The organism is Microbaculum marinisediminis, assembly GCF_025397915.1.
In the GTDB taxonomy this organism is placed as follows: Bacteria; Pseudomonadota; Alphaproteobacteria; order Rhizobiales; family Tepidamorphaceae; genus Microbaculum; species Microbaculum marinisediminis.
In genome coordinates, this window is sequence record NZ_JALIDZ010000002.1 from 282,083 (window position 1) to 339,753 (window position 57,671).

General features: G+C 67.3%; 41 protein-coding genes (2 of these 41 running past the window's edge). 18 read left to right on the forward strand and 23 right to left on the reverse strand.

Annotation, left to right across the window (positions count from 1 at the left end):
• From MUB46_RS04665 to MUB46_RS04725, 13 genes are all read right to left on the reverse strand, one after another.
• A protein-coding gene (locus MUB46_RS04665; RefSeq protein WP_261614714.1) for a class I SAM-dependent methyltransferase crosses the window boundary here: on the reverse strand, positions 1–374 show its 5' end (the start). 412 nt of this gene lie to the left of the window's left edge; the window shows 374 of its 786 coding nt (coding positions 1–374); it begins with the start codon at positions 372–374; the stop codon falls past the left edge of the window.
• Between the two features lie 100 nt (positions 375–474).
• The gene (locus tag MUB46_RS04670) at positions 475–876 is read right to left on the reverse strand and encodes an ArsR/SmtB family transcription factor (RefSeq protein ID WP_261614715.1); all 402 of its coding nucleotides are present in this window, start codon (positions 874–876) and stop codon (positions 475–477) included.
• A gap of 229 nt (positions 877–1,105) precedes the next feature.
• Entirely contained in the window at positions 1,106–1,705 is a 600-nt protein-coding gene (gene msrA, locus MUB46_RS04675; protein ID WP_261614716.1) for a peptide-methionine (S)-S-oxide reductase MsrA, read from the reverse strand.
• Positions 1,706–1,723: 18 nt separating this feature from the next.
• Positions 1,724–2,188 (reverse strand): peptide-methionine (R)-S-oxide reductase MsrB, encoded by a 465-nt coding sequence (msrB, locus tag MUB46_RS04680; RefSeq protein WP_261614717.1) that lies wholly within the window; start codon positions 2,186–2,188, stop codon positions 1,724–1,726.
• A 139-nt stretch (positions 2,189–2,327) separates the two neighbouring features.
• On the reverse strand, positions 2,328–3,584 hold the full coding sequence (locus MUB46_RS04685) for a winged helix-turn-helix domain-containing protein (RefSeq protein WP_261614718.1): 1,257 nt from the start codon (positions 3,582–3,584) through the stop codon (positions 2,328–2,330).
• A 60-nt stretch (positions 3,585–3,644) separates the two neighbouring features.
• Positions 3,645–4,835, reverse strand: a complete 1,191-nt coding sequence (locus tag MUB46_RS04690; RefSeq protein WP_261614719.1) for a benzoate/H(+) symporter BenE family transporter — start codon at positions 4,833–4,835, stop codon at positions 3,645–3,647.
• A gap of 184 nt (positions 4,836–5,019) precedes the next feature.
• A complete protein-coding gene (locus MUB46_RS04695; RefSeq protein WP_261614720.1) occupies positions 5,020–6,321 on the reverse strand; it encodes an NAD(P)/FAD-dependent oxidoreductase in 1,302 nt (433 codons plus the stop codon).
• Between the two features lie 167 nt (positions 6,322–6,488).
• Positions 6,489–7,598, reverse strand: coding sequence for a mandelate racemase/muconate lactonizing enzyme family protein (locus MUB46_RS04700; RefSeq protein WP_261614721.1), 1,110 nt, complete (start codon positions 7,596–7,598; stop codon positions 6,489–6,491).
• Positions 7,595–8,755, reverse strand: a complete 1,161-nt coding sequence (locus tag MUB46_RS04705) for an iron-containing alcohol dehydrogenase (protein WP_261614722.1) — start codon at positions 8,753–8,755, stop codon at positions 7,595–7,597. The genes MUB46_RS04700 and MUB46_RS04705 overlap by 4 nt, the downstream gene beginning before the upstream one ends.
• A gap of 155 nt (positions 8,756–8,910) precedes the next feature.
• Positions 8,911–11,007 carry an ABC transporter ATP-binding protein gene (locus MUB46_RS04710; protein ID WP_261614723.1) on the reverse strand — a complete coding sequence of 699 codons (2,097 nt, stop codon included), beginning with the start codon at positions 11,005–11,007 and terminating at the stop codon, positions 8,911–8,913.
• Positions 11,008–11,017: 10 nt separating this feature from the next.
• Entirely contained in the window at positions 11,018–12,043 is a 1,026-nt protein-coding gene (locus tag MUB46_RS04715; RefSeq protein ID WP_261614724.1) for an ABC transporter permease, read from the reverse strand.
• Positions 12,044–12,056: 13 nt separating this feature from the next.
• Entirely contained in the window at positions 12,057–12,872 is an 816-nt protein-coding gene (locus MUB46_RS04720) for an ABC transporter permease (protein WP_261614725.1), read from the reverse strand.
• 263 nt (positions 12,873–13,135) lie between these two features.
• Entirely contained in the window at positions 13,136–14,827 is a 1,692-nt protein-coding gene (locus MUB46_RS04725; RefSeq protein WP_261614726.1) for an ABC transporter substrate-binding protein, read from the reverse strand.
• A gap of 318 nt (positions 14,828–15,145) precedes the next feature.
• Between MUB46_RS04725 and MUB46_RS04730 the strand changes: the two genes are divergently transcribed.
• Both MUB46_RS04730 and MUB46_RS04735 read left to right on the forward strand, forming a co-directional pair.
• The gene (locus MUB46_RS04730) at positions 15,146–16,711 is read left to right on the forward strand and encodes a trimethylamine methyltransferase family protein (RefSeq protein ID WP_261614727.1); all 1,566 of its coding nucleotides are present in this window, start codon (positions 15,146–15,148) and stop codon (positions 16,709–16,711) included.
• A 73-nt stretch (positions 16,712–16,784) separates the two neighbouring features.
• Positions 16,785–19,229, forward strand: coding sequence for a GcvT family protein (locus MUB46_RS04735; RefSeq protein ID WP_261614728.1), 2,445 nt, complete (start codon positions 16,785–16,787; stop codon positions 19,227–19,229).
• 7 nt (positions 19,230–19,236) lie between these two features.
• On the opposite strand, the gene MUB46_RS04740 is transcribed toward MUB46_RS04735, so the two are convergent.
• The 4 genes from MUB46_RS04740 to MUB46_RS04755 form a co-directional block, all read right to left on the reverse strand.
• Positions 19,237–19,914 (reverse strand): hypothetical protein, encoded by a 678-nt coding sequence (locus MUB46_RS04740; protein WP_261614729.1) that lies wholly within the window; start codon positions 19,912–19,914, stop codon positions 19,237–19,239.
• A gap of 184 nt (positions 19,915–20,098) precedes the next feature.
• Positions 20,099–20,776, reverse strand: a complete 678-nt coding sequence (locus MUB46_RS04745; RefSeq protein WP_261614730.1) for a hypothetical protein — start codon at positions 20,774–20,776, stop codon at positions 20,099–20,101.
• Between the two features lie 383 nt (positions 20,777–21,159).
• Positions 21,160–22,710, reverse strand: a complete 1,551-nt coding sequence (locus tag MUB46_RS04750) for a trimethylamine methyltransferase family protein (RefSeq protein ID WP_261614731.1) — start codon at positions 22,708–22,710, stop codon at positions 21,160–21,162.
• A gap of 228 nt (positions 22,711–22,938) precedes the next feature.
• Entirely contained in the window at positions 22,939–23,634 is a 696-nt protein-coding gene (locus MUB46_RS04755) for a L,D-transpeptidase (protein WP_261614732.1), read from the reverse strand.
• Positions 23,635–23,915: 281 nt separating this feature from the next.
• Between MUB46_RS04755 and MUB46_RS04760 the strand changes: the two genes are divergently transcribed.
• The 3 genes from MUB46_RS04760 to MUB46_RS04770 all read left to right on the forward strand — a co-directional run bounded on the left by MUB46_RS04760 (position 23,916) and on the right by MUB46_RS04770 (position 28,157).
• The gene (locus MUB46_RS04760) at positions 23,916–25,844 is read left to right on the forward strand and encodes an ATP-dependent helicase (protein ID WP_261614733.1); all 1,929 of its coding nucleotides are present in this window, start codon (positions 23,916–23,918) and stop codon (positions 25,842–25,844) included.
• 217 nt (positions 25,845–26,061) lie between these two features.
• The gene (locus tag MUB46_RS04765) at positions 26,062–26,766 is read left to right on the forward strand and encodes a corrinoid protein (protein WP_261614734.1); all 705 of its coding nucleotides are present in this window, start codon (positions 26,062–26,064) and stop codon (positions 26,764–26,766) included.
• A 92-nt stretch (positions 26,767–26,858) separates the two neighbouring features.
• Entirely contained in the window at positions 26,859–28,157 is a 1,299-nt protein-coding gene (locus MUB46_RS04770; protein ID WP_261614735.1) for an MFS transporter, read from the forward strand.
• A 2-nt stretch (positions 28,158–28,159) separates the two neighbouring features.
• On the opposite strand, the gene pcaF is transcribed toward MUB46_RS04770, so the two are convergent.
• Positions 28,160–29,362, reverse strand: a complete 1,203-nt coding sequence (gene pcaF, locus MUB46_RS04775; protein ID WP_261614736.1) for a 3-oxoadipyl-CoA thiolase — start codon at positions 29,360–29,362, stop codon at positions 28,160–28,162.
• A 311-nt stretch (positions 29,363–29,673) separates the two neighbouring features.
• On the opposite strand from pcaF, the gene MUB46_RS04780 reads away from it, so the two are divergent.
• From MUB46_RS04780 to MUB46_RS04795, 4 genes are all read left to right on the forward strand, one after another.
• Positions 29,674–30,228, forward strand: a complete 555-nt coding sequence (locus tag MUB46_RS04780; protein WP_261614737.1) for a thioredoxin family protein — start codon at positions 29,674–29,676, stop codon at positions 30,226–30,228.
• 317 nt (positions 30,229–30,545) lie between these two features.
• Entirely contained in the window at positions 30,546–31,460 is a 915-nt protein-coding gene (locus MUB46_RS04785) for a methylenetetrahydrofolate reductase (protein WP_261614738.1), read from the forward strand.
• Positions 31,461–32,426, forward strand: a complete 966-nt coding sequence (locus MUB46_RS04790) for a methyltetrahydrofolate cobalamin methyltransferase (RefSeq protein WP_261614739.1) — start codon at positions 31,461–31,463, stop codon at positions 32,424–32,426.
• A gap of 118 nt (positions 32,427–32,544) precedes the next feature.
• A complete protein-coding gene (locus MUB46_RS04795) occupies positions 32,545–34,590 on the forward strand; it encodes an ASKHA domain-containing protein (RefSeq protein ID WP_261615001.1) in 2,046 nt (681 codons plus the stop codon).
• A gap of 188 nt (positions 34,591–34,778) precedes the next feature.
• Here MUB46_RS04795 and MUB46_RS04800 read toward each other — a convergent pair whose 3' ends face one another.
• Entirely contained in the window at positions 34,779–35,720 is a 942-nt protein-coding gene (locus tag MUB46_RS04800) for a LysR substrate-binding domain-containing protein (RefSeq protein ID WP_261614740.1), read from the reverse strand.
• Between the two features lie 143 nt (positions 35,721–35,863).
• On the opposite strand from MUB46_RS04800, the gene MUB46_RS04805 reads away from it, so the two are divergent.
• The 3 genes from MUB46_RS04805 (at position 35,864) to MUB46_RS04815 (ending at position 41,066) form a co-directional block, all read left to right on the forward strand.
• Positions 35,864–36,172, forward strand: a complete 309-nt coding sequence (locus MUB46_RS04805) for a DUF1127 domain-containing protein (RefSeq protein ID WP_261614741.1) — start codon at positions 35,864–35,866, stop codon at positions 36,170–36,172.
• A gap of 260 nt (positions 36,173–36,432) precedes the next feature.
• Positions 36,433–38,943 (forward strand): GcvT family protein, encoded by a 2,511-nt coding sequence (locus tag MUB46_RS04810; protein ID WP_261614742.1) that lies wholly within the window; start codon positions 36,433–36,435, stop codon positions 38,941–38,943.
• A 146-nt stretch (positions 38,944–39,089) separates the two neighbouring features.
• Entirely contained in the window at positions 39,090–41,066 is a 1,977-nt protein-coding gene (locus MUB46_RS04815; RefSeq protein ID WP_261614743.1) for an acyltransferase family protein, read from the forward strand.
• Here the strand turns inward: MUB46_RS04815 and MUB46_RS04820 are convergent.
• Positions 41,063–42,112 carry an AI-2E family transporter gene (locus MUB46_RS04820; RefSeq protein ID WP_261614744.1) on the reverse strand — a complete coding sequence of 350 codons (1,050 nt, stop codon included), beginning with the start codon at positions 42,110–42,112 and terminating at the stop codon, positions 41,063–41,065. The genes MUB46_RS04815 and MUB46_RS04820 overlap by 4 nt on opposite strands.
• Before the next feature lie 11 nt (positions 42,113–42,123).
• A complete protein-coding gene (locus tag MUB46_RS04825) occupies positions 42,124–43,116 on the reverse strand; it encodes a GlxA family transcriptional regulator (protein WP_261614745.1) in 993 nt (330 codons plus the stop codon).
• Positions 43,117–43,370: 254 nt separating this feature from the next.
• Here MUB46_RS04825 and MUB46_RS04830 point away from each other — a divergent pair, with 254 nt between their 5' ends.
• From MUB46_RS04830 to MUB46_RS04855, 6 genes are all read left to right on the forward strand, one after another.
• Complete coding sequence (locus tag MUB46_RS04830; RefSeq protein WP_261614746.1) at positions 43,371–44,618, forward strand: sarcosine oxidase subunit beta family protein; 1,248 nt, start codon at positions 43,371–43,373, stop codon at positions 44,616–44,618.
• Between the two features lie 41 nt (positions 44,619–44,659).
• Positions 44,660–45,025 carry a sarcosine oxidase subunit delta gene (locus MUB46_RS04835; protein WP_261614747.1) on the forward strand — a complete coding sequence of 122 codons (366 nt, stop codon included), beginning with the start codon at positions 44,660–44,662 and terminating at the stop codon, positions 45,023–45,025.
• Positions 45,026–45,185: 160 nt separating this feature from the next.
• Positions 45,186–48,218 carry a sarcosine oxidase subunit alpha family protein gene (locus tag MUB46_RS04840; RefSeq protein WP_261614748.1) on the forward strand — a complete coding sequence of 1,011 codons (3,033 nt, stop codon included), beginning with the start codon at positions 45,186–45,188 and terminating at the stop codon, positions 48,216–48,218.
• The gene (locus MUB46_RS04845) at positions 48,211–48,840 is read left to right on the forward strand and encodes a sarcosine oxidase subunit gamma (protein WP_261614749.1); all 630 of its coding nucleotides are present in this window, start codon (positions 48,211–48,213) and stop codon (positions 48,838–48,840) included. Before MUB46_RS04840 ends, MUB46_RS04845 begins: the two co-directional genes overlap by 8 nt.
• A 332-nt stretch (positions 48,841–49,172) precedes the next feature.
• Complete coding sequence (pepN, locus tag MUB46_RS04850; protein WP_261614750.1) at positions 49,173–51,812, forward strand: aminopeptidase N; 2,640 nt, start codon at positions 49,173–49,175, stop codon at positions 51,810–51,812.
• Positions 51,813–52,013: 201 nt separating this feature from the next.
• Positions 52,014–54,365, forward strand: a complete 2,352-nt coding sequence (locus MUB46_RS04855; RefSeq protein WP_261614751.1) for a PAS domain-containing sensor histidine kinase — start codon at positions 52,014–52,016, stop codon at positions 54,363–54,365.
• Positions 54,366–54,406: 41 nt separating this feature from the next.
• On the opposite strand, the gene MUB46_RS04860 is transcribed toward MUB46_RS04855, so the two are convergent.
• Both MUB46_RS04860 and MUB46_RS04865 read right to left on the reverse strand, forming a co-directional pair.
• On the reverse strand, positions 54,407–55,177 hold the full coding sequence (locus tag MUB46_RS04860) for a TIGR01458 family HAD-type hydrolase (protein ID WP_261614752.1): 771 nt from the start codon (positions 55,175–55,177) through the stop codon (positions 54,407–54,409).
• Between the two features lie 65 nt (positions 55,178–55,242).
• Positions 55,243–57,671, reverse strand: partial view of a bifunctional [glutamine synthetase] adenylyltransferase/[glutamine synthetase]-adenylyl-L-tyrosine phosphorylase gene (locus MUB46_RS04865; RefSeq protein WP_261614753.1) — the 3' portion only. The gene runs 532 nt beyond the window's last position; 2,429 of the gene's 2,961 nt are visible here — the last part of the coding sequence; the start codon falls outside the window, past its right edge; the stop codon is at positions 55,243–55,245.

Sequence of the window (57,671 nt, forward strand, 5' to 3'; positions counted from 1 at the left end):
CACCGCATCAGCTCCTTCAGGGCCAGCGCCGGATCGGGGATGAAGTTCAGGACGAACCCGGAGACCGCCATGTCGACGCCGCCGTCCGCTATCGGGATATCCGCCCCGGAGCCCTGGCGAAAGTCGGCACGGTCGTCCGGGATCTGCTGCCGCGCCAGCGACAGGAAGGCCTCGGAGGGCTCGACGCCGACCACCGATTGCGGACCGCACCGCTGCAGTATCCGGGATGTCAGCGCGCCCGTGCCGCAGCCCAGATCCAGCCAGCGCAGACCCTGCGCTGCATCCAGCCAGGACAAGAAGCCGTCACCGACCTTCCGGCTCCATCGGCCCACGTATTGTTCGTAGCCATCGGCGTCAGTCCACTTGTCCGGCATTCGAGCCTCCTTGGGCGAACCGGACCCCATGGTACTCCACTATCGAACCACGTCGAAGACGGAACAACGCGGCGGGGCGTTTCTTTAGCCTGACCGGCGCTTATGCGTCCGCGCCCTGGTCCCTTTCGGGCGGCAACGCGCAGAACATGTCGTGAATGAGCTCGAGCAACGGCCGGGTGCGTTCGTCGGTCAGGCGGTAGTAGATCGTCTTGCCGTCGCGACGGGCCTCGACGAGGCCTTCCTGGCGCAGTCGCGCCAGCATTTGCGAGACGGTGGCCTGGCGGGCGCCGAGCAGGTGCTCCAGCTCGGCGACGGATCGTTCGTGCTCGACCAGATGGCACAGGATCATCAGCCGGCCCTCGTGGGCCAGCGCCTTGAGGAAGTCCGTCGCCGCCTGCGCGGTTCCGGCGAGTTCGATGGCCGCGTCGGCGCTCAGGTCGTCGTGCCCCGACACCGGCGATACCGCCGTTTCGTCCCCGGCAAGGGTCGTGCTGTCGCCCACGGTCACGCGTTCCGCTCTGTGTTTCGTTGACGGACCGCAATGGGGCCAACCGGCGCCGGCGCGCGTCGTGGCGGCCATGCGGGTCCTGATCCTTTATATTCGATTTCCTGAATATAATCGAGAGGGTTCGACGCGCCCGCTCGCCGCAGGCGCTCAACAAACGAAAACGGGGCCCCAAAGGGCCCCGCGCAATCCGGTCGGCGATCGGGAGCGCCCTTATGGGCGCCCCCTAGTTCCACACCTCGGCGAGACGGGAATCGCGGCCGCAGTGGGACCGATAGTACCGATATTTCACCGGGTTCTTCCGGTAGTAGTTCTGATGGTAGTCCTCCGCCGGATAGAACCGTCCAGCGCGGCGGACGGCGGTGGCGACGGACTTGCCGAAGCGCGCCTCGACGGCCGCCTTGGAGGCCTGCGCCGCGGCCTTCTGGGCGCCGCCGGTGTAGAAGATGGCGCTGCGATACTGGCTGCCGCGGTCGCAGAACTGGCCGCCGCCGTCGAACGGATCGACGTTGCGCCAGAATATGTCGAGCAGCTTGTCGTAGGACACCCGGTCCGGGTCGTAGACCACCTTGACCGCCTCGATATGCCCGGTGCCGCCGGACGAGACCTGTCTGTAGGTCGGATTGGCGGTGCCGCCACCGATATATCCCGACGTGGTCGAGATGACGCCGCCGGTCTTGTCGTAGGGCGGCTCCATGCACCAGAAGCAGCCGCCGGCGAAGATCGCCTCGGCCTGGGCGGCCTGGGCCGGCACGACACCGGCCATGGGCGCCGCCACGGCCAGGAGCACGGCCGCGAACAGACTTTTCAGGACGGTTCCACGCATCGGTTCTCTCCCGCTCGCTCAGGCCGGCGCGAACGTCATCGCCACGCCGTTCATGCAGTAGCGCTTGCCGGTGGGCGGCGGCCCATCGTCGAAGACATGGCCGAGATGGCCGCCGCAATTGGCGCAGTGCACCTCTGTGCGGGTGAAGACCCAGCCGCGGTCGACTCTCGTGCCGACGGCGCCGGGCAGCGGCTTGTAGAAGCTCGGCCAGCCGGTGCCGCTGTCGTACTTGGTCTTCGAGGAGAACAGCGCCTGGTCACAGCCGGCGCAGTGGAAGATGCCGGCCCGCTTCTCCCGGTCGAGCGGGCTGGAGCCGGCCCGTTCGGTGCCTTCCTCGCGCAGCACGCTGTACTGCGCCGGGGTGAGTATCTTGCGCCACTCGGCATCGCTCTTGGTCACGCGGAACGCCTCTGCCGTCCCGGCGAAGCTGACCGCGGCGATGGCACCGAGCGAAACGGCGCCGAACCGTCGTCTCGTGAGCATCGGGTACCTCCAATCAGGCCCTCAACATAGGGATCGGAGCCCGCGACCGCAGGCAACAAAGCGGTCGCGCCGGTTCAAACAATCGTGGGAGACGCGTGATGGGGCGTGGGACGCGCGTGATGAAACGGCCTCCGCCGGGTCACAGGCGTTTGACGGCTCTCTCCAGCGCGGGCGCCAATGCCGTCTCCAGTGCGGGCGCCAGATCGCCGCCGCCCCCGATCTCGACGCCGTCCAGTCCCAGCCAGCCGGCCATCAGGCCCAGTTCCTCGGCCAGACCGGCGGCAACGGCGGCCGCGTCGGTGCCGTCCTCGGCGTGGGCGGCGTTGACGCGCAGGATCCCGGCGGCGCGGTCGGCCTTGAGGCAGACGCGCCCGACCAGCCCCTCGCCCATCAGGAACGGCAGCACGTAATAGCCGTGCACGCGCTTCTCCGACGGCGTGTAGATCTCCAGCCGGTAGCGGAAGTCGAAAAGCCGCTCGGCCCGGTCGCGCTCCCATACCAGGGAATCGAACGGCGACAGCAGCGCGCGCGCCGCGACCTTGCGCGGCATCCGCGCGTCCGGGTCGAGATAGGCGGCCTGCTTCCAGCCCGCCACCGCGACGGGGAGCAGCGCGCCGGCCTCGACCAGCTCGGCGATGCGCGCGCCGGTGTCGGCGGCGGGAAGGCGGAAATAGTCGCGCAGGTCGCGCTCGGTGGCGATGCCGAGCGCCTTCGCCGCCACGCGCAGGAGCGCGCGCTGGGCCTCGGCCTCGTCCGGCGTCGGCGCGGCGATGACGTCTTGCGGCAGCACGCGCTCGGTCAGGTCGTAGACGCGCTCGAAGTTGCGCCGCGTCGCGGTCGTCACGTAGCCCGCCCAGAACAGCCATTCCAGCGCGGTCTTGCCCTCGCCCCATTCCCACCAGCCGGGGCGCGACTTGCCGCCGGCGGCAAGCCCGGAGGCGCCCGTCGGTCCGCCGGCCTCGATCTCCTTCAGGACCGTATCGATGAAGGCGCGCTTCTCGCGACCGAAGCGGGCGAGACCGGAATAGATGCCCTCGCCGGCGCGCGCGCGGTGCATGCGCCAGCGCATCGCCGGCTGCAGCGCGACGGGGATGAAGGAGGCCTCGTGGCCCCAATACTCGAAATAGCGCTTGCGCCCGTAGGCCTGCCGGTCGAGCAGGTCGCGGCCATAGGGGCCGAGGCGGGAGAAGAACGGCAGGTAATGGGAGCGCGACAGCACGTTGACGGAATCGATCTGCACCAGGCCGACCCGGTCGAACACCCTGGCCATGTGCCGGGGCGTGATCGCGGCGGCGGACGGCCTGCGGTCGGCGAAGCCCTGCGCGGCGAGCGCGATGCGCCGCGCCTTCTTGACGCTCAGGCGGTCCAGCGGCTTGTGATCGGTTCGGTCGGCCATGGCGGGGAGACGCTAGCGGATTCCGCGGGCGCGCCGCCACCCGAAACGGCCGGCGCGGCCTCAATCGTCCGTCTTCTCCTGACGCCATCGTGACAGCGCCAGCATGGCGCCGCCGGCGACCAGGCCCCAGAAGGCGGCGCCGATGCCGAAGAAGCTCAGGCCCGAGGCGGAGACGACGAAGGTGACGATCGCGGCGTCGCGGTCGCCGATCTCCCGCATGGCGCCGAGCAGCGCGTTGCCGAGCGCGCCCATCAGCGCCAGGCCCGCCACCGCCTGGATGAGCAGCGGCGGTGAGGCGGCGATCAGCACCGTCGCGAACGTCGCGGCGAAGCCGAAGCCGACATAGAGGACACCGGCGGCGAAGGCCGCAACCCAGCGGCGCGCCGGGTCCGGGTCGGCGTCCGGGCCGGCGCAGATCGCCGCGGTGATCGCCGCGTAGTTGATCGCCTGGCCGCCGAACGGCGCGCCGATCATCGTCCCCACGCCGGTCACCAGGAAGGATTCACGCACGCGGGTGCGATAGCCGTAGGCCTGCAGCACCGCGATGCCCGGCACGTTCTGCGAGGCCATGGTGACGACGAACAGCGGGATCGCGAGCGACACCACCGCCCCCCAGGTGAAACTCGGGGCGATCAGCACCGGAGCCGGCAGCAGCTCGCCGACCGTGGCGACCGGAAGCTCGGTCGTCGTCATGATGATCGCCGCCGTCACCACCACCGCGACGGGCATGGCGTAGAGCCGCGCGACGCGCAGCATCACCGCCCACACGACGATCACCGGCAGGGCGAATTGCGGAATGACGCCGATGGCCTGGACCGGCGCGAGACAGAGCTCGAGGATGATGCCGGCCAGCATCGCGTTGGCGATGGACGACGGGATCGCGGCGACGAGATCGCGGAACGGGCGGACGAGCGCGGCCACGACGATCAGCAGGCCGGTGATCAGGAAGGCCCCGACCGCGGCGGAAAAGCCGCCCGCGACCGCCCCCGTCGAAATCAGCAGCGCCGCGCCGGGCGTCGACCAGGCAACGGAGACCGGCTGGCGCGAGCGCCAGCTCAGGAGGATCGCGGCCAGACCCATCAGGATCGACATCGCCATCAGGCCGGAGGCGGCTTCCGCGTTCGACGCGCCGACGGCGGTCAGTCCCTGGACGACCACCGGAAACGAGCTGCCGAAACCGACGAAGGCCGCGACGGTGCCCGCTCCGATCGCCGAGTAGGACAGGCGTGAGGATACGGCGACGTCGGACATGGCGGATTTCCCGGAAGATCTAGGTCCTGGCGAGTCGGACCACAGTGTCACCGCGCCGCGCCCGGGGCGCAACGGTCATCGGGAATCCGAAACAACCAGCCGTCGAGGGTGGCTAGCCCCGGCCGCGGGATGAATCGAATTTCCTCCCGCGGCGGGATCGGGGCCGCCCCCCCGGTGACGGCGATTAGCCCAGCACCGAGAAGCTCGATTCCGGATTGATGGTCCTGAGCCTGGAATAGAAGCCGACATTGGTCGAGCGGCCGATATGCGTCAGCGGGAACGCGACCGGATCGGCGTCGTGGTCGTGGCCGGCCTCGACCTTCTCGATCAGGTCGGCCATCATCGCGCCGGCGACGGGGGCATTCTTGAACTGGTTGCCGCTCGAGCCGATCGCCATGTAGTAGCCCGGCACGCAGGACCGGTCGTAGATCGGGATCCAGTCGTCGGTAACGTCGTAGAGCTCGGTAACGCCCTTCATCTGGCTGGGGATCCCGAGGTTCCGGATGCGCTGGGCGGCGCGCAGCGCCTGCACCCGCCACTGCTCGGAGAAGTTCCGGTCCCAGTCGTCCGGATCGACCCATTCGCGCGGATCGCACGGTGGGTCCTCGGAGCCGACCAGCAGGAAGCCGCCCTTTTCCGGCCGCGTGTAGCAGGCGATGTCGGAATCCGACGTCACCATGCCGTCCGCGTCGTAGCCGTCGACCGGCATCGGCACGTGCACCACCTCCTGCTTCAGCGCCCGCGTCCCGATCTTCATGTCGGCGGTGGCGCCGGCCATGTCGTTGACCTTGTAGGAATGCGGTCCGGCGACGTTGACGACGATGCGCGTCGCGATCCGCTCGCCATCGTCCAGGGTGACGCCGGCGATGCGGCCGGTGTCGTCCTTGCCGATCTCCACCACGCGCCGGTTGAACAGGAAGACGCCGCCGGCGGCCTCGGCGGCGCGCTGCAGGTTGTGGGCGGAGAGCTGCGGATCGGTGATGTAGCCCGCATAGGGGAAATACACCGCGCCGGCCAGCTCGCCGCCGGTCGGCTCGCCGAAGCCTTCGTCCTCGGGACGCTTGGGCGGATGGAAGAGATGGAGGTCGTAGTACGGCGCCTTCCGTTCCAGCGCGGCGGTGTCGAGGTCCTCGTAGGGCACGCCGAGCGCGTCCATGTGTGCCTTGACGTTGGCGAGATAGCCGTTGGCCTCCGTCTTCATGACGATGCAGCCGGTCTGCCGGAACTCGGCGAGGCCGCGCTCGTCGGCGGCGGCGAGATAGTCCGGCCAGGCCTTCCAGTAGTGGAAGCCCTCGTAGGCGAAGGCGGAGCCCTCCAGCGTCGAGTAATGGGTGCGAATGATAGCGCAGGAGCCGGCCGTCGAGCCGTAGCCCGCCGCCGGCGCCATGTCGACGTTCAGGGTCTTCATCCCCTTGCGGGCCAGCTCCAGCCCGATCGCCGCGCCGATCACACCCGCGCCGATGACTATCGCGTCGTAGGTTTTCACGTTCGATGTCCTCTCACCTATCGCCTCAATCGGATGTCATTGCCGGACGTGTTCCGGCAATCCATTGCCAATAGCGCTCGCCGTGTTCATGGATGCCCGGAACGAGTCCGGGCATGACAGCTGAAATTGCCACCAAGCTCCTGCCATCCCGACCAGACCACACGCCCCTATCCAATCCGCGTCGCCTCCAGCCGTTCCTCGTCCAGCGTCACGCCCAGGCCGGGGGCCTCGGACAGCACCAGATCGCCGTTGTCGTCGATATCGACCGGGCTTTCGAGAAGAAAATCGCGACGCTCGAGCGACCAGTCCGGCGGATCGAAGGGGAACTCGATGAACGGCGCGGCGGCGACGCCGGCGGTCAGGTGCGCGTTGGCGGCGACACCGAGACCGTTGGTCCAGGTGTGCGGCGTGAAGACGATGCCGTGCGCCTCGGCCATGACGGCGACGCAGCGCAGGCCGGTGATGCCGCCGACGAGCGCGGCATCGGGCTGGAGGATATCGACGGCGCCGGCATCGATCAGGTCGCGGAACTCGTGGAGCTCGCGCGTCATCTCGCCGGCGGCGATGCGCACGTCGGTCCGGTCGCGCAGACGCCGCATCCCCGCGCGGTCGCCGCGGTGCAGCGGCTCCTCCATCCAGTAAACGTCGAGGCGTTCGAGCTCGCGGGCCACCTGCAGCGCGTCCTTCAGGGTCCAGGGCGCGGCGGTGTCCCAGGGCATGCGCCAGCCCTGATTGCAGTCCACCATCAGGGTGAGCCGGTCGCCGAGGCGGGCGCGCACCGCGGCAAGCGCCGCGATGTCGTCGCGCCAGTCGCCGCGATGAAAGCGGATCTTCATGGCGCGGAAGCCGCGGGCGCTGTAGGCATCGGCGGCATCGGCGAGCGCGTCGGGCCCGCGCAGCGTGCCGGAGGAGGCGTAGGCGGAAATGCGGTCGGATCGGCCGCCGAGGAGCTTCCAGACCGGCAGCCCGGCGATCTTGCCGGCGAGGTCCCACAGCGCCAGATCGAGCGGCCAGCAGCGGCCGTAGTGGAAGGCGATGTTGTCGAGGACGCGGGCGTGCCGTTCGAGCCGGAGCGGGTCGTGGCCGACGAAAAGATGCTCATGGCCCTCGAAGCCGACCATCTTGTCCCCTGAGCCGACTCCGACCAGACCTTCATCTGACGTTACACGGACGACCGTCGCCTCGAATTCGGTGCGCGGGCGGGTGTCCCAGCTCGCCCGGAACGGCGGGTCGAGCAGGATCCGGTGGTGGCTGATCTCGATCGCCGCGATCTTCATGCGGCCTGCCCGGCGCGGGTCGTCGCGGCGAGTACGGCTTCGGCAAGCCCGTGCACGTCGTCCTCGGTAAATTCCCGCGCCGTGGCCCTGAGCATGGCGGCGTTCTCCGGCGCGGCCATGCGCGCGGCCAGCGTCGCGGCGTCGATGTCGCGAGGCAGGCTGCGATCGAGACCGACCTCGTCCAGAAGCGCGGAGAACCGGGCGGGCAGCGCATCGGCGCTCGCCAGGCCGAACGCCTCGGCCACACGGGAAAATCCGCCCGGATTGCCTTCGATCACGAAGGGCAGCGTCGCGGCCATGGCAATGGCGACCGCGCGGCCGTGATGGATCGGCATCAGGCTGCCGAGCGCATGGGCGACAGTGTGCGCGAGCGCGGTGCCGGCATTGTCGATCGCGGCGCCGGCTGAGGACGCCGCAAGCATCATCCGCATCCGCGCATCAAGGTCTTCGGGCTCGGCGACGGCCCTCGGCAGATAGGCGACCGCGATCCGGATCGCCGACAAGGCATAGAGATCGTTGCCCGGATTGGCCTTGCGGTTGGTCGCCGCCTCCATCGCATGGACCAGCGCATCGAGACCCGTCGCCGCCGTCAGCGATGCCGGCAGGCCGACTGTCAGCTCGGGATCGAGCACGATGAAATCCGGCTTCAGGGGATCGCCCCAGTACCAGTATTTCGTGTGGTCGGGCGCAGACAGGACCGAGATGGCCGTCGCCTCGGACCCGGTCCCGGCCGTGGTCGGCGCGCAGATCAGCCGCACGCGGCGGGCGGGAAGCGGATGGTCCGCCAGGCGGTAGTCCTCGACGGCCCGATCGGCCACCGAGGCCACGGCGATCATCTTGGCGGCGTCCAGCGCCGAGCCGCCGCCAAGCCCGACGACGGCGCGCGCCTTGACCTGCCACGCCTTCGCGGCGCCGGCGGCGACCTGCGTCTCCTGGGGATCGCTGGTGATATCCTCGAACAGGACGACGCGATGGCCACCCCGGGCGAGCGCGGCCATGGCCCTCTCGGTAATCCCGAGCGGCGCCAGGCCCGGATCGGCGACGAGCATGACGGTCGCGTCGCCGCTGAACATCTCGGCGACTTCGGCACCGATCTCGGAAATCCGGCCCGGTCCGACGACGAAGGCGGGCGTGCGGTTGAGGGCGAAACCACGCATGACGACGCGTTCCCTTCACAGACCGCTCGCGAGCGGCCCGTATTCAAGAGCCTACTGCGCCAAATCTACGATGGGAAACGCACAGCGCGCGACGGTTTCGCGACCGAAATTGCGCGAAAATGCGACGGCCGCCGGATTGCTCGACGGCGCGCCGATCACGCCGGCGCCGGTTCGTCCTTTTCCGCGTCGGCGACCTTGATCACCGGCTCCATGTCGTTGAGCGTCACCTCGTCGAGGTGGCAGAAGATGTAGTGACCGCTGGCCATCCGCCTGTTCGGCGGCTTGCGCTTGTCGCACAGGCCCTCGATGACATAGGGGCAGCGCGTACAGAACGGGCAGCCCTTCGGCGGATTGGACGGCGAGGGAAGCTCGCCGGTCAGCAACACCTTGCGTTTCTCGATATGCGTGTCGGCGATCGGCACGGCCGAGAGCAACGCTTCGGTATAGGGGTGATAGGGCGGTGCGAAGATCTGCTCGGTGGTGCCCTGCTCCATGATCTGGCCGAGATACATCACGACGATGCGGTCGGCGAGATAACGCACCACCGACAGGTCGTGGCTAATGAACAGGAGCGTCGTGCGATGCTCCCGCTGGATGTCCATAAGAAGCTCGGTGACGGCGGCCTGGACCGAGACGTCGAGGGCGGAGACCGGCTCGTCGGCGATCACCACCTCCGGATTGCCGGCGAAGGCGCGGGCGATGCCGACGCGTTGCTTCTGTCCACCGGACAGCTGACGCGGCCGCCGCTTGGCGAAATCGCGCGGCAGCTTGACGATATCGAGAAGCTCGAAGACCCGTTCCTGGATCTTTTCCTTGTCCGTCTCGACGCCGAATTTCTTGATGACGCGGGCGATCTGGCCGCCGACCGTGTGGCTGGGATTGAGCGTGTCGAACGGGTTCTGAAAGACCATCTGCAGCTTGGCGATCGTCTGTGCCTTGCGCTTGTCGACGGGCAGGTTGGCCAGGTCCAGATTGCCGAGGAGCACGCCACCGTCGGTCGCTTCCTCGAGCCCCATCAGCACCTTGGCGAAGGTGGACTTGCCGCAGCCGGATTCGCCGACGATCGCCACGGTTTCCGCCTCGCGGGCCTCGAAATTGAGCTCCTCGTTGGCCTTGACGGTCTTGGTTTCGCCGGCGCCGAGGACGAACAGGGCGGACTCCTCGATCTCGTAGTGCTTGGTTAGATCCTCGACCTTCAGCACCACATCGCCCGGCTCCACCGGCGGGCGTTCGTCGGCCTTCGGCTTGGTCGCGTCCCAGTCGATCTCCTGCCAGCGCACGCAACGCACGAAATGCTCCGCCCCGGTGTCGACCTTCTCCATCGGGATCAGGCCGAGATCGCAGCGTCCGCCCTCGAAGAACTGGCAGCGCGGCCCGAAGTAGCAGCCGGTCGGCCGCTGATGCGGCAACGGCAGCTGGCCGGGGATGGCGACGAGCGGATGGGCGTTCTTGTCGGCGCCGGGCAGCGGGATCGAAGCGAACAGGCCGCGCGTATAGGGATGGCGCATGTTGTTGAAGACGGTATCGATGTCGCCGACCTCGACCGCCTCGCCCGAATACATGACGGTGATGCGATCGCACGTCTCGAGGATCAGCCCGAGATTGTGCGAGATGTAGATCATCGAGGTGCCGAACTTCGCCGAGATTTCCTTGATCAGCTCGACGATCCCGGCCTCGACGGTCACGTCCAGTGCGGTGGTCGGCTCGTCGAGCAGCAGAAGCTCGGGATTCGACAGCAACGCCATGGCGATGACCACGCGCTGCTGCTGGCCGCCGGAAATCTGATGCGGATAGGAATCCATGATCCGCACGGGATCCGGCAGGTTGACGTTGGCCAGCATCTCCTCGGCGCGGGCGAGGGCTTCCTGGCTCGAAACGCCGTCGTGATAGATCGGCACCTCGGCCAGCTGCGCGCCGATCTTCATCGCCGGGTTCAGCGAGGCCATCGGCTCCTGGTAGACCATGGCGATCCGGGAGCCGCGCAGGTTGCGAAGCTCCTCCTCGCTCATGGCGCGCATGTCGCGTCCGTTGAACAGCAATTCGCCACCGACGATCCGGCCGTTCTGGCCGAGATACTGCATGATCGCGAGGGCGACCGTCGACTTGCCGCACCCCGACTCGCCGACGATGCCGTGCGCCTCGCCCGGCATCAGCGTGAGGTTGAAGTCGACGACGGCGGGAATCTCGCCGGCGCGGGTGAAGTAGGAAATCGACAGGTTGCGACATTCGAGAACCGGCGTCTGATCGGTCATGGTTGCCCCCTCAGTCCCGCAGGCTCATTTCGCGCAGACCGTCGGCCATCAGATTGAAGCCGAGGATCAGCGTCGACACCGAAAGCGCCGGGATGATCAGCATGTACGAGAACTTGAAGATCATCGCCGTATTGGCGGCTTCCTTGATCATCAGGCCCCAATCGGGATCCGGTGGCTGAAGGCCCAGCCCCAGGAAGGTCAGCGTGGTGATGGCGACCGTGGTGTAGCCGAGACGCAGGCAGGCATCGACGATGATCGGCCCGCGCACGTTGGGCAGGAGCTCGACCACCATGATCCAGATCGGATGCTCGCCGCGTGTCTGGGCCGCATAGACGTAGTCCCGCGACTTGATGTCGAGGGCCAGGCCGCGAACGATGCGCATGATCGCCGGCGCCGACGCGAAGGTGACTGCGATGACGATGTTGAAGCCCGATTGCCCGAGATAGTTCAGGATCAGGATGAACAGCACCATCACCGGGAACGACAGCAGGATGTTGGCGATGAACGAGATGATTTCGTCCCACCAGCCGGCGAGATAGCCAGCGAGCAGGCCGAACGCGGTGCCGACGACATAGGCGACGAGCGTCGCCGTGACGCCCCAGACGATCACCCGCTGGCAGCCCCAGATGGCGCGCGAGAGCATGTCGCGCCCCTTGTAGTCCGTTCCCAGCCAGAAGAAGATATCCTTCTTCTCCGAGAACGGCAGCGTGAACGGGGCAATCGGCTGATTGGGATCGATCAGCGGCAGATATGGCGCGGTGACCGCCATCAACAGCCAGAAGAACACCAGGCTGGCGCCGATCACGGCGATCTTCGATTCCCACCACGCCCGCACCGCAAGCACATAGAGCAGGATCGTCGCCGGTACGGCCGGGAGCAGGACGATGTCCTTCGATGGTCCGATCATGGAGCCGAACATCACGTAGGTGATCAGCGGCAGCCACATCAGAAGAATCAGGACGATCAAGGGCCTGGGTTGCGTCAGCCGGGCCAGGATCGACGGGGCCGCCACGGGGCTTTCTGCGGTCGCGCTCATCTATCGCCTCCCCTCAACTGAACCTGATACGCGGGTTGAGCAGCGTGTAGCCCACGTCCGAAATGATCTGTGAGAACACGGCGACGAAGACGGCGGCGAGCGTGCCGGCCTGGATGACGTAGATATCGCCGAATAAGGCGGCATCGAGCAGCATCTTGCCGAAGCCGTTGTACTGGAAGAACACCTCGACCACGACGACGCCCGACAACAGCCAGTTGAGCTGCAGGACGATCACGGTGAACGGCGCGATCAGCGCGTTGCGCAGGGCATGGCGCATGATCACGCGGCTATAGGGGATGCCCTTCAGGATCGCCGTGCGGATGTACTGGGACGTCATCACCTCGGCCATGGAGGCCCGCGTCATGCGGGCGACGTAGCCGAAATCGTAAAGCACCAGGGTCATCACCGGCAGAACCAGCTGGGTCCAGTCGAAGCCTTGGGTCATCGCTGACTTGGTCGGCAGCCACCCGAGCCCCAGGGCGAATATGACGGTGAGGAAAATCGCCGTTGCGATCTCCGGTATCGACGTGGTGAAGACCGATATGAAGGATACCGCCCGGTCCTGGAACGACCCCTCCTTCATCCCCGCGACGACGCCGGTTATCAGCGCGATGGGGATCATCAGCGCGAAGACCCAGAAACCGAGTATCCCCGTGGCGATCAGGCGCTCGGCAAGGAGTGGACCGACCTCGGTGTTCTTCTCGAACGAAAACCCGAAGTCGCCTCGGAAGACGTCGACCACCCAGTCGGCATAGCGCTCGTAGAAGGGGACGTTGAGGCCCTTCGCGGTGAGCCAGTCCTGGTATTCCTGTTCGGTCAGCGCTTGCACGCCAAAGCCGCCTAATTCATTGACGGCAATCTGTTTTTTGAACTTATCACTATCAAATACAAGAAACAGAACGAATGAAACGACCGCCATGATCAGGACCATTTGCCCCAAACGGCGGAAAATTAAATTGAGCATAGTCTGCCGTCCCCTCACATTCCCCCGCGACGCCGTCCTTTGGGAGAGTTTCCCTTGATTAGCGACGGTTCTTTCGCGGCGGGAATACCGCACCCGCCTGTCGGCGGGCGCGGCGGCCACAGTTCAGATCAGCTTTCCAGCCAGACCTTGTTGAACTGATGATACTGCGTCGGGTGCGGCGGATAGCCGTGCACCTTCTTGGCGGCGATCGTGAAGACCGGGCGCCAGATGGGCTGCACCATGACGGCGGCATCCTGAAGGATCTGCTCCACCTTCTTCATCTTCTCGCGGCGCTCTTCGGTGTCGAGGACCGCCTCGGCGTCATTCAACGCGTTGTCGAACTCCTCGCTGGCGAAGGCCGTCTCGTTCCACGGCACGCCGCTGCGATAGCCGAGCGACAGCACCATGGTTCCCAGCGGACGGTGCGTCCAGGCGGTGGCGCCGAACGGCGTCTTGTCCCAGATCTCCCAGTATTTGGACGGCGGCATGACGTTGATGTTCAGCGTGATGCCGGCGTCCTTCAGCTGGTCGCGCATGATCTCGGTCACCGTCTGGTGCCAGGGACCATCGGTGTTGCCGACGTCGATGGTCAGCTCGATGCCGTCCGGATAGCCGGCTTCCGTGAGCAGCTGCTTGGCTTTCTCCACGTCGCGCTTCAGACCGGGAAGCTCGTAGTACTCGGGATGAATCGGCGACACGTGGTGGTTCTCGCCAATATCGCCGCGTCCCTGGAACACCAGGTCGCGATAGACCGAATTGTCGGTCGCCGCGATGACGGCCTGGCGCAGCTTCTCGTTGTCGAAGGGCTTTTCGGTGACGCGCATGCGGCAGCACAGCGTCTGCGCGGTGCGCGCCTCGATGATCTCGCCGTCCAGCGCCTCGGCAAGCTCGAACTGCTCGATGCCGAATTCGTAGATGGCGTCGACATCACCGGACGCGAAGGCCGTCAGCTGGTTGTCCTCGTCGAAATTGTAGTAGTGGATTTCGTCGAGATAGACCTTGCCGCCCCAGTACTGGAACGGCTTGCCGTCCGCCGTTTCCGTGACCCGCTTCAGTTCGCAGCGTTCGCCGACCTTGAGGTTGGTCATGGTGTAGGCACCGGTTCCGATCGGATTGTCCGAAAGCGGCGGCTTGAAGCTGCGGTGCACGATGGCGGTCGGATAGTTGTAGAGGTCTTCCGGGACGGACAGCACGGGCTTCGACAGGTTGAGGCGGACCGTATAGTCGTCGACCTTCTCCAGGGCGCCGGGAAGCATCTGCTTCTTGCCGTCCTTTTCCTCGACCATCGAGGCGAAGGTGGACAGGCCGATATTGGAGGAGCCCACGTCCGGGTCCATCCAGCGGGTCATGTTGAAGATGACGTCGTCGGCGGTGAACTCGTCGCCGTTGTGCCACATGACGCCCTTGCGCAGCTTGAACGTCCACGTCTTCAGATCGTCCGAGGCTTCCCAGCTCTCGGCGAGCATCGGCTGGGTCACGTTGTCCGGCGTCGTGAAGGTCAGGTGTTCCAGCATATGCCGGGTCTGGTTCGACATCTCGACCCACGAATAGGTCGCCGGGTCTTCCATCTTCTGGACCTGCATGGCAACACGGAGGATGCCACCTTCTTTCGCGTTGGAATCGTCCTGCGGGAACGGCAGATCACCCTGCTGGGCGAAGGACGGCGTGACGCCGCCCATGGCGTAGGCGGCGGTGGCAGATACCCCCAGCAGCGCCGCGACGCGTACGAATTCGCGGCGGTCCATTCGACCGCGATCCATAAGATCCTTGGCCTCCCGCACCTTCGGGTGCAGGCGGCGTGGCTTGTCGCTCTTCGTCATATAAATAACTCCCATTATTGCCGACCCTCGCGTCCGGCGACCCCCGCTCTCCGCGTATTTTCTTAGAGGCTCCGCGGCGGGCGTTCGGTTCGTTGCCCCGGCCGAGCGTGTCCTGTTCTGAAACAAGGCTGGACAAGCCTAACATGTAGCCCCGCCCTCTCGGCAATAGCGCCCACGGAATTAATACTCCAATTGCGACCTGTCCGGACGCTTCCGCGACGTTGCTCGGCAGCGATCCGCCGAACCGCTTGGCTAGGCGCCGAAATCGCTGCAGCGTAGCGCCTACGGACCAGCTGGCCGATGCGGAGCACGTTGACCATGGATACCGGAATTCTGACGGATGGACCGGAAAGGAGCCACCGTCGCACCGGGCGAAGCCGGCGCGCCGGACAGTCGCGCGGCCTCGAGCAGAAGCCGTTCCGTCAGCCCCGCATGACCTATCGGCCCATCGAAATCATAAGCGCCGACGCGCTCGAGGATATTCACAATGCGTCACTAACCATCCTCGAGGAGATCGGCATCGACTTCATGCACGAGGAGGCCAAGGCGGTCCTGAAGCGTGCCGGCGCCGACGTCGAGCCGGGGTCGGACCGCGTGCGTATCGACAGGGGCCTGATCATGCAGGCGCTGACGACCTGTCCGCCGGAATTCACGATGCACGCGCGCAATCCGGCGCACAATGTCCGCTTCGGCGGCGACTGGATCGCCTTCGCGCAAATGGCCAGCGCGCCGAACTGCTCCGACATGGATGGCGGCCGGCGGCCGGGCAACCAGCAGGATTTCCGCAGCCTCGTGAAACTCGCCCAGAGTTTCAACATCATCCATCTGACCGGCGGCTATCCGGTGGAGCCGGTCGACCTGCATGCCTCGATCCGGCACCTGGAATGCCTGCGCGATTTCGCGACCCTGACCGACAAGGTCTTCCATGTCTATTCGCTCGGCAAGGAACGCAACCGGGACGGCATCGAGATCGCGCGCATCGCGCGCGGCGTCACGGACGAGCAGCTGGAACGCCAACCCTCGGTGCTCTCGATCATCAATTCGTCGTCGCCGCTGCGGCTCGATACGCCGATGCTGCAGGGCATCATCGAGATGTCGAGCCGCAACCAGGTGATCGTGGTGACGCCCTTCACGCTCGCCGGCGCAATGGCCCCGGTAACACTTGCCGGCGCGCTGGCCCAGCAGAACGCCGAGGCGCTGGCCGGCATCGCCTTCACGCAGCTCGTGCGGCCGGGCGCGCCGGTCGTCTATGGCGGGTTCACCTCGAACGTCGACATGAAGTCGGGCGCGCCGGCCTTCGGCACGCCGGAATACATGAAGGCGGCCAATGTCGGCGGCCAACTGGCACGCCGGTACAACCTCCCTTACCGGACCTCCAACACCTGCGCGGCCAATACCCTCGACGCGCAGGCGGCCTACGAGTCGGTGTTCTCGCTGTGGGGCGCGATCATGGGCGGAGGCAATCTCATCAAACACGCCGCCGGCTGGATGGAAGGCGGCCTGACGGTGTCCTACGAGAAGATCATCCTCGACGTCGACCTGCTGCAGATGGTCGCCGAGTATCTCGAGCCGATCGTCGTCGACACGGATACGCTGGCGCTCGACGCCATCCGCGACGTGGGGCCCGGCGGCCATTTCTTCGGTACGCCGCATACCCAGGCGCGCTATCGCGACGCCTTCTACGCGCCGCTCCTGTCGGATTGGCGCAACTACGAGACCTGGTCGGAGGCCGGCGGGCCGACGGCGTACGAGAAGGCCCACCGGTTGTGGCAGGAGGCCCTCGCCCAGTACGAGCCGCCGCCGCTCGACCCGGCTATCGCGGAAGAGATCGACGCTTTCGTCGCGCGGCGCATCGCCGAAGGCGGGGCGCCAACGGACTTCTAGGCCGGTTTCGGAGCATCTCCATGACTGACGTTCCCATCAAACGCTTTGCCCTGTCGAGAAGGACCGAGTGCCGATGAAAAGCCATGCACAGGCCGTCGTGATCGGTGGCGGCGTCGTCGGGTGCAGCGTTCTGTACCACCTCACCAAGGCCGGCTGGAAAGACGTAGTGCTGATCGAGCGATCGGAACTGACCTCGGGATCGACCTGGCATGCCGCCGGCGGCTTCCACACGCTGAACGGCGATCCGAACGTCGCCAAGCTGCAGGCCTACACGATCGGCCTGTACAAGGAGATCGAGGAGATTTCCGGTCAGTCCTGCGGCCTGCACCTGACGGGCGGCCTGCAGCTGGCCGGCAATACCGAGCGGCTGGAATGGCTGAAGATGGCGAAGGCGCGCGGTCGCTATCTCGGCATGGAGCTCGACATCATCTCGCCGAAAGAGGCGAAGGACCTTCTGCCGCTGATCGACGAGTCGCACTTCGTCGGCGCGCTCTGGGACCCGATCGAGGGCCATCTCGATCCGTCCGGCACGACGCATGCCTACGCCAAGTCGGCGCGCATCGGCGGCGCCGAGATCGTGCTGCGCAACCGCGTCACCGATCTCACCCAGAACTCGGACGGCACGTGGACCGTGGTCACCGAGCAGGGCACGATCCATGCCGAGCACGTGGTCAATTGCGGCGGCTTGTGGGCGCGCGAGGTCGGCCGGATGGTCGGCCTCGAGCTGCCTGTGCTCGCCATGGAGCACATGTACGTCCTGACCGAGGACATGCCCGAGGTCGCCGAAATCAACCGGGCGACCGGCAAGGAAGTCGTCCACGCCATCGACTTCGAGGGCGAGATCTACATCCGCCAGGAACGCGGAGGCATGTTGATGGGCACCTACGAGACGGCCTGCCGGCCGTGGTCGCCACGCCAGGCGCCTTGGGAATTCGGCCAGGAACTGCTCGTGCCCGACCTCGAACGCATCGCGCCGTCGCTGGAAGTGGGCTTCTCCCACTTTCCCGCCTTCGAGCACGCCGGCATCAAGCAGATCATCAACGGCCCGTTCACCTTCGCGCCAGACGGCAACCCGCTGGTCGGACCGGTCCGGGGCCTGAGGAACTTCTGGTGCGCCTGCGCGGTGATGGCTGGCTTCAGCCAGGGCGGCGGCGTCGGCCTTGCCCTGTCGAACTGGATGGTCGACGGCGATCCGGGCTTCGACGTCTGGGCGATGGATGTCGCCCGCTTCGGCGATTGGGCGACGCTCGGCTACACCAATGCCAAGGTGCAGGAGAACTATTCGCGCCGCTTCTCGATCCGCTTCCCGAACGAGGAGCTGCCGGCGGCGCGGCCGATCCAGACCACCGCGCTCTACGACACCATGCGCGCCCAGGGCGCGGTGATGGGCGATTCCTGGGGGCTGGAGACGCCCTTGTGGTTCGCGCCGGAGGGCGTCGCGCCGCGGGACATCGTCTCGTTCCGCCGCTCAAACGACTTTGCGCACGTGAAGGCCGAGGTCATGGCAGTGCGCCAGGGTGTCGGCGTCACCGAGATCGCCAACTTCGCCAAGTACGAGATCACCGGGCCGGGCGCTGAGGCCTGGCTGTCGGCGTTGATGACCAACAGGATGCCCCGCACCGGGCGCATCGTGCTGACCCCGATGCTGAACGAAAACGGCAAGCTGATCGGCGACTTCACCATCGCCAAGCTGTCGGACGAGCGTTTCATGATGTTCGGATCGAGCCAGGCGCAGGTCCATCACATGCGCTGGTTCGAGCAGCACCTGCCAGCGGACGGGTCGGTGACGATCGAGGCGCTCGGCATGGGCCTCGTCGGCCTGTCGATCGCCGGGCCGAAGGCGCGCGACGTGCTGGCCGGGCTCACCGACGCGGACGTTTCCTCGAAGGCGTTCCCATTCATGGCCTTCCGCGAGATGGATCTCGCCGCGGTGCCCGCCATGGTCGGCCGCATCACCTATACCGGCGACCTGGGCTACGAGATCTGGGTTGCGCCCGAATACGAGCGGCGGCTCTACCAGACGATCATGGAGGCCGGCGCGGCGCACGGCATCGTCAATTTCGGCATGCGGGCGCTGCTGTCGATGCGGCTAGAAAAGAACTTCCCGACCTGGTTCCGCGAGCTGCGGCCGATCTACGGTCCGTTCGAGGCCGGTCTCGAACGCTTCGTCGACCTGTCGAAGAACGACTTCATCGGCCGGGAGCCGGCGGCGAAGGAGAAGGACGCACCGACGCTGAAACGGGTCACCTTCGTGGTCGACGCCGACGATGCCGACGTGATCGGAGACGAGCCGATCTGGCACGACGGCGCGGTGGTCGGCTGGGTGACGTCCGGCGGCTACGGCCACTTCGTCGACGCCTCGCTGGCGCAGGGCTACATCCCGGCCGGGCTCGCCAACGGCGGTGCCGATGCCGGCGGTGGCGGCGGGTTCGAGATCGAGATCATCGGCGAGCGCCGGCCGGCGACGATCCAGCCCGAGCCGCTGTTCGATCCGGAGGGGCTGAGGATGCGGGGGTGACCCCCGCTCAACTCTTGATCAGGTCGATCCTTCCCCCGTCGGCGGCGAAGTACTCGAGCACAGCGCCCGCGAAGATCGTCAGACCGGCGATCTCCATCGCTTCCTCAACCACCGTGATGAAACCGTAGTAGTAGACGTCTTCGCCGACGCTCGACGCGACCAGCCCGCCGATCATTTCGAGGCCCATCGCGCCGGCGACGTAGATCGCGCCGGCGACGATGAACAAGACTCGATATCTGAGCGGCGTCCGGATCAGGAACGGAACGGACAGCACAACGAAGATCGACACGAGGAAGAAGGCGGGGATAACCCAAGCGTAATGGAACACGCCGCCTGCCCCGAGCGCCAGTCGCAGGGGCACCATCAGAGCCTCGTGGAAGCCCGCGACCTCCTCGATCGACAGGGCCAGGAACACGACGGAAATGCCCGCCCAGCTCAGCCGCAATATCGTCCCGCCGTCCTTGAACCCGCGATAGATCAGAAACGCCGTCACGGAGATACCGAACATCAAGACACTGCTGAACCAAGTCGGCACATTGGCCTCGTCGTCCAGATCGAGTTGCCGCAGCTCCTTGAAGAACGTTTCCTCGCCGTAGCCGTATACGAAGACCTCCCGGAACACGCCCAGCAGAACCACCAGCACGGCGGCGACCCGGATTGCCGAGATGACATGTGGGATATTCACGCTGGCGGCGGCCGGGAAAGCGCCTCCGGCGCTGTCTGCCGCGACCGTGAGCGGCAGGCTCGCGGCGTCACTGACCGAATTTCTCAAAGAGCCCCCCACTTCGGCATCGGATAAAATCAACGCCTCGATGTATGTAGCGCCGATTATAAAACAATTAATTCAGAGCCTTATCTAATTCAGGGCCTTATCCGCATACCGCCCGCTTGAAGGCGGCCATGTGGAAGCGGATCTGGTCGGGCGCGTAGTTGCGGTCGGCGGCAACCGGGCAGGCATCGCGCGCCCGGCAACCGCCTGTCATGCAGCCGATGCCTTCGGGCGACGCCAGATGGCCCGCGCAGGCGGGCACGTCATACCCCTGCCCCGAGAACGCGCCGACCGGGCAGGCCGTCAGGCACGGCTTGTCGGCGCAGGTATCACAGGGGATCGGCCGCGCGTCGGGCGACGGCAGATCGACCGCCTCGGCGAACAGCAACGCGGCGCGATAGGCATGCCAGAGCCCGTGGTCGGGATGCATGAGGATGCCGAGCGGCGAAGGCCGCACCGGCTCCGCCCGCATGGCCCAGCGCTGGAACGGCAGCGGCGGCGTATCGAAGGGGAAGACGCAGCGCGCCGCGAACCGGTCGGCGATCGGTTCGATGGTCGCCCGCGTCCAGCGGTCGAGCGCGTCGCGGCCGCCATCGGCATGCGGGGCGAAATGCGGCCACAGGTCCGGGCCGACATTGCCGACGAGGACGAGGGTCCGGGTCGCCCGCCCCTCGCCCGCGTCCGGACTCGCGTCGTCCGGCGCGGGATGGAACCCGCCACGCAGGGCGAGGCCGTGGGCGGCGACGGCTTCGGAAAGGTTTGCGTAGAGCGAGGTCACGATTTGCCACTGCCTGTCCTTGCCGGACCTGTCCCGGCAATCGATGAACACTGCCCTCAGCGATAGTAGCGATGGATGCCCGGAACAAGTCCGGCATGACGGCAAGAGAGGAAATCCACTGAGCCCCGTCGGGCCCGGCTTCTCCCCGCGCGCTTCCCGCTTTCGCGGGACTAAGCGGGTGAGGAAGACTCGGGCAATCCAACACCCGTCCTGAGTTCGCGCGGCGGTCGTCTGGGCCCCGGATCACGTTCGGGGCACACGGTTTGCTGTCTGACGACGGCCGTGCCCCAAGCACGGCCGCGTGTCCCGGACGTGATCCGGGACCCATGCGGCGGCGCGTCAGGGAACACGGTGCTTGGGGCGGGAAGCCCCGCCGCCCCCGCTCACGCGAACGCGTCGGGCATCGATTCCTTCTTCTTCGCGATGAAGGCCTGCAGCGCCTCGTCCACGCCCGCGTCCAGCGCCGGCGCCTCGTAGTCGGCGAGCCACGTCTTCCACAGCGCGTTGGCGCGTTCGTCGGCGCGCTTCTCGCCCTCGGCCTGCCACTGCTCGAAGGAATTGTTGTCGGCGATGGTCGAGCGGTAGAAGGCCGTCTCGAAATTGGCCTGGGTGTGGGCGCAACCCAGATAGTGGCTGCCCGGCCCGACCTCGCGGATGGCATCCATCGCCTGGCCGTTCTCGGACAGATCGACGCCCTCGCAGACGCGCTGCTGCATGGCGATCTGATCGCAGTCCATGACGAACTTCTCGTAGCCCGCCGCCAGCCCGCCTTCGAGCCAGCCGGCGGCATGCAGGACGAAGTTGGTGCCGGCGAGAACCGTCGCGTTCAGCGTGTTGGCGCTCTCGTAGGCGGCCTGCGCGTCGGCGATCTTGGAGCCGCACAGGCTGCCGCCGGTGCGGAACGGAAGGCCGAGGCGGCGGGCGAGCTGGGCCGCGCCGAAGGAGACCAGCGAGGGCTCCGGCGTGCCGAAGGTGGGCGCGCCCGACTGCATCGAGATCGACGAGGCGAAGCAGCCGAACACGACGGGGGCGCCCGGGCGCACGAGCTGGGTGAAGGCGGCGCCGGCCAGCACCTCGGCGAGCACCTGGGTCAGCGTTCCGGCCACCGTCACCGGCGACATCGCGCCGGCGAGGATGAAGGGCGTGACGATCGTCGCCTGGCCGGCCCGGGCGTAGACCTTGAGCGCGCCGAGCATGGTCTCGTCGAACACCATCGGCGAGTTGGCGTTGATCAGGTTGATCAGGACGCAGTTGCTGTCGACGAAGGCGTCGCCGAAGACGAGCCTGGCCATGGCGACGGAGTCGGCGGCGCGTTCGGGATGGGTCACCGAGCCCATGAACGGCTTATCCGAGTAGCGGATATGGGCGTAGACCATATCCAGATGCCGCTTGTTGACCGGCAGGTCGACCGGCTCGCACACGGTGCCGCCGGAATGGTGGATCGCCGGGGCCACATAGGCCAGCTTCACGAAATTGCGGAAGTCCTCGATGGTGGCGTAGCGGCGGCCCTCGTCGAGGTTGCGGATGAAGGGCGGGCCGTAGACGGGGGCGAACACGGTCGCGTCGCCGCCGATCTGCACCGAGCGCTCGGGATTGCGCGCCGCCTGGGTGAAGACCGGCGGGGCGGTCCTGATCAGTTCGCGACACAGCCCCTTTGGGAAACGGACGCGCGCGCCGCTGACATCGGCGCCGGCCGCCTTCCACAGCGCCAGCGCCTCCTCGTCGTCGCGGAACTCGATGCCGATCTCTTCCAGCACCGTGTCGGCATTGGCCTCGATCAGCGCCAGTCCCTCCTCGTTAAGGATCTCGTAGAGGGGCACCTTGCGGGTGATGTAGCGCAGCGATTGCTGGCCGCCGCCTCGACGGCGCTCGCGCCGCGCCTCGGCGCCGCCACCGCGCCGGCGGCCGCGCTGCTCATCCCGGACGTCGCTCATGGGAACCCTCGTGCCTTCGGCGCCGTGCGCCGGCCTGACCGTGCTCTGGGGAAATGCTAACGCGCCGCGCCCGCCGGCCTTATCCCGGCAGCGGCATACGCGCGACGCGCCGGGAACATCGGCACGGATGGGAAGGCAGATGGGAAGGAGGACGGGAGCGGCCGGCAGGGCAGGCAGGCGTGACGGGAGCGGCTGCCGTTTAAGCCGGCAGCCCCTAAGCCTGCCTGCCTAGGCAGGCAGGATCACGACGTTGGTGTCGACCGGGGCGCGCGCGTAGAGGTGCAGCATGTCCTGGGTGAGCAGGCCGACGCAGCCGCTCGACACGCCCTGGCCGATCGTGTGCGGGAAGATCGTCGCGTAGATCGTGCAGAGCGTGTACCTGCCGTCCTGGTAGAGATAGAGGACGCGCGCGCCGAGCGGGTTCTCGAGGCTGGGCGGCATGCCGCCGGCATATTTCTTCAGTTCGGGGTCGCGCCCGATCTGGTCGCGGGTCGGCGTCCACACCGGCCATTCGGCCTTGCGCCCGACATAGGCCGTGCCGTCCCACAGGAATTCCGGCTTCGGCACGTTGGCGCCGTAGCGCGTGGCGTAGCCGTCTTCCTCGACGAAGTAGACGTAGTACTCGTTGGGATCGATGACGATCGTGCCCGGCGCCTCGTTCGTCTCGTAGCGCACCGTGCGGCGATAGAACTTGCGATCGATCCGGTCGAGATCGACGGCGGGCACCGCGAACTGCTCGTCGGGCAGCGGCCCGTAGGCCAGCGCGGCCTCGGCGCGGGTCATGCCGCCGTCGGTCTGGCAGCCGGCCAATCCGCCGGCAAGCCCGAAGGCGCCGACGGTTGCGGCGGATCCGGCCAGGAACGACCGGCGGCTGAGACGCCCGGTTCCGTTCAGAGCCAGCTCATCAAACTGTTTCGCTGTCATCGGCAATCCCGCCTTTCAGGATCACGCGTCCACTGCCCCCTCCTGTCGCCGGACGCGCGGACGGTCCGGCCGGGGAAGCCGGCGAACCAATATTACGTCCGGTGGCCGCGATCAAGTCTGGTGTAGGGATTGGGGGGGAGACCGGGCTTGCGGGAGGGGCAGCTGTATCCCGCGTCGAAAGGCACTCGGACATTCGTACAATTTATAGATGCGGAACGCGGCGCATGACGTTACGGTATGCCTGAATTTTTGTAAGCCAGATACGGTTTTTGGGTGACTTCATGGCTTGGTCCGATGATCTTAGTCCAGCAACCCCCGCATATCAGATCGCTGCGTCTGCAAATCCTCGAGTAAGGGTCGTCGCAGGTCCCGGAACCGGGAAATCTTTCGCAATGAAACGGCGCGTTGCCAGGCTCTTAGAGAATGGCGTCGCACCAAATGCGATACTGCCCGTTACTTTCACAAGAGTAGCTGCCGAAGACCTGCATCGCGAGCTTGTTGGCATGGAGGTGCCCGGCTGCGATGAACTCGAAGGCATTACTCTTCACAGTCTTGCCCTACGAATGTTAATGCGAAACCATGTTCTGAGCGCAACAGGTCGAATTCCGCGCCCGCTTAACGAATTTGAACTTGAGCCCTTGATCTGCGACCTGATGGCTGCGCACGGCGGCAAAATGGCGGTCAAGAAGCTCAGAATGGCTTATGAGGCTGCTTGGGCTCGACTTCAGCATCAGCAACCAGGATATGCCACCGGCCGCGCTGATTCTGCCTTTCAAGCCGACCTGCTTCAATGGCTAATATTTCATGAGGCCATGTTGATCGGTGAGGTTATTCCTCAGCTTTATCAATATCTACACGCCAACCCCACCGCAGCCGAACGAAGAGAGTATAACCATATTCTAGTTGATGAATACCAAGACCTGAATCGAGCGGAACAAGGCGTTATCAATTTACTTTCTGAAGACGCTGATGTCTGCATTGTTGGTGATGACGACCAATCGATCTATGGCTTCAAACATGCACATCCGGAAGGCATTCGAGAATGGCTCGATACCAACGCAGGCGCCGATGATCTCGGCCTTGAGGAATGCCGACGGTGCCCAACGCAAGTGGTAGAAATGGCTAACAGTTTGATTGGTCACAACGTCCAGCGACCTGTTCCACGACCACTCAATCCGATACCCGCTAATGGTGCAGGTGACGTTCGGATTATCCAGTACCCAACTATTTCGCAGGAGGTCGTCGGTGTCGCCGAGTTAGTGGCACAAATGATAGCCGATGGAACGCCTGCGGGCGACATTCTCGTGCTCACCCAAAGTAGGGCCTTTGGCAGGCCTTTGTATGAAGCCTTGGTGGCGCGGGACGTTCCGACCAAGTCATATTACGCGGAGTCGGAGTTGAGCCACGACGATGCACAACGGGCATTTGCGCTTCTCAAGCTGTTCGTGAACAGGGAAGATCGAGTTGCACTACGTTGGCTTGTTGGCGCGAACGGCAGCAACTGGCACGCAGCCGGCTATCGTCGCGTCCGCGAGCACTGTGAAAACACCGGTGCTACGCCATGGTCAGCGATGATACAGCTTGAGAGCGGTGTACTTCGTCTGCCCTACACTAACGGAATCATCGCTTCGTTCCGCGAAATCATCCAAGCTCTCGATAACCTCGAAGTGCTTCCCGATCTCAGGAGTGTTGTCGATCAACTGTTTCCGGACGGTCAGGATTCGACCCGCGATATTCGCGAACTGGCAATTGCCATCCTTGACGCGATGGACGCCGAAGTTCGTGAGGAATTCCTCCGCAAACTTTCAACAACAATCAGTCAGCCGGAAATCCCGACTGAGATCGAGGATGTTCGAATTATGAGCCTGCACAAGAGCAAAGGCCTAAGTGCGCCGGTCACCATCATCGCCGGGTGCGTTCAGGGTCTTTTGCCGAGGCCTGCCGAAGCGGAATCGACACCTGCCGAGGCGGCACAACATCTTGAAGAGCAACGCCGCCTATTCTACGTCGGAATAACGAGGGTCAAGGCAGTGCCCCAAGAAAGGAAGCCCGGAACTTTGATCTTGACCTACTCGCGACGGATGCCAGCGCGCGATGCCCTTTCGGTTGGCATTACGCCAGCGCAAAGACAATACGATCAAGCCATACTCCATGCGAGCAACTTCATCCGCGAACTTGGCCCATCAGCGCCTGATCCGATAGCTGGTTAGTCCGACTTTGCCGGAAAATTGCAGGATGCGTTGGGAACGGCCGCTCGGCGCCGAGGACTTCCATACCCGCAGCCCCCCCTTCCCCCCCCTCCCCCGGACAGATCGTCGCAATTACGACCCGGGAAGTCGGTTCCAGGAAACGACTCGTGACGAATGTGCCGAATAATCCCCGGTAATCGGCTTTGCTGGCCGCGTCCTTCGCGTCGGGGTTTCGCGCATGTCTGACGACGATATCGATCTTTCCTCGCTTGCGGACGACGACCTCGTCCAGCAGATGCACGACGACCTCTACGACGGCCTCAAGGAGGAGATCGAGGACGGCGTGAACATCCTGCTGGCGCGCGGCTGGGCGCCCTACGACGTGCTGACCAAGGCGCTCGTCGAGGGCATGCGCATCGTCGGCGAGGACTTTCGCGACGGCATCCTGTTCGTGCCCGAGGTGCTGCTGTCGGCGAACGCCATGAAGGCCGGGATGGCGATCCTGCGGCCACTGCTCGCCGAGACCGGCGCGCCCAAGGTCGGCAAGATGGTGATCGGCACCGTGAAGGGCGACATCCACGACATCGGCAAGAACCTCGTCGGCATGATGATGGAGGGCGCCGGCTTCGAGGTGATCGACATCGGCATCAACAATCCCGTCGAGAAGTATCTCGAGGCGATCGAGGAGCATCAGCCCGACATCCTCGGCATGTCGGCCCTGCTGACGACCACCATGCCCTACATGAAGGTCGTCATCGACGCGCTGAAGGAGAAGGGCCTGCGCGACAAGTACATCGTGCTGGTCGGCGGAGCGCCGCTCAACGAGGAATTCGGCAGGGCGGTCGGGGCGGATGCCTATTGCCGCGACGCGGCGGTGACGGTCGACACCGCCAAGGAGCTGATGCGCCGGCTGCACAACCAGCGCGCCGCCGCCGCGGGCTAGCTTCCCGCCTGCCACCGTCTTCGCGCCGTGACGCCCGGGCCCCGCCGGGCCGCGGGCGATTCCCCATTTTCCTCTTCCGGCAAGGTGCTTCGATGCGACCGCTGTTGTTGTCCGTCACCGCGCTCCTCACCAGCCTCACGATCCTGCTGGCGGGCAACAGCCTGCAGTTCGTGATCCTGGCCCTGCGCGCCGAATCCGCCGGCTTCTCGCTGACCGTGGTCGGGGCGATGACCACCACCTACTACCTGGGCTACGCGCTGGGCACGCTGCGGGCGCCCGTCTTCGTCGACCGGTTCGGCCATATCCGCGCCTTCGCGGCGCTGAGCTCGATCATCTCCGCCGTGGTGCTGGCGCACGGCATGCTGATCGAGCCGTATTTCTGGATCGCCCTGCGCTTCGTCACCGGCCTGTGCTTCGCCGGGCTGGCGACGGTGACGGAGAGCTGGCTCAACGCCAAGGCGACGCGGAACGTGCGCGGCCAGCTGCTGGCGGTCGCCAGCATCGTGGCGATCCTGGGCTATGCCGTCGGCCCGCTCTTCGCCTCGTTCGGCGAGGTGGACGGCCTGGGCCCGTTCGTGATCGCCTCGATCCTGATGTCGGTGGCGCTGGTCCCGGTGACCCTGACCCGGTTCAGCGCGCCCTATGTCTCCGGAGAAGGCACGGAGGTCGAGCGCTACACGCTCGCGCGCCTGATCCGCGAAACGCCGTTCGGCACGGTCGGGTGCTTCACGACCGGGCTCATTCAGGGGGCGTTTCTCGGGCTGGGCGCGGTGTTCGCCGGGCGGTTGGGGCTGTCAGACAGGGCCGTGCCGGCCTTCATGACCGGCGCGCTGATCGCCGGGGCGCTGGCCCAGTATCCGCTCGGCTGGTTCTCGGACCGGTTCGACCGCCGCTTCGTCGTCGCTATTACCGCCGTCGTGACCGGCCTCGGCGCGCTGTCCGTCGCGCTGCTGCTCGATCTCATCGGAAACCCGATCTGGGTCGTCGCGGCGGCCATGGCCGTCGGCGGCATCGCGGCGATGCCGCTGTATTCGATCGTCATCGCCCACGTGAACGACCGGCTGCCGGAAACCTCGATCGTGCCGGCGGCCGCGACCCTGATCCTGGCCTTCTCGATCGGATCGGCCGTCGCCGGGCCGGTCGCCTCGCTGTCGATCGAACACTATGGCGCGGCCGGGATCTACACGTTCTTCGGCGTGACGCTGCTCGCCTTCGGCACGTTTTCGGTGTTCCGCGTGGCCCGGCGCGAGGCGCCGGAACACACGACGGACGGCGGCGTGTTCGCCGCCAGCCCGGTGTTGACGCCGATCGATACCGAATTCGACGAGAACCAGCTGCGGTTCGAATTCGAGGAGCAAGACGGCCCGGCGGAGGCCGGGCCGGCGGCGTAGGCCTACACCTTCTCCAGAACCGCGGCGATGCCCTGGCCGACGCCGATGCACATGGTGCAAAGCGCCTTTTCGGCATCGCGCTCGTGCAGCTCGATCGCCGCCGTCAGGGCCAGCCGGGCGCCGGACATGCCGAGCGGATGGCCGAGCGCGATGGCGCCGCCGTTCGGGTTGACGTTGTCGGCGTCGTCGGCGAGGCCGAGCTGACGGGTGACGGCCAGCGCCTGGGCGGCGAAGGCCTCGTTCAGCTCGATCACGTCCATGTCGGTGATCGACAGGCCGAGCCGGTCCAGAAGCTTGCGGGATGCCGGCGCCGGGCCGATGCCCATGATGCGCGGCGGCACGCCGGCCGTCGCCATGCCGACGACGCGCACCAGCGGTTTCAGGCCGTATTTCTCGACCGCCTCGGCGGAGGCGACGATCAGCGCGGCGGCGCCGTCGTTCACGCCCGAGGCGTTGCCGGCGGTGACACAGCCGCCCTGGCGGAACGGCGCCTTGAGCGACGCCAGCTTCTCAAGCGTCGTCTCGCGCGGGTGCTCGTCGGTGTCGACGATAACCGGATCGCCCTTCCTCTGCGGGATCGACACGGCGACGATCTCCTTGGCGAGGCGGCCGTTCTTCTGGGCGGCGGCGGCGCGGGCCTGGCTGCGCAGCGCGAAGGCGTCCTGGTCCTCGCGCGAGATCTGGAAGTCCTCGGCGACGTTCTCGGCCGTCTCCGGCATGGAGTCGATGCCGTATTCCGCCTTCATCCGCCGGTTGACGAAGCGCCAGCCGATGGTGGTGTCGAACACCTCGGCCGCCCGCGAGAAGGCCGTCTCGGCCTTGCCCATGACGAAGGGCGCGCGGCTCATGGATTCGACGCCGCCGGCGATCATCACCTCGGCCTCGCCGGCCTTGATGGCGCGCGCGGCGGTGCCGACCGCGTCGAGGCCGGAGCCGCACAGGCGGTTGATGGTGGCGCCGGGCACGGTGTCCGGCAGCCCGGACAGGAGCGCGGCCATGCGGGCGACGTTGCGGTTGTCCTCGCCGGCCTGGTTGGCGCAGCCGAAGATGACGTCATCGATCGCCTCGCCGGGCAGGCCGGAGGCACGGGCCATCACTTCCTTGATCGCGTGGGCGGCGAGGTCGTCGGGGCGTACCTGGGCCAGCGAACCGGCGTAGCGACCAATCGGGGTGCGCACTCCCTCGCAGATGAAAGCCTCACGCATGTCCTTACTCTCCTTCGTCTTCGGGCGCCTTCAGGCGTCTTCGGGTTTCGCGGCCGCGGGCTCGCGCGGCCCGGTCATATATACCCTTGCCGGTGACGCGAAACCGCTCGGGCTCGAATTTTTGAGGGTTGTTCGCAATTCGAACGCGCCTTGACCGATCGGGCGCCTCGCCGCGCGAGCGGGAAACTGCCATCGCGAACACCGTTTCGCGGCGGGATGATCCAGCGCCGATGCCGCGAGACGGTTCTCTGTGCGGATCCGTTTGTTATGGTCCTCCGTCAACGCCGCGTGGAACGACGATGGAGGCAGACATGGTTCGCACCGCAACGCCGCCCGGGGAGATCGGGCATCGGGCCCCGGATTTCAGCCTGAAGGGCACCGACGGCAAGACCTGGACGCGTGACACCGTCAGGGGCGACAACGGCCTCGTCGTCGCCTTCATCTGCAATCACTGCCCCTATGTGAAGGCGGTGATCGACCGCTTCGTCGAAGACTCCGCGGCGCTGCAGGCCAAGGGCGTCGGCGTCGTGGCGATCATGCCGAACGACTGGAACGTCTATACCGACGACGCGCCGGACCGGATGGTCGCGTTCGCCGTCGGCCACGGCTTCACCTTTCCCTACCTGATCGACGAGACCCAGGACGTCGCCCGTGCCTACGGGGCCGTGTGCACGCCGGACGTCTTCGGCTACGGCAGGGATCTGACCTTGAAATACCGCGGCCGCATCGATTCATCGGGCCGCGAGCCGAGCGGACCGGATACCCGCCGCGAGCTGCGCGAGGCGATGATCGAGGTGGCCGAAAACGACACGGTGCCGGCCGGCCAGCAGGCCTCCATCGGCTGCTCGATCAAGTGGCGTTCCTAGGGCGGATTCCGGGCGAAATCCGCGCGGACCGGGCGCCAGCGCGACGGGCGCGCAGGGCTGACGCTGACGGACATGGACGGGCGCGTGGGACATAGCCCCTAGCCCACTGGGATCTATGGACTTTTCCCAACGCGGCCACACCCGGCAAACAGGTCGCAAAACAGACTTTGCCTGTCGTGAGAAAGCAAACCTCGCGACGGGGCGTCCCGCATCATGGATCTCAAGAAGCAGGAACCGCCGGCCATCGCCGAGGCGCGCCGGCCCGACTTCGCGTAACGCCACCCTCGATCGCGCTTTGCGCCGCGGAGGAAATTCGCATGTCGTCAAGCCAGGTTTCTCAGGATCCCGCGTTCCGTCCCCCGTTCCGTATCGCCGCGTCGATCGAAGCGACCCCGAAACAGGTTCTCGAGGGAGACCGCCTCGCCGGCCTGTTCCCGGCGGGCACCCGCGTCTATCTCACCGATGTCGGCACGTCGCCCATACCGGAATTCGCCCGCGCCGCGAAGATCCTGGCCCAGGACGGATACACGCCGGTGCCGCACCTGCCGGCCCGCCGCATCGCCGGCGAAGCGGACCTGCGCGAGCGGCTGCGGCTCCTGACCGGCGAGGCCGGGGTCACCGACGTGCTGGTCGTCGCGGGAAGCGTCGACACCCCGGCCGGCGGCCTGCGCTCGACCATGGACGTGCTACGGACCGGCATCCTCTCCGAGTTCGATATCACGACGATCGGTGTCGCCGGCCATCCGGAAGGCAGCCCGGATATGTCCTCGCAGACGATCGCCGAGGCGCTGGCCGAGAAGAACGCCTTCGCCGTCGAGCACGGCCTCGACATGCGCATCGTCACCCAGTTCGGGTTCGATCCGCAGCGCTACGTCTCCTGGGCGCACGACCTGGCCGCGGCGAGCAACCGGCTGCCGATCCATGTCGGCGTGTCCGGCCCGGCCAAGATCACGACGCTCCTGAAATACGCGGCCCTGTGCGGCGTCGGCCCCTCGCTCGCCTTCCTGAAGAAACGGGCCACCTCGGTCATGGCGCTGGCGTCGGGATTCAGCCCGGAAGGCGTCGTCGCCCCGATCGAGACCCATGTGGCGTCCGATCCGGCTTGCCCGATCGTGCAGCTTCACGTCTTTCCGTTCGGCGGCCTCAGGAAGACCGCCGAATGGCTCGCCGAGCGCGGCTCGTGGTTCGGCGCGAACGGCGGCCATAAGACCTTCGTCGCGGAGGGCAAGTGAATGTCGCGCACCGTCGTCGCCTCCGCCACCAGAACCATCGTCATCGGGTTCGACCAGCCGTTCTGCGTGATCGGCGAGCGTATCAACCCGACCGGCCGCAAGAAGCTCGCCGCGGAGATGGTGGACGGCAATTTCGAGACGGTGAAAGCCGACGCGCTGGCGCAGGTCGCCGCCGGCGCCACCATGCTCGACGTCAACGCCGGCGTCACCGCCGTCAACCCGAACGAGACCGAACCGCCGCTGCTGGTCAGGACGATCGAGATCGTGCAGTCGCTGGTCGACGTGCCGCTGTCAATCGACTCCTCCGTCACCGCCGCCATCGAGGCCGGCCTCCAGGTCGCCAAGGGCCGCCCGCTGGTCAATTCGGTGACCGGCGAGGAGGAGAAGCTCGAGGCGATCCTGCCGCTGGTGAAGAAATACGACGTGCCGGTCGTGGCGATCTCCAATGACGAGACCGGCATTTCCGAAGACCCGGACGTCCGCTTCGAGGTCGCCAGGAAGATCGTCCAGCGCGCCGCCGACCACGGCATCAAGGCGGAGGACGTCGTCGTCGATCCGCTGGTCATGCCGATCGGCGCGATGGGCACCGCGGGCCAGCAGGTGTTCCGGCTGGTGCGGCGCCTGCGCGAGGAACTGAAGGTCAACACGACCTGCGGCCTGTCGAACATCTCCTTCGGCCTGCCGCACCGGCACGGCATCAACGCCGGTTTCATCCCCATGGTGATCGGCGCCGGCATGACGTCGGCGATCATGAACCCCTGCCGGCCGCAGGAAATGGAGATGGTGCGCGCGGCCAACGTGCTGAACGGCACCGATCCCCACTGCGCCGGTTGGATCAGGACCTATCGCGACCACGCGCCGGCCGCCGCCCCCGCCGCTTCGGCCGGGGGGGCGGATACAGCGGCGCCGGCTGCCGGCGGGCGCAGGCGCGGCGGCCGCGAGGCGCGCCGGGCCCGGGCCGTATAGGCCGGAGACGCCGGATTGGCGGACACCCGCGCCGGAGACGCGCTTCGGCCAACCAACGGCTTGTTCAGGGTTTTCGGGTATGGATAAGCCGGTCGAGAGCGATTACGCCGAGGGCGGCATGAGCGAGGACATCTCGCAGGTCAAGGACGCCCTGGTCCTGTTCATGCCTTCCGGGCGGCGGGGCCGGTTCCCGCTCGGCACGCCGGTCCTGGAAGCCGCGCGCCAGCTTGGCGTCTATGTCGAATCCGTCTGCGGCGGGCGCGGCATCTGCGGGCGCTGCCAGGTCTCCGTCACCGAGGGCGTGTTCGCCAAGCACAAGATCACCAGCGCGGCAACGCACCTGTCGCCGTTCTCCGACACCGAGGCACGCTACAAGGCAAAGCGCGGCCTGCCCGAGGACCGGCGGCTGTCCTGCTCGGCGCTGATCGAGGGCGATCTCGTCATCGACATCCCCATCGAGGCGCAGACCAACCGTGCGCTGGTGCGCAAACGCGCCGAGGCCCGGCCGATCCCGCGCGATCCGGTGATGCAGCTTTGCTATGTCGAGGTCGACGAGCCCGACATGGAACAGCCGCTCGGCGACGCCGACCGGCTGGTCCGGGCGCTGGAGGCGCAATGGGGCTTCGTCGGCGCGCGCTGCGAGTTCCGCCTGCTGCCCCTCGTTCAGGGGCTGCTCCGGCAGGGCGACTGGAAGGTGACCGTCGCTGTCCATACCGAGGGCATCCCAACCATCGTGTCGATCTGGCCGGGGTTCCACGACAGGCTCTACGGCATCGCCGTCGATATCGGATCGACCACGATCGCCTGCCACCTCTCCGACATGCTGACCGGGCGCACCGTGTCCTCGACCGGCACCGCGAACCCGCAGATCCGCTTCGGCGAGGACCTGATGTCGCGGGTCTCCTACCTGATGATGAACCCCGACGGCCTGCCGGCGCTCACCACCGCCGTGCGCGGCGCGATCGAGGGGCTGATCGACAAGGCCGTCAACGACGCCGGCGCCAGCCGCGACGACGTCCTCGACGCGGTCTTCGTCGGCAATCCGATCATGCACCACCTGTTCCTGGGGATCGATCCGCGCGAACTCGGCGGCGCGCCGTTCGCGCTCGCCGTCTCCGGCGCCCTCACCTTCCCCGCCCGCGAGATCGGGCTCGGCGTCAATCCGGGCGCGCGCGTCTACATGCTGCCCTGCATCGCCGGCCATGTCGGCGCCGACGCCGCCGGGGCGGCCCTGGCGGAAGGGCCGCAAAAGGGCAAGGAGGTCACGCTGCTGGTCGATGTCGGCACCAACGCCGAGATCGTGCTCGGCAACAGGCACCGCATCCTCGCCGCCAGCTCGCCGACGGGACCGGCCTTCGAAGGCGCGGAAATCTCGTCGGGCCAGCGCGCCGCGCCGGGCGCGATCGAGCGGGTGCGCATCGATCCCGAAACGCTGGAACCGAAGATCCGCGTGATCGGCCTCGAGGCATGGTCGGACGAGGAGGAATTCGCCGAGAAGATCGATCAAGTCGGCGTCACCGGCATCTGCGGATCGGGCATCATCGAGGTGATCGGCGAGATGTTCCTGGCCGGCATCATCACCCAGGACGGCGTGATCGACGGATCGCTGGCGGCGAAGTCGCCGCGTATCGAGGCCAACGGGCGCACCTTCTCCTACCTTTTGTGGCGGGGCGACCAGGAGATCCGCATCACCCAGAACGACGTGCGCGCGATCCAGCTCGCCAAGGCCGCGCTCTATGCCGGCGTGAAGCTGCTGATGGACCGGTACGGCTGCACCCATGTCGACCGCATCAAGCTCGCCGGCGCCTTCGGCGCCCATATCGACACCAAGTACGCAATGCTGATCGGGCTGATCCCGGACTGCGACCTGAAGCACGTCTCGGCCGTCGGCAACGCGGCGGGAACGGGCGCGCGCATGTGCCTCCTCAACCGCGGCCACCGCGCCGAAGTCGAAGATCTCGTCACCCGTATCGAGAAGATCGAAACGGCGCTGGAGCCTCGCTTCCAGGAACATTTCGTCGCCGCGATGGCGCTGCCCAACAAGATCGATCCGTTCCCCAATCTGGCGCGGGCGGTCACCCTGCCCGCGCCGAAGACCCCGCTACCCGGCGAAGGCCGGGGGCGGCGCGGCGAACGGCGCCGGGCGCGGCCGGACCCTGCCTGAGCGGAGGCCCTTCTCACAAATCGATTCAGGACGGGGCGCGGTCTTCACGCCTGGAAAACGCGATTCCGACCAACGGGTTGGCCGGATCGGCTGAAACGCCGATTCCGAAACACGAGAAATCCGTTTAGCTGACTACGGACTTAAACCATCGATTCAAGTGCCACCGCTCGGACGCTATGCGTCAGGCCCTATTCGGCGGCGACGTCGCTCACCGGGTCGGCCGGCGCCTTCGTATGCCCGCCGCGGGCGATATCGCGGAAGCTTTCCACCACGTGACGGGAAAGCGCCTCGGCCGCCGGACCGAGGTTCTGACGCTTGGCCAGCACGATGTGATAGTCGCCCAGCGCGGGCAGGCCGCGGCGCTCGTCCAGGCGTTCCAGCGGCTTCTCGATCAGGCTTTCGGGGAACGGCGCGATGGCGAGATCGGCGTAGATCGCCGCCATCTGGCCGGCGCAGTGCGGGCTCGTGTAGGCCGCCCGCGACGGGATGCCGGCCTTGTCCAGGGAGGCAAGCGCGGTCGAGCGCCAGGCGCAACCCTTGGGCGCGAGCGCGAGCGGCATCGGCCGCTGCTCGTAGGCGCAGCCGCATTCCAGCCCTGCCCAAACGAGCGGCTCGGTATAGACGATCTGGCCGCGGTCGAGCGCGGCGGGGCCGCACGCGGAGGTGACCAGCGTCAGGTCGAGGTCGCCCCGGTCGAGCCTCCCGAGCAGCGCATTCGACATGTCGAGCGTCACATCGACGTCGACGCCGGGATGGCTGCGCGCGAACCGGCTCAGGATGTTCGGAAGGAAACGCGTGCCGAAATCGTCCGGCGTGCCGATGCACACGATGCCTTCGACGGCGGGCGCCCGGAACAGGCCGACCGCCTCGTCGGACAGGCGCAATATGCGCCGGGCATAGCCGAGCAGCGCCTCGCCCTCGGTCGTCAGACGGACGCTGCGGCCGTCGCGCACGAATACCGGCCGGCCGAGCGTATCCTCCAGCTTGCGGATCTGCATCGACACCGCCGAGGGCGTGCGGAACACCGTTTTCGCCGCGCGTGCGAAGCTGCCGGTCTCGGCGATCGCGACGAACGTGCGCAGGACGTCGTTCTCTAGAAGCGGCAACCCGCCGGTATCCGATGTGGTCATGGCGTCACCCGATCCGACCCTACGTTCAATTTCATTGAACACCAGCCTAAAATCAATTCGTTTGATTGAACAGTCTTTGCAACCGATATTACTCAACGGAAACGGCGGCATCGATTTCGCCGCCCAATATCCGGAGACCCATCATGAGCACCTACCAGAACAGCGCCTCCCCCTGCTGTGAAGCGGTCGCTCGGCCGAACTTCCGGACAGGGTTCCTGTCGCTTGCGACATCGGTCCTTCACGGCCTGCGCCGGCGGATCGAGCGGCGCCAGCAGCGGCGGACCTTCATGACCATGGCCGCCCTCGACGACCGGATTCTCGACGATATCGGCCTGACGCGGCGCGACATCGAATACGCCGCCGGCCTGCCGATGCAGATCAACGCGTCGCTGGCGGTCCGGCAGATCGCCGCCGACCGGCGCGCGGCCGAACGCCGGATCCGCCGGCGCTAGAGGAATACCGACGCCGTCCAGGGTGCAGCGGGCGGTGACGGCATAGCGACGGCGGCCGGCCCCTCCGGCCGCCGTCGTGCATCTCGGCCCCCATATCCGTGGACGTTCCCGTGCTTCCCCCCTTAGGGGGCGCTGCCGCTGGCGGATCGGCGACACTCGATGTCGCCTGCCGATCATCACCATGCGTGAAGGAGGCGTATGTCGGATCGGAGCAGGGTTTTCGGGCGATGCCCGTCCGACACCGCGTATCGGGGGACACCATGAAGACACACGCCCGCGCAGTCGTCATCGGAGGGGGCGTCGTCGGCGTCTCGACGCTGTATCACCTGGCGAAGAAGGGATGGTCCGATGTCGTTCTGGTCGAACGCAACGAGCTGACGTCGGGTTCGACCTGGCATGCGGCCGGCCTGCTGCCACTGTTCAACCTCTCCTACTCGGTCGGGCAGATCCACAAATATTCGGTGCGGTTCTACCAGGAGCTTGCCGAGGAGACCGGCATGGACACGGGGTTCCGCAAGGTCTCCAACGTCCGCCTCGCCCGCACCCAGGACCGGTGGGACGAGTACATGTACTATTCGGGCATCGCCCGGACGCTCGGCATCGAGGTCAAGCAGCTCAGCCCCGCCGACATCAAGGCGCTTTGGCCGTACGTGAACGTCGACGGCCTGCTTGGCGCCATCCAGCACCCGGAAGACGGATACATCCAACCCGCCGACCTGACCCAGGCGCTGGCGCGCGGAGCGCGCGACCGGGGCGCGGAGATATACCGCAACACCCGCGTGACCGGGATCGCGCGGCAACCGAGCGGCGACTGGCTGGTGAAGACCGACAAGGGCGACATAACGGCCGAGCACGTCGTCTCGGCGACCGGCAACTTCGTTCGCCAGACCGGCGCGATGATCGGCCTCGACATTCCGGTCATCCCCGTCGAGCACCAGTACATCGTCACCGAGCCGCACCCGGCGATCCAGGAGCACCGCCGGAGCGGCGGACTGGAGCTGTGCGTGCTGCGCGAGTCGGATTCCTCCTGGTACATGCGCGAGGAAGCCGGCGGCCTGCTGCTCGGCCCCTACGAGAAGGGGGCGCCGTGCTGCTATGTCGACGGGCCGGACGAGAAGGCCGAGTACGAGCTGTTCCAGGAGGACCTGGAGCGGCTGGAACCGCATATCGAGACCGCGATCACCCGCGTGCCCTATTTCGGCGAGGTCGGCATCAAGAAGGTCTACAACGGCGCGATCTGCTACACGCCGGACGGATCGCCGATCGTCGGCCCGGCCTGGGACCTCGAGAATTTCTGGCTGAACGAGGGCCATTCCTTCGGCGTCACGGCGGCCGGCGGCGCCGGCTGGCAGCTTGCCGAATGGATCGTCGACGGCGAGCCGACCATCGACATGATGGGCGTCGATCCGCGCCGTTTCGGCCCCTACGCCTCGCGCGGCTACCTCAAGGAAAAGAACGAGGAAGCCTACGCCAATGTCTTCACCATGCACTATCCCGACGAGGAGCGCGCCGCCGCCCGTCCGCTGAAGATGGCGCCCTGCTACGACCGGATGCGCCAGCGCGGCGCGGTCTTCGGCTCGGTCTACGGCTGGGAGCGGCCGAACTGGTTCGCCCCCCTCGACTACGAGGTGCCGGCCGACGAGCTCGCCGTCGACGACACGCTGACGAACCACAACCACGCGCCCGCCGACTGGACCGGCAAGGTGCGCGAGAAATGGTCGTTCCGCCGGTCCAACTACTTCCCGTTCGTCGGCGAGGAGTGCAAGGCCGTGCACGAGGGCGTCGGCCTGCTCGACATGTCCGCCTTCGCCAAGTGCCATGTCTCCGGTCCCGGCGCGGAGGCGTGGCTCGACGCGATCCTCGCAAACCGCATTCCGAAGAAGATCGGGCGGCTGGGGCTCTGCCACATGCTGTCGCAGAACGGCGGCGTGCGTTCGGAGTTCACCGTCTACAAGGCGCGGGAGAACGGCTACTACCTCGTCTCCGCCGGTGCCTTCGAGCGGCACGACCACGATTACCTGACAAAGCTGCTGCCGGGCGACGGCAGCGTCCGCGTGCAGCCGGTCACGACGCAACTCGGCGTGCTGGTGCTCGCCGGCCCGCGCGCACGCGACGTGTTACAGAAGCTCACCGACACCGACCTGTCGAACGCCAGCTTCCCGTGGCTCACCGGTAAGCGCATCAGCGTCGGCCGCGCCGTCGCCGATGCGATGCGGGTCAATTTCGTCGGGGAGCTCGGCTGGGAGCTGCATCATCCCATCGATATGCAGAACACGATCTTCGACCTCGTCATGGCGGCCGGCAAGGACTACGGCATCCGCCCGTTCGGGATCCGCGCGATGGATTCCATGCGGCTGGAGAAGTCCTACCGGCTGATCCCACGCGAGCTGTCGATCGAGTATTCCGCGCTGGAATCGGGCCTAGACCGCTTCGTGCATCCCAACAAGGGCGACTTCATCGGCCGCGACGCCCTGGTCGCCTGGCAGCAGAAGGGGTTCCAGAATCGCTTCGTGACGATGGAAGTGCACGGCATCCGGGACGCCGACGCGCGCGGCAACGAGGCGATCTGGCGGGGCGACGACCTGGTCGGCCGGGCGACGTCGGGTGGCTACGGCTGGCGGCTGGGCAAGTCGCTGGCGCTCGCGATGGTGCGGCCGGAGCTGGGCGAGATCGGAACGGACCTGGAGATCCAGATCCTCGGCGACCGCTACAAGGCCACCGTCATCGAGGAATCCCCGTTCGATCCGCAGAACGAGCGGCTGAGGGCCTGACGCCACGGTAGGACGTGCTGGCCAGACACGCCGGGAAAAACCGGCCCGACGCTTGAGGTCGGGCCGCGCTGTTTGTAAGAAAAGCCGTGCCGGCACGCGCCGGCCCGGCTTTCTTCGTGGCCGCACGCCGTACGGATCTGCTCGCAATGACCAGCGTGACCTACCGTCCCGAAATCGACGGGCTCCGTGCGCTTGCCGTCCTCGTCGTGGTGTTCTTCCATGTCGGGTTCGCGCCGTTCAGCGGCGGCTTCGTCGGCGTCGACGTGTTCTTCGTGATCAGCGGCTATCTGATCACCCGCCTGATCCGCGCCGACCATGAAGCCGGCCGCTTCTCCTACGCGACCTTCTATGTCCGCCGCGCCCGCCGGCTGTTTCCGGCGCTGTTCGTGGTGCTGGTGGCAAGCTTCGTCGCCGCGTTCTTCATCCTGTCGCCGCGTTTCTTCGAGGAGTTCGCGGATTCGCTCGTCTGCACCACGTTCTTCGTCTCGAACATCTGCTTCTGGTGGCAAAGCGGCTATTTCGACGCCGACGCGATCTACAAGCCGTTGCTGCACATGTGGTCGCTCAGCGTCGAGGAGCAGTTCTATCTGATCTGGCCGACCGTCCTGGTCGCCCTTCTGGCGCTCCGGCCACGGGTCGAGCGGTCGCGCTTTCCCGCCCTCACCGAATGGGGCGTCCCGCTGTTCCTGCTGGTCGCCGGCGCCATCAGCGTCTACCGGGCCGACCGGACGCTCGACAACGACGCGGCGGCGGTTTTCTACTTCGCCCATTTCCGGATCGGCGAGTTCGCCGTCGGGGCGGCGCTCGTCTGGCTCGAAAAGTACAGGCCCCGACACACATTGACGCTCGACGGGCTGATGCTGGCCGGCCTAGCGATGATCCTGGCGGCGGTGTTTCTCTACACCGAGGCGACGCCGTTTCCCGGGACGTCGGCGATGCTGCCCTGCATCGGCGCGGGACTGGTGATCTTCGCCGGGGGCGGCGCGCGGCTGGCGCGCCTCCTCGACAACCGCGTCGCGATCGGCATCGGGCTCATTTCCTACTCGCTCTACCTGGTGCACTGGCCGATCGTCGTCTTCTACGCCTACGCGACCGCCCAAGATTTCCAGCCGGTCGAGCAGTGGGGCATGGTCGCCGCCTCCATCGCCATCGCCACGGCGATGTATTTCTGGGTGGAGCAGCCGTTCCGGCGCAGGCCGCCGCGCGGCGTCGCCCTGAACAACCGGCAGGTCGGGCTCGCCTCGGCGGCGCTGGCGGTCGTCCTCGTCGCCCCGGCGGCCTACGTGTCGGCGAGCGGCGGCATGGACTGGCGCATGTCGGACGAGGTCGCCGCGATGCTGAAGACCGTGGACAAGGACGCAAGGGCGCGGCGCGCGGCGACCCGGTCGAACCGATGCCACATGGTGACGCGAACCCAGTCCATCGGGGAGTTCGCCAGGCACTTCGAAGCGTGTTCGCCGCTCGGGGAGCGCAACATCGCCGTCGTCGGCGACAGCCACGCCGCCGACCTGTGGCTCGCCCTGTCGCGGGCCTACAAGTCCGTCAACGTCATCCAGCTGACGGGGGCCGGCTGCGATCCGTGGACCGAGCACCCGAAATGCGTGCAGCTCCGGGAATTCGCCGGCCGGTTCATCGCCGACAACGCCGGCAGCCTCGACGGCGTCGCGATCACCGCGCGGCTCGGTTCGGACGCGGCGCAGGATATCGAACGCTACGCCGACGGCGTGGCCGACCTCGCCGCCGACTATGCCGCGGCGGGCGTGCCTGTCGTCGTTTTCGGGCCGCAGCCGGAATATTCCAGGGACGTGCCGACCCTCGTGGCGACCCGTCGGACGATGGACGACCTGGACGGCTTCCTGCGCGCCTATCTCGATGACAAGGTGATCCGCGCCGACCGCCTGTACGCCGATGCGCTCGCCCGCAGGGGCATTCCCTACGTGTCGAAGATCGCCCTTCTCTGCCCCGACGGGGACTGCGCGGCCCTCGCCGCCGACGGCGCCCCGCTGGTAACCGACTACGGGCACTGGACGGTCGCGGCGAGCCGGCTGTTCGGCAAGCGTCTGCGCGCCCGCTACGGGACGGTCGAAAACCTGTTTGGAGCGCGGGAAACGGCCGGCGACTAGCCCTTGAGGTCGCCGGCGGCGGGTATCTCGCCGTCGCGCGAAATCACGATCGCCACCGGGCGCCAGGCGGGAACGTGCGAGCAGACGATCAGCACGATGACCATGATCGGCACCGACAGGAACATGCCGACGATGCCCCAGACGAAGGCCCAGAAGGTCAGCGACAGGATGATCACCAGCGGGCTCAGGTTCAGCGAGCGGCCCATCAGCGCCGGCTCGACGAAATTGCCGATGAAGAGCTGAATCGCGCCGACGCCGAAGAAGATGATCACGAACGGCCCCAGCGTATCGAACTGCACCAGCGCCACCACCGCGGGCAGCAGGGTGGCGACCGCCGATCCGATATTCGGGATGAAGTTCAACAGCACGGCCAGCAGCGCCCAGGTCTCGGCGAAATCGAGGCCCATCGGCTTCATCACCACATAGGCGGCGCCACCGGTCAGCGCGCTGACGAACAGCTTGATCGAGAAGTAGCGCTGGATGCTGTCGGAGATCGAGATGATCAGTCCGTGTACGCGCAGCGACTGGTCGGAATTGGGAAACAGCCGGGCGAGCTTGGACTGGAAGGCGCCGCGCTCGACGAACATGAAGCCCATGTAGAGGACAATCAGGGTGATCGTCGTCAGCGTCGCCCCGGCCGACCCGACGACGCCGGGAATGCGCCTGGTCAGATCGATCTCGGAGAGCGCCCTCTGCATGTCTTCGGCGATATCCCGGCCGAAGAACTCGGCTGCCTGCGACAGCAGCGCCTCCATGCGGGCGATGTAGCGCGGGCTCGCGGCAATCACCGCCTCCACCTGGGAGGACATGACGTAGACCATCAGGAACAGCGCGTAGAAGATGATGACGAGGCCGATGACAGTCGCCAGCGGCCGCGGCACCGACCAGTGGCCGACCCGGATCCGCGTGATGCGGTCGATCAGCGCGGCAAGCAGGCTGAACAGTACCAGCGCGATGGCGATCGGGATCAGGTAGGACCGTCCCGCAATCAACGCCGAAAACACGATCGCGGCGGCGACCAGCCAGAGGAACCAGCGCGGTATCATCGCCGCTCCCACTACGTCGCGCTTTCGCGTTCGCGCCGCTCGGTCAGCGGCGAGCGCCCGTAGAATTCCCGGTAGCATTTGGAGAAATGCGAGGCCGAGACGAAGCCGCAGGCCACCGCCACCTCGACCACCGGCAGGTTCGACTGGAGCAGCAGGTGGCGGGCGCGGTCCAGGCGCAGCTCGAGATAGTAGCGCGCCGGCGAGCGGCCCATGGTGCGGCGGAACAGGCGCTCGATCTGGCGGCGCGACAGGCCGGCGAAGCGGGCGAGTTCGACCAGCGACAGCGGCTCGGCGATGTTCGCCTCCATCAGCTCGATGATGGTCAGCACCTTGGAATTGTGGATGCCCAGCCGCGCCCTGAGCGGCAGACGCTGACGGTCCTGCGGGCTGCGCACCCGGTCGGTGAGCGCCTGCTCGCAGACGCGATTGACGACCGTGTCGCCGTGGTCGGCGTCGATCAGGCTCAGCATCATGTCGAGCGAGGCGGTGCCACCGGCACAGGTGTAGATGTTCCGGTCGACCTCGTAGAGATCGGCGTAGACGTCGGCTTCCGGGAAGGCCTCGGCGAAGCCCGGCAGGTTTTCCCAGTGGATGGCGCAGCGCCTGCCGTCCAGCAGCCCGGCCTTGGCCAGGATCCAGGCGCCGGTGCACATGGCCCCGACGGTGACGCCGCCGCGGTGTAGCTGCCGCAGCCACGAGTTCAAAGCCTTCGATTCGTACTTCTCGACGAAGACGCCCGAGCAGACGAAGAACATGTCGGGCCGCTCGTCGGAGTGGAACAGCCGCTTCTCGTCCTCCAGCGAGCCGTCGACGGCGACCTTGACGCCGTTCGAGGCAAGCCCCGGCGAGCCGGTCTCGGAGGCCAGGCGCCACTTGTAGTACTGCTGGCCGAGATGCCGGTTGGCCAGCCGCAAGGGCTCGATCGCGGTGGCAAACGCGATCATCGAGAAGTTCGGCACGAGAAAAAATACGATCCGGCGCGAACGCTGTACGGTGGCGTCCATGCAAGGCCTTTCCCAAACCGCGTGGCAACCGGCCACCCAACCGAATTGCCTGATGTCGCAATCAGACCAATGATCGCTCCTAGATGACAAACGATCGCGACGCAAGAACGGCTTGTATTGCAACGCGAAATCATCCTGCCTCGCGGATCGCCCCCGACCCTTGCGTCCGGGGGCTCCGGTAAGCGACCATCGCGAGGCAGACAGCGGCCCGGGGCTGTCGGAACGGGGCCGCGACAGCGAGCGAGGCCGGCCGGGTGAAATATTCCGTCTTTTCCTTGATCCGCGAGGGCCTGAAGGGCCACCAAGGCTGGCCGCGCGTGTGGCGCGCGCCCGAACCCAAGGCCGCCTACGACGCCGTCGTCATCGGCGGCGGCGGCCACGGGCTGGCGACGGCCTACTACCTGGCCAAGGAGCACGGCATGACCAACATCGCCGTGATCGAGAAGGGCTGGATCGGCGGCGGCAATTCGGGGCGCAACACGACCATCATCCGCTCCAACTACCTCTTCGACGAGAGTGCGGCGATCTACAATCACGCGCTGGAGCTGTGGAAGACGCTCGGCCGCGAGCTCAACTACAACATCATGATGAGCCACCGCGGCGTGCTGAACCTCGCCCATGACGAGCACGAGGCGCGCCAGCTCAAGCGCCGCGTCGAGGCGAACCGGCTCAACGGGGTCGACGCCGAGTGGCTCGACGCCAGGCAGGTCAAGGATTTCTGCCCGATCATCAACATCTCGCACGACATCCGCTATCCGGTGCTGGGCGCCACGCTGCAGCGCTCCGGCGGCACCAACCGGCACGACGCGGTGGTGTGGGGCTACGCGCGGGCCTGCGACGCCATGGGCGTCGACATCATCCAGCAGTGCGAGGTGACCGGCATCAGGACCGCCAGAGGCGCGGTCACGGGCGTGGAGACGACGCGCGGCGTGATCAAGACGCCGAAGGTCGCCTGCGTCACCGCCGGGCACACCTCGGTGATCGCGGCGATGCTGGACATCAAGCTGCCGATCCAGAGCCACCCGCTGCAGGCGCTCGTCTCCGAGCCGATCAAGCCGCTGGTGCCCTGCGTCATCATGTCGAACGCGGTGCACGTCTATTGCAGCCAGTCGGACAAGGGCGAGCTGGTCATCGGCGCGGGCATCGACGCGCACAATTCCTACACCCAGCGCGGCTCGATGGACATCATCGAGCACCAGATGGCCTCGCTGTGCGAGCTGCTGCCGCCGGTGTCGCGCCTGCGGATGATGCGCCAGTGGGGTGGCATCGTCGACACCTGCCCGGACGCCAGCCCGATCATCTCGAAGACGCCGGTGAAGGGCTTCTACATCAACGGCGGCTGGGGCACCGGCGGCTGGAAGGCGACGCCCGGCTCGGGCCACGTCTTCGCCTGGACGGTCGCCAGGGACGACCCGCATCCGATCGCCGCGCCGTTCGCGCTCGACCGGTTCCAGTCCGGCGCCCTGGTCGCCGAACACGGCGCCGCGGCCGTGGCGCATTAGAGGGGGAGCGGGAGAGCGGTGCAGCGATTGAGAGAAGCGAGATGTTCCTGATCACCTGTCCCTATTGCGGCACGCGCGACCAGTCGGAGTTCTCCAACGCCGGCGAGGCGCATATCGCCCGGCCCACCGACGGCGAGGCGCTGACCGACGCGCAGTGGGCCGACTTCGTGTTCCTGCGCAACAACCCGAAGGGCCTGTTCGCCGAGCGCTGGGTCCACACCGCCGGCTGCCGGCGGTTCTTCAACATGCTGCGCAACACCGCGACCGACGAGATCCTCGCCGTCTACAGGATCGGCCAGACGCCGCCGAAGGTGACGACGGTCGCGCCGGCCACGCCGTCGGGCGAAGCACCGATCGGCTCGGGCAACGATGCGGTGAAGGTCGTGCAGCCGGAGGAAGCGACGTGATGTACGCCGCGCTGCTCTCCCCTGGTACGTCATCCCCGGGCTCGACCCGGGGATCTCGGCGCGGTTGGACGCCTGCCGGGCAATTCGCACGAGATTGCCGGGTCGAGCCCGGCAATCTCGTGGGGGGATGGCCCGGCTCCCGCGACTTGGAGCTCGTCCCATGACCGGCCAGCCCAATCGCCGCGCCTCGGGCGGGCTGATCGATCGCAGCCGGGTCGTCCGCTTCCGGTTCGACGGGCGCGACTTCACCGGCCATCCCGGCGACACGCTGGCCTCCGCGCTTCTGGCCAACGGCGAGCACATGGTGGCGCGCGGCTTCAAGTATCACCGCCCGCGCGGCATCTTCGGCGCCGGCAGCGAGGACCCGACCGCCCTCGTCCAGATCGGCCGCGACGCCGCGCGCACCGACCCGAACACCCGCGTCACCGAGCAGGAGATCTACGACGGCCTGGAGGCGATGGCGCAGAACGTCTGGCCGTCTCTGACGTTCGATGTCGGCGCGGTCAATGACTGGGCCTCGGCCTTCCTGCCCGCCGGCTTCTACTACAAGACCTTCATGGGCCCGCTCGGCAGCTGGATGGCGTTCGAGCCGTTCATCCGTCGTGCCGCAGGCATGGGCAAGGCGCCGTCGGCGCCCGATCCCGACCGCTACGAGGCGATCAACCGGCACTGCGACGTGCTGGTCGTCGGCGGCGGCCCCGCCGGCCTGATGGCGGCGCTGACGGCCGGGCGCGCCGGCGCCCGCGTCATCCTCGCCGAGGAGACGGCCGCGCTTGGCGGACGGCTGCTGTCCGTCGATCCGGGAACGGTCCGGCTCGGCGGCGCGGCACCGCCGGAGTGGGTCGAGAGCGTCGTCGCCGAGCTTGGCCGTCTGGACAGCGTCACGGTGCTGACCCGCACCGCCGCGTTCGGCTACTACGCGCAGAACTTCGTCGGCCTGTGGGAGCGGGTCACCGATCACCTCGCCGCGAACGCGCGGCCGGGCAACCTGCCGCGCCAGCGCGTCTGGCGGGTGCGGGCGAAGGAGGTGGTTCTGGCGACGGGCGCGGTCGAGCGGCCGCTTGTGTTCCACGAGAACGACCGGCCGGGCATCATGCTCGCCGGCGCGGCGCGCACCTTCGTGCACCGCTACGGCGTCCTGCCCGGCAAGCGCGTCCTGGTCTTCGCCAACAACGATTCCGCCTGGGAGACGGCGTTCGACCTGCAAGCGGCGGGCGCGCGGGTGGCGGGCATCGTCGACCTGCGCCGCGACGTCGACGCCGCGCTGCTGAGCGCGGCGGCCGGGCGCGGCATCGCCATCCATCCCGGCGCGGCGATCGTCGGCACCGCGGGCAGCCACCGGGTATCGGGCGCGACGGTCCGCAGGCTCGGCAACTCCGGCGATGTCGAAGGCCCCGTGACCGCGATCGAATGCGACCTGCTCGCCGTCTCGGGCGGCTGGATACCCAATATCGCGCTGTTCTCGCAGTCGCGCGGCAAGCTCGCCTACGACGAGGCCCTGAGTGCCTTCAAACCCGGTCAATCCTGGCAGCGGGAACGATCGGCGGGCGCGGCGGCGGCGACCTTCGATCTGGACGGCTGCCTCAGGGAGGGCGCCAGGGCCGGCGCCGACGCCGCGGCGAAGGCCGGACTTTCGGCCAAGGCGGTGAAACCGCCGAAGGTGGCGGGCGCGGAGCGGCCGCAGGGCACGCCGAAGGTGATCCCGGAAATCCCGTCGGGGCGGCCGAAGCACAAGGTGCGCGCCTGGATCGACCTGCAGGACGACGTCACCACCAAGGACCTCAGGCTGGCACTCCACGAGGGCTACGACTCCATCGAGCACGCCAAGCGCTACACCACCACCGGCATGGGCACCGACCAGGGCAAGGTCGCCAACATGAACGCCTTCGCCCTCGTCGCCGACACGCTGCAGAAACCGATCTGGCAGGTCGGCACGACCACCTACCGCCAGCCGTGGAAGCCCGTCACCTTCGCCGCGCTGGCCGGACAGCATGTCGGCGACCATTTCCATCCGCGCCGCACGACGCCGATGCACGCCTGGCACAAGGCCAACGGCGCGGTGTTCGAGCCGGTCGGCGACTGGCTGCGCGCCCGCGCCTATATGAAGCCCGTCGAGACCTTCGACGACGCGGTGCGGCGCGAGAGCCTGGCTGCGCGCGAGGGCGTCGCCGTACTGGACGCCTCGACGCTGGGCAAGATCGACATCCGCGGCAGGGACGCGCGCACATTTCTGAACCGCGTCTACACCAACGCCTGGTCGAAGCTCGCCCCCGGCAAGGCCCGCTACGGGCTGATGCTGGGCGAGGACGGCATGGTGATGGACGACGGCGTCACCGCCTGCATCGCCGACGACCATTTCCACATGACCACGACGACGGGCGGCGCCGCGCGGGTTCTGGCTCATCTTGAGGACTACATCCAGACCGAATGGACGGACCTCGAGGTCTATCTCACCACCGTCACCGAGGAATGGGCGGTGGCGAGCCTGTCGGGGCCGGACAGCTGGCGCGTCGTCGCCGATCTCTGCGAGGGTATCGACCCCGATCCGGAGCGCTTCGCGTTCATGAGCCACGCCGACGCCACCATCGACGGCGTACCGGTGCGCGTGTTCCGCATCTCGTTCACCGGGGCGCTCGCCTACGAGATCAACATCGCCGCCGACTACGGCGCGTGGCTGTGGGACAAGGTGATGGAGGCGGGGGCGAAATACGCCATCGCGCCCTACGGCACCGAGGCGATGCATCTGCTGCGCGCCGAGAAGGGCTTCATCATCGTCGGCCAGGAAACCGACGGCACGGCGACGCCGAAGGATCTCGGCATGGACTGGATCGTGTCGACGACCAAGGGCGACTTCATCGGCAAGCGCTCGCTGTCGCGCGCCGACACGGCGCGGCCCGACCGCAAGCAGCTCGTCGGCCTGGTGACCGAGGACCCCGCGATCATGCTCGCGGAAGGCGCGCACGTCATCGCGACGGGAACCGAGCCGGCGACGAAGCCCGTACCGATGCTCGGCCATGTCACGTCGAGCTACATGAGCCCGACGCTGAACCGCTCGATCGCGCTTGCCATGGTGAAGTCCGGGCGCGACCGCATGGGCGACCGCCTGTGGGTGTCGCGCCCCTCCGGCCCGCCGATTCCGGTGACGGTGACGGGCACCGATTTCCTCAAGCTGCGGGAGGACGGGGATGTCTGACACGCGCCGCCGCTCCGCCCTCGCCCACCGCTCAGCCATCGAAGCAATGGACGCCGCCGCCCGCTTGGTGGAGGCGCCGTTCCTCGGCAAGCTGGTCCTGCGCGGCGATCCGGACGCGGTCGGCAAGGCCGTGACCGATACGGTCGGGGTCTCGCTTCCCGAGGCCTGCCGGGCGACGCGCCAGGGCGAGACGGCGATCCTGTGGATCGGCCCGGACGAGTTCTGGATCGTCACCGCGATGGACGCGCAGGTGGCGCTGGCAGACGGGCTGGAGACCGCGCTGGCGGGCGTCCACCGCCAGGTCACCGACGTGTCCTCGTACTACACGACGATCGAGCTCGCCGGTCCGCGCGCCCGCGACATGCTGATGAAGCTGACGACGCTCGACCTGCACCCGTCCGCCTTTACCACGGGACAGGTCGCCGGCTCCCTGTTCGGCCGCGCCCAGGCGACGCTGTGGCAGGTCGACGCGGACGAGACCGAGGGCGGCCCGGTGTTCCGCCTGTTCGTTCGCCGCTCGATGGCCGACTACCTGTGGTGCCTGCTCGCCGAGGCGGGCTTCGAATGGGGCATGCCGAAACAGGCGCCGCTTTCCGGCGAGACCTGGCGCCTGGAGAGATAGGCGCCTGGAATAGCCTCTCCTTCGTCGGCCAAAGTATCGCCCGGAATTGCCGCGCCCCCCGTCTGGGTCCCGGATCAAGTCCGGGACACGAGGCGGCGCCGGCTGCCGGGGCGATCAATAATCCGGCCCTTCCCTACTCAGCCATGCTCAGTCTCGACCCGGGAATCTCGTGCCGTCGTCTCGCAATCGCCGGTCGAGCCTGGCCATGACATGAGGGCGATGCGATCGCCGCCGCCGCGCGGGCGCGGCCGGCCCATTCCCGCCCGGGGCTTGGCGCGGCCACATTGAGGGCTTACATCTCGACCCGCCAGCCGTTCAGGAGTTTTCACCATATGGCCAAGGATCAGACGCCGGTCGTGCGGCTACAGGACTATGCCCCGCCGGCCTATCTCGTCGATCGCGTCGAGCTCGATTTCCGCCTCGACCCGCAGAGCACGCGGGTCAGGAGCCGCCTGCACGTCCGGCCCAATCCGGACGGCCCCGGCGGCGACCTCGTTCTCGATGGTGAGGACCTGGAGCTGACCGCGCTGGAGCTCGACGGCGCGCCCCTGGCCGGCACCGCCTACAAGCTGGACAAGGACCGCCTGACGATCACCACGCCGCCCGAGCGCGCCTTCGTGCTCGACATCGGCACCACCATCGATCCCAGCGCCAACACCCGGCTGATGGGGCTCTACCGCTCGAACGGCGTCTATTGCACCCAATGCGAGGCGGAAGGCTTCCGCCGCATCACCTTCTTCCCCGACCGGCCCGACGTGCTCGCCGTCTACACGGTGCGAATCGAGGCGCGCGCATCCGATGCCCCCGTGCTCCTGTCGAACGGCAATCCGGTCGGAAGCGGCGTCGTGGCCGGCAGCGACCGGCACTACGCCGTCTGGCACGACCCGCATCCCAAGCCGTCCTATCTCTTCGCACTGGTCGGCGGCGACCTCGGCCGCGTCGGCGACACCTTCGTCACGGCGTCCGGCAGGGAGGTGACGCTCGGCATCTATGTCGAGAAGGGCAAGGAGGACCGCTGCGACTACGCGCTGGAAGCGCTGAAGCGGTCGATGCGCTGGGACGAGGACGCCTTCGGGCGCGAATACGATCTCGACGTGTTCAACATCGTCGCCGTGTCCGACTTCAACATGGGCGCGATGGAGAACAAGGGCCTCAACGTCTTCAACGACAAGTACGTGCTGGCGAGCCCCGAGACGGCGACCGACACCGACTATGCCAATATCGAGGCCATCATCGCCCACGAGTACTTCCACAACTGGACCGGCAACCGCATCACCTGCCGCGACTGGTTCCAGCTCTGCCTGAAAGAAGGGCTGACGGTGTTCCGCGACCAGGAGTTCTCCGCCGACGTGCGCTCGCGCGCGGTGGAACGCATCGGCGACGTGCGGACGCTGAAGGCCCACCAGTTCGTCGAGGACGCGGGGCCGCTGGCGCATCCGGTGCGCCCTGAAACCTACAAGGAAATCAACAACTTCTACACGGCGACCGTCTACGAGAAGGGCGCCGAGCTGATCCGCATGCTGAAGACGCTGCTCGGCGCCGACGGCTTCCGGGCGGGCATGGACCTGTATTTCGACCGCCACGACGGCACGGCGGCGACGATCGAGGACTTCATCGGCTGCTTCGCCGAGGCGACCGGCCGGAAACTCGACGATTTCATGCTGTGGTACCACCAGGCCGGCACGCCGGAGGTGACGGCGAGCGGGCGCTACGACACGGCGGCGCGCACCTACGAGCTGACCCTCGAGCAGACCTGCCCGCCGACGCCCGGCCAGCCGACGAAGCAGCCGATGCCGATTCCGATCGCCTTCGCCCTGCTCGGCCCGGACGGCGACGAGATCACCGACCTGAAGACCGAAAGCCCGGCGGTGCGCGACGGCCTGATCGAACTTACCGGCACGCGGGAGCGGATCGTCTTCACCGACCTGCCGGCCAAGCCGGTGCCGTCGCTGCTGCGCGGCTTCTCCGCGCCGGTGAAGCTGACCGCCAACCTGACGGACGATGACCTTCTGTTCGCCGCCGCCGAGGACAGCGACCCGTACAATCGCTGGCAGGCGGTCCAGTCACTGGCGACCCGCATCCTGATCGCGGCGCAGGCCGCGATCGCCGACGGCAGGACGCCGGAGATCGAGCCGCGCTTCCTCCGCTCGCTCGAACACACCGTCGAGGCGGACGCGCTCGATCCGAGCTTCCGCGCCCAGGTGCTGTCGCTGCCCTCGGAATCCGACATCGCCCGCGAGATCGGCCGCAATGTCGATCCCGACGCGATCCATGGCGCCGACCAGTGGCTGCGCGGCCTTATCGGCGGCGAGCTCGGCGCCTGCCTCACCGACGTCTATCGGCGCTTCGGCTCCAACCTGCCCTACAGCCCGGACGCGGCCGGCGCGGGCCGCCGGGCGCTGCGCAACACCGCGCTCGGTCTCATCGCCGGCACCGGCCAGGCGGGCATCGAGACAGCCGAACAGCACTACCGCAACGCCGACAACATGACCGACCGGATGGCCGGCCTGTCGGCGCTGACGCGCCAGGGGGCGCCGGAGGCGGACGCGGCGCTGGACGATTTCTTCGAACGCTATCGCACCGACCCGCTGGTGCTCGACAAGTGGTTCAGCCTGCAGGCTACGATGACCGGGGCCGATACGCTCGACCGGGTGACGGCGCTGATGCGCCATCCCGCCTTCTCGCTGTCGAACCCGAACCGGGTGCGCGCGCTCGTCGGCGCGTTCGCGGCGGCCAACCCGACCCAGTTCAACCGGGCCGACGGCGCCGGCTACCGGCTGGTCGCCGACTTCACGCTGGAGATCGACCGCAGCAATCCGCAGGTCGCGGCGCGGCTGTTGTCGGCGTTCCGCTCGTGGCGGGTGCTCGAACCGGTGCGGCGCGCGGCGGCCGAGGCGGCGCTCAGGCGCATCGCCGGGCACGAGGGCCTGTCGCGGGACAGCGCCGATATCGTCGAGCGCAGTTTGGATTAAGCGCCCGGAGTTAACCGGTTTTTAAGGCTTGGCCGCCTTTGGCGGGGGCGTTGCTTTTTGGACTCACGAGCCAAAAAGCGCGCCTAGAGTCGTGCAGACTCTAGACAAATCACCCTGCATTTGATTCGAATAAGACGATTCGGAAGAGATGCGGCGCTTCGGCGAGAGGCCTTGTCGAAGCATTCCGAAGGGGGTCAAAAAATGCAGCGGGCGGAGTCCGTTCGGCGCCTGGGGCGCATAGGGGGAAGTGTATCTGCGTTTCAGGGAATTGCTCGGGACATTGCCGTTCCGACCTATGCCGGCCTGGTTAAGGCCGAGCCGCTGTTCCGGCGCATTGTCACTCCACTCCTCATCGTACTGGTCCTGCTGATCGCGGCCGCTGTGGTCACGATCAACATGCAGGCGCGCGACGATGCCGAGATCGCGGTGCGCCACGAGCTCACCATGACGGCCGACATCATCGCGGCGCGGATCGACGCGGCCCATCGCGCCGAGGGCGCGCTCGGTGGCGAGGCCTTCGCCCAGGCCGCGCTGGCCGATGCCGGCCATAGCCGCACGCTCGGCCAGATCGTCCTGGTGACGGGCGCCGGAGGCCGGATCATCGCCGGCCTGCCCGAAGCGAACGGTTTCCAGAACGCAGGCCTCGTCGACGTGCTCGGCCCGGCCCTGCCGCTGGCCACCTTCGGCGCGCGTGCCGGCGTGTTCGACGCCACCCTGCCCGGCGACAACCCGGCCCTGGTCACGGTTCGCCACCTCGAGGCGCCGCTCGGCGACGTCGCCGTGATCGAACCCCAAAGCACCGTCGTCGAGCGCTGGCGCGCGGCGGCGGCCCTGCCGACCACGGTCCTGATCATCGCCGACCTGGCGCTGCTGCTGATCGGCCTCGCCTACCGCTGGCAGGGGGCGAACCTCAATCGGGTCGAGACGGCCTACGACACCAGCCGCGCGCGCCTCGACACCGCGCTGCGCCGCGGCCGCTGCGGCCTGTGGGACTGGGACCTGGCGCGCGGACGCATCTTCTGGTCGGCGTCGATGCTGGAGATGCTGGGACGCGACGACAAGGACGCGATGCTGTCGATCGGGGACGTGTCGCAGATGCTGCACCCCGACGAAGAGGACTTCTACGACCTGGCGAACGCGCTCGCCGCGCAGGATGCCGGCCATGTCGACCGCTCTTTCCGGATGCGCCATGCCGACGGATCGTGGATCTGGCTGCGCGCCCGCGCCGAGATCGTGCCCGACCACGCGAACGGCGACCGCCATCTCGTCGGCATCGCCGTCGATATCACCGAGCAGCAGCGCCTCGCCGAGCGCAGCGCCACCGCCGACATGCGCCTGCGCGACGCCATCGAGGCGACCTCGGAAGCCTTCGTCCTCTGGGACGCCGACAACAAGATGGTCCTGTGCAATCGCAAATACCAGGAACTGCACCGGCTGCCGGACGCGGTGGTGAAGACGGGAACCCATTACGACGCGGTGATGGAGCAGAGCCGCCAGCCGATCGTGCAGGTCGACGAGAAGGTCGGCGGACCGGTCGGCGACGCGGGCCGGCTCTACGAGGCGCAGATCGAGGACGGCCGCTGGCTGCAGATTTCCGAGCGGCGCACCAAGGATGGCGGCTTCGTCAGCGTCGGTACCGACATCACCCCGCTGAAGCGGCAGGAAGAGCGGCTTCTGGAAAGCGAACGGGCCCTGACGGCGATGGTCGCCGACCTGCGCCGCTCTCGCCAGACACTGGAAGTGCAGGCCCAGCAGCTCGTCGATCTGGCCGAGCGCTACGCCCAGGAAAAGACCCGCGCCGAGCTCGCCAACAAGACCAAGTCGGAGTTCCTGGCAAACATGAGCCACGAGCTGCGCACACCGCTCAACGCCATCATCGGCTTTTCCGAGATCATGGAGACGGGCACGTTCGGTCCGCTCGGCTCCGACAAGTACAACGAGTATTGCCGCGACATCCGCATGAGCGGTGAGTTCCTGCTAGACGTCATCAACGACATCCTCGACATGTCGAAGATCGAGGCCGGCCGGTACCAGCTCGAGGCCGAGGATCTGGACCTCGGCGAAATCGCCGGCGAATGCGTGCGCATCATGTCGCTGCGCGCCCAGGAAAAGAACATCTCCACCTCGGTCGTCATCGGCGACGACCTCAGCGTCAGCGGCGACCGGCGGGCACTCAAGCAGGTGATGCTGAACCTGCTGTCCAACGCGGTGAAGTTCAACAACGAGAGCGGCTCGATCAAGGTCAGGGCGCGCTCGGTTTCGCGCGGCATCACCATCTCGATCGAGGACACCGGCATCGGCATCGAGCGCCACGCCGCGCGTCGGCTCGGACGGCCCTTCGAGCAGGTGGAGAACCAGTTCACCCGCAGCCACAAGGGCTCCGGTCTCGGGCTCGCCATCTCGCGGTCGCTGGTGGAGCTGCATGGCGGCGCGCTGCGCATCCGCTCGACACCTGGCAAGGGCACGATCGTCACGGTGCGGCTACCTCAGAAGCCCGTCATCCAGGGAACGCCCGACCACGGCGAGCCGCAGGCGCGCGCGGCGTCGGCCTGAGTTCGTGACAGTGTAGTACCGCGCGGCGGCGTTCGGCGCCGCTATCCGCGGTTGCGCAGGATCCAGTCCGCCGCTTCGGCCAGATCGGCCATAACCGCCGTCGGGGGCGGTACGGCCCCCGCCTCCGCCCCGTCCCGATATTTCCCCGTCCGCACCAGGATCGCCGCACCCAGGCCGGCCGAAAGCGCGCCGGAAACGTCGGCTTCGACATCGTCGCCGACCATCACCGCGTCCGCCGCGTCGACGCCCAGCCCGGCGACGGCGGTGGCATAGAAGTCCGGCGACGGCTTGCCCACCACCACCGCCTGTCGGTCGCTGGCGTATTCGAGCGCTGCGACGAACCCGCCGGCATCGAGGCTCAGCGCGCCGTCGGCGTCGCGGAAGGTCCGGTTGCGGGCCAGCGCCAGGAACCCCGCGCCATCCATGAGCGCGCGGAACGCACCGTTCATCGCCGCGTAGGTGAAGCCCGCACCGGCATCGCCGACGACGACCGCCGTTTCGGGATAATCGTCGAGGTCCTGGAAGTCCTCGGCCAGCGCCGGATGGATCAGCAGATGCGGCGCGCGGCGCATGGCGTGGAGCCAGGCGCGCGCGGCCTGGGCCGGCGTGGTCAGCTCGCTGTCGGCGACGGTCAGGCCCATCGCGGTGAGCCGCGCGATGATCTCGCGCTTCGGCGAGCGGGTGGTGTTGGTGATGAAGCCGAGCGGCAGGCCCGCGCGCCGCAGCCGCTCCACCGCCGCGATCGCGCCGGGCAACGCCGCGCCGCCGACATAGACAACGCCCGCCAGATCGAGAAGCACGCCACGGATCATCGGATCGACCTCCCTGTTCCGAAGCACCAGTCGACCGACCGCCCGGCCGGCCGATAGACCGGTCGTCAGACGGCCAGCAGCTTGTCGAACACCGCCTTCACCTTCGCCTGCGTGTCGCGCAGATCCACCTCGAGACGCGACAGGTCGGGAGCGTCGGCGGCCTTGCACAACAGTCGCGACAGCCCGCGCGGAGCCTGCGCCGGGTCGAACGGACCGGTCAGGCACAGGCGCAGGATCTGCGTCACCGCGTGATAGAGCTGGCAGGCCGGTTCCAGCACCGCCGCATCGCCCTTCTTCAGCACACCGGCCTGGCGCGCGGCGGCGAGCGCGGCGGCGGTGTTCTGCGACAGGATCTCGGGGTGCTTGTGGCCGTAGGCGAGCTGCAGGAACTGAGCGATGAACTCGACGTCGATCAGGCCGCCGCGCACCGTCTTGATCTCCCAGACGTCGTCGGACCCCTTTTCCTTCTGGATGCGGTCGCGCATGTCGACGATGTCGGCGCGCAGGTCCTTCATCCCGCGCTTGACCGTCAGCACCTTGCCGACGACGTCGCCGATGCGGCGGGCGAGCTTGTCCGGCCCGGAGATCACGCGGGCGCGCGTCAGCGCCATGTGCTCCCAGGTCCAGGCCTCGTCGGTCTGGTAGGACGCGAAGCCGTCGATGTGGACGGCCAGCGGACCCGATCGGCCCGAGGGCCGCAGCCGCATGTCGACCTCGTAGAGCGTGCCCTCGCCGGTGGGCGCCGACAGGGCGGCGACGAGGCGCTGAGTCAGGCGGATGTAATACTGCGAGGCGGGCAGCGGGCGCCGGCCGTCGGACGTCGGCTCCTCGCCGCGATAGTCGTAGAGCAGGATCAGATCGAGATCGGACGTGGCGGTCATCTCCGCGCCGCCGAGCTTGCCCATCGCGACAACGGCGACGGCCGCCTTCTTGATGCGGCCGTTGGTCCGTGCCAGCTCCTCGGCCGCCAGATGATGCAGCCGGTCCACCAGCAGCTCGGCCAGACGGGCGAAGGCGCCGCCGGCATCGGCTGCCGAAACCGTTCCCGACAACACCCGCACGCCGATCAGGAAGGCCTGCTCCTGGCCGAAGATGCGGGCGCGATCGAGGGCATCCTCGTAACCGTCGGCCTCGGCGAGCGTCGCCTCCAGGCGCGGCTCCAGCATCTCGCGGCTCGGCAGGGCGTCGAAGAAATCGGGCTCCAGCACTGCGGCGAAGACGCGCGGGCGGCGGCTCAGGAGATCGGCGAGGCGCGGCGCGGTGCCGAGGATCTCGGCGAGCAGATGCAGAAGATGGGGATTGGACCAGAGCAGGGAGAACAGCTGCATGCCCGCGGGCAGGCTCGAGACGAACCGGTCGAAGGCCAGGAAGGCGGCGTCGGGATTGGCCGTCGTGCCCAACGCCTCCAGCAGCGCCGGCGTGATCTCCGTCAGCCGCTCGCGGGCACGGGCGCTGCGCGACGCGGCGATCCGGCCGAAATGCCAGGCGCGGACGGCGGCCGTGACCTCCTTCGGGTTGGTGAAGCCCATCCGCATCAGGGTTTCCAGCGTCTCGGGATCGTCCTCGTCGCCGGTGAAGACCAGGCTGCCGGTATCGGTGGAGAGCGTCGGAGCATCCTCGAACAGGTTGGCGTAGTGGCGCTGCACCGTCCGCAATTCGGCGGTCAATGCCTCCGCCATCTCCGTCTCGCCCTTGAACGCGGCGAACCGGGCGAACCGCTCCAGATCGTCCGCGTCGGCCGGCATGGTCTGGGTCTGCTCGTCGGCGACGAGCTGAAGGCGGTGCTCCAGCCGGCGCAGGAACCGGTAGGCGTCGGCGAGGTCGTCGCGGACCTTCGGCTTGATCCAGCCGCCCTCCGCCAGCAGGTCGAGCGCGTCGAGCGTGCGCCGCGTCCTCAGCTCGGGATGGCGGCCGCCGATTACGAGCTGCTGGGTCTGGACGAAGAACTCGATCTCGCGGATGCCGCCGCGGCCGAGCTTCAGGTTGTGGCCGCGCACGGCGACGGCGCTGTGGCCCTTGTGGGCGTGGATCTGTCGCTTCATCGCATGGACGTCGGCGAGCGCGGCGAAATCCATGTACTTGCGCCAGACGAAGGGTGCGATTTCGCGCAAAAACGCCTTTCCCGCCGCGATGTCGCCGGCGCAGGGCCGCGCCTTGATGAGCGCGGCGCGCTCCCAGTTCTGGCCCATGCTCTCGTAATATTCGAGCGCGGCCTCGAGCGAGATCGCGATCGGCGTGGCGCCGGGATCGGGACGCAGGCGCAGGTCCGTGCGGAAGACGTAGCCGTCGGCGGTGAATTCCAGCATCAGCTTGACGAGATCGCGGGTGATGCGCACGAACAGCGCCTCGATCTCCTCCGGATCGGCGGCATGGGCGCGCGCCGGGTCGTAGAGGACGATCAGGTCTATGTCGGAGGAAAAATTGAGCTCCGCGGCGCCATGCTTGCCCATGGCGAGCACGATGTAGCCAGAGTCCCGCGACGGATCGGCCGTAT

Bases quoted from the DNA above. Each gene is read 5' to 3' on its own strand.
- MUB46_RS04860 (WP_261614752.1), bottom strand. From the start codon at position 55,177: ATGATCCGTGGCGTGCTTCTCGATCTGGCGGGCGTTGTCTATGTCGGC.
- MUB46_RS04845 (WP_261614749.1), top strand. From the start codon at position 48,211: ATGTCTGACACGCGCCGCCGCTCCGCCCTCGCCCACCGCTCAGCCATC.
- MUB46_RS04805 (WP_261614741.1), top strand. From the start codon at position 35,864: ATGAGCACCTACCAGAACAGCGCCTCCCCCTGCTGTGAAGCGGTCGCT.
- MUB46_RS04685 (WP_261614718.1), bottom strand. From the start codon at position 3,584: ATGGCCGACCGAACCGATCACAAGCCGCTGGACCGCCTGAGCGTCAAG.
- MUB46_RS04690 (WP_261614719.1), bottom strand. From the start codon at position 4,835: ATGTCCGACGTCGCCGTATCCTCACGCCTGTCCTACTCGGCGATCGGA.
- MUB46_RS04810 (WP_261614742.1), top strand. From the start codon at position 36,433: ATGAAGACACACGCCCGCGCAGTCGTCATCGGAGGGGGCGTCGTCGGC.
- MUB46_RS04755 (WP_261614732.1), bottom strand. From the start codon at position 23,634: ATGACAGCGAAACAGTTTGATGAGCTGGCTCTGAACGGAACCGGGCGT.
- MUB46_RS04730 (WP_261614727.1), top strand. From the start codon at position 15,146: ATGGATACCGGAATTCTGACGGATGGACCGGAAAGGAGCCACCGTCGC.
- MUB46_RS04760 (WP_261614733.1), top strand. From the start codon at position 23,916: ATGGCTTGGTCCGATGATCTTAGTCCAGCAACCCCCGCATATCAGATC.
- msrB (WP_261614717.1), bottom strand. From the start codon at position 2,188: ATGCTCACGAGACGACGGTTCGGCGCCGTTTCGCTCGGTGCCATCGCC.
- MUB46_RS04780 (WP_261614737.1), top strand. From the start codon at position 29,674: ATGGTTCGCACCGCAACGCCGCCCGGGGAGATCGGGCATCGGGCCCCG.
- MUB46_RS04750 (WP_261614731.1), bottom strand. From the start codon at position 22,710: ATGAGCGACGTCCGGGATGAGCAGCGCGGCCGCCGGCGCGGTGGCGGC.
- MUB46_RS04800 (WP_261614740.1), bottom strand. From the start codon at position 35,720: ATGACCACATCGGATACCGGCGGGTTGCCGCTTCTAGAGAACGACGTC.
- MUB46_RS04770 (WP_261614735.1), top strand. From the start codon at position 26,859: ATGCGACCGCTGTTGTTGTCCGTCACCGCGCTCCTCACCAGCCTCACG.
- MUB46_RS04705 (WP_261614722.1), bottom strand. From the start codon at position 8,755: ATGCGTGGTTTCGCCCTCAACCGCACGCCCGCCTTCGTCGTCGGACCG.
- MUB46_RS04785 (WP_261614738.1), top strand. From the start codon at position 30,546: ATGTCGTCAAGCCAGGTTTCTCAGGATCCCGCGTTCCGTCCCCCGTTC.
- pcaF (WP_261614736.1), bottom strand. From the start codon at position 29,362: ATGCGTGAGGCTTTCATCTGCGAGGGAGTGCGCACCCCGATTGGTCGC.
- MUB46_RS04715 (WP_261614724.1), bottom strand. From the start codon at position 12,043: ATGAGCGCGACCGCAGAAAGCCCCGTGGCGGCCCCGTCGATCCTGGCC.
- MUB46_RS04825 (WP_261614745.1), bottom strand. From the start codon at position 43,116: ATGGACGCCACCGTACAGCGTTCGCGCCGGATCGTATTTTTTCTCGTG.
- MUB46_RS04815 (WP_261614743.1), top strand. From the start codon at position 39,090: ATGACCAGCGTGACCTACCGTCCCGAAATCGACGGGCTCCGTGCGCTT.
- MUB46_RS04835 (WP_261614747.1), top strand. From the start codon at position 44,660: ATGTTCCTGATCACCTGTCCCTATTGCGGCACGCGCGACCAGTCGGAG.
- MUB46_RS04790 (WP_261614739.1), top strand. From the start codon at position 31,461: ATGTCGCGCACCGTCGTCGCCTCCGCCACCAGAACCATCGTCATCGGG.
- MUB46_RS04710 (WP_261614723.1), bottom strand. From the start codon at position 11,007: ATGACCGATCAGACGCCGGTTCTCGAATGTCGCAACCTGTCGATTTCC.
- MUB46_RS04735 (WP_261614728.1), top strand. From the start codon at position 16,785: ATGAAAAGCCATGCACAGGCCGTCGTGATCGGTGGCGGCGTCGTCGGG.
- MUB46_RS04795 (WP_261615001.1), top strand. From the start codon at position 32,545: ATGAGCGAGGACATCTCGCAGGTCAAGGACGCCCTGGTCCTGTTCATG.
- MUB46_RS04700 (WP_261614721.1), bottom strand. From the start codon at position 7,598: ATGAAGATCGCGGCGATCGAGATCAGCCACCACCGGATCCTGCTCGAC.
- MUB46_RS04855 (WP_261614751.1), top strand. From the start codon at position 52,014: ATGCAGCGGGCGGAGTCCGTTCGGCGCCTGGGGCGCATAGGGGGAAGT.
- MUB46_RS04840 (WP_261614748.1), top strand. From the start codon at position 45,186: ATGACCGGCCAGCCCAATCGCCGCGCCTCGGGCGGGCTGATCGATCGC.
- MUB46_RS04765 (WP_261614734.1), top strand. From the start codon at position 26,062: ATGTCTGACGACGATATCGATCTTTCCTCGCTTGCGGACGACGACCTC.
- MUB46_RS04725 (WP_261614726.1), bottom strand. From the start codon at position 14,827: ATGACGAAGAGCGACAAGCCACGCCGCCTGCACCCGAAGGTGCGGGAG.
- pepN (WP_261614750.1), top strand. From the start codon at position 49,173: ATGGCCAAGGATCAGACGCCGGTCGTGCGGCTACAGGACTATGCCCCG.
- msrA (WP_261614716.1), bottom strand. From the start codon at position 1,705: ATGCGTGGAACCGTCCTGAAAAGTCTGTTCGCGGCCGTGCTCCTGGCC.
- MUB46_RS04820 (WP_261614744.1), bottom strand. From the start codon at position 42,112: ATGATACCGCGCTGGTTCCTCTGGCTGGTCGCCGCCGCGATCGTGTTT.